The organism is Sphingomonas faeni, from assembly GCF_040407495.1.
Lineage (GTDB): Bacteria > Pseudomonadota > Alphaproteobacteria > Sphingomonadales > Sphingomonadaceae > Sphingomonas > Sphingomonas faeni_D.
Genome location: NZ_JAPZPP010000005.1, coordinates 1 through 55268 on the forward strand (window position 1 = coordinate 1; position 55268 = coordinate 55268).

General features: G+C 66.1%; 60 protein-coding genes (1 of these 60 running past the window's edge). 40 read left to right on the forward strand and 20 right to left on the reverse strand.

The genetic code is table 11. The features are described 5' to 3' along the window. Positions 1-191 precede the first annotated feature (191 nt). Positions 192-446, forward strand: a complete 255-nt coding sequence (locus O6W96_RS14920) for an ATP synthase F1 subunit epsilon (protein ID WP_056055328.1) — start codon at positions 192-194, stop codon at positions 444-446. A 182-nt stretch (positions 447-628) separates the two neighbouring features. On the opposite strand, the gene O6W96_RS14925 is transcribed toward O6W96_RS14920, so the two are convergent. Then, positions 629-2800 carry a primosomal protein N' gene (locus O6W96_RS14925; RefSeq protein WP_353470308.1) on the reverse strand — a complete coding sequence of 724 codons (2172 nt, stop codon included), beginning with the start codon at positions 2798-2800 and terminating at the stop codon, positions 629-631. 42 nt (positions 2801-2842) lie between these two features. Continuing rightward, complete coding sequence (locus tag O6W96_RS14930) at positions 2843-4252, reverse strand: sensor domain-containing diguanylate cyclase (RefSeq protein ID WP_353470309.1); 1410 nt, start codon at positions 4250-4252, stop codon at positions 2843-2845. 113 nt (positions 4253-4365) lie between these two features. Between O6W96_RS14930 and O6W96_RS14935 the strand changes: the two genes are divergently transcribed. Next, positions 4366-5271: a tyrosine recombinase XerC gene (locus O6W96_RS14935; RefSeq protein ID WP_353470310.1), complete on the forward strand. Its 906-nt coding sequence runs from the start codon at positions 4366-4368 to the stop codon at positions 5269-5271. Here O6W96_RS14935 and O6W96_RS14940 read toward each other — a convergent pair. From O6W96_RS14940 to rsmI, 4 genes are all read right to left on the reverse strand, one after another. After that, positions 5268-5867: a DedA family protein gene (locus O6W96_RS14940; RefSeq protein ID WP_353470311.1), complete on the reverse strand. Its 600-nt coding sequence runs from the start codon at positions 5865-5867 to the stop codon at positions 5268-5270. The two genes, O6W96_RS14935 and O6W96_RS14940, sit on opposite strands and share 4 nt — an antisense overlap. A 162-nt stretch (positions 5868-6029) precedes the next feature. After that, entirely contained in the window at positions 6030-6983 is a 954-nt protein-coding gene (gshB, locus tag O6W96_RS14945) for a glutathione synthase (protein WP_353470312.1), read from the reverse strand. 201 nt (positions 6984-7184) lie between these two features. Beyond that, positions 7185-7538, reverse strand: coding sequence for a YraN family protein (locus tag O6W96_RS14950; protein ID WP_187505055.1), 354 nt, complete (start codon positions 7536-7538; stop codon positions 7185-7187). 123 nt (positions 7539-7661) lie between these two features. Beyond that, positions 7662-8510, reverse strand: coding sequence for a 16S rRNA (cytidine(1402)-2'-O)-methyltransferase (gene rsmI, locus O6W96_RS14955; RefSeq protein ID WP_353470313.1), 849 nt, complete (start codon positions 8508-8510; stop codon positions 7662-7664). Positions 8511-8520: 10 nt separating this feature from the next. On the opposite strand from rsmI, the gene O6W96_RS14960 reads away from it, so the two are divergent. Beyond that, the gene (locus O6W96_RS14960; protein ID WP_353470314.1) at positions 8521-9717 is read left to right on the forward strand and encodes a penicillin-binding protein activator; all 1197 of its coding nucleotides are present in this window, start codon (positions 8521-8523) and stop codon (positions 9715-9717) included. Positions 9718-9841: 124 nt separating this feature from the next. On the opposite strand, the gene hemW is transcribed toward O6W96_RS14960, so the two are convergent. Continuing rightward, a complete protein-coding gene (gene hemW, locus O6W96_RS14965) occupies positions 9842-11014 on the reverse strand; it encodes a radical SAM family heme chaperone HemW (protein ID WP_353470315.1) in 1173 nt (390 codons plus the stop codon). 43 nt (positions 11015-11057) lie between these two features. Here hemW and O6W96_RS14970 point away from each other — a divergent pair, with 43 nt between their 5' ends. Together O6W96_RS14970 and O6W96_RS14975 are read left to right on the forward strand one after the other, a co-directional pair. After that, complete coding sequence (locus O6W96_RS14970) at positions 11058-11615, forward strand: CAP domain-containing protein (RefSeq protein ID WP_353470316.1); 558 nt, start codon at positions 11058-11060, stop codon at positions 11613-11615. 154 nt (positions 11616-11769) lie between these two features. Next, a complete protein-coding gene (locus O6W96_RS14975) occupies positions 11770-12480 on the forward strand; it encodes an EAL domain-containing protein (RefSeq protein ID WP_353470576.1) in 711 nt (236 codons plus the stop codon). 120 nt (positions 12481-12600) lie between these two features. Here O6W96_RS14975 and rdgB read toward each other — a convergent pair whose 3' ends face one another. Together rdgB and rph are read right to left on the reverse strand one after the other, a co-directional pair. After that, positions 12601-13236: an RdgB/HAM1 family non-canonical purine NTP pyrophosphatase gene (gene rdgB, locus O6W96_RS14980; RefSeq protein ID WP_353470317.1), complete on the reverse strand. Its 636-nt coding sequence runs from the start codon at positions 13234-13236 to the stop codon at positions 12601-12603. Further along, the gene (gene rph / locus O6W96_RS14985; RefSeq protein WP_353470318.1) at positions 13233-13949 is read right to left on the reverse strand and encodes a ribonuclease PH; all 717 of its coding nucleotides are present in this window, start codon (positions 13947-13949) and stop codon (positions 13233-13235) included. Before rph ends, rdgB begins: the two co-directional genes overlap by 4 nt. Positions 13950-14176: 227 nt before the next feature. Here rph and hrcA point away from each other — a divergent pair, with 227 nt between their 5' ends. The 4 genes from hrcA to O6W96_RS15005 all read left to right on the forward strand — a co-directional run bounded on the left by hrcA (position 14177) and on the right by O6W96_RS15005 (position 17481). Continuing rightward, positions 14177-15220, forward strand: a complete 1044-nt coding sequence (gene hrcA / locus O6W96_RS14990) for a heat-inducible transcriptional repressor HrcA (protein ID WP_353470319.1) — start codon at positions 14177-14179, stop codon at positions 15218-15220. A gap of 25 nt (positions 15221-15245) precedes the next feature. Further along, positions 15246-15785, forward strand: a complete 540-nt coding sequence (gene grpE, locus O6W96_RS14995; RefSeq protein WP_056488509.1) for a nucleotide exchange factor GrpE — start codon at positions 15246-15248, stop codon at positions 15783-15785. 125 nt (positions 15786-15910) lie between these two features. After that, the gene (locus O6W96_RS15000; RefSeq protein WP_353470320.1) at positions 15911-17134 is read left to right on the forward strand and encodes a threonine synthase; all 1224 of its coding nucleotides are present in this window, start codon (positions 15911-15913) and stop codon (positions 17132-17134) included. Positions 17135-17241: 107 nt separating this feature from the next. After that, positions 17242-17481 carry a hypothetical protein gene (locus O6W96_RS15005; RefSeq protein ID WP_093399753.1) on the forward strand — a complete coding sequence of 80 codons (240 nt, stop codon included), beginning with the start codon at positions 17242-17244 and terminating at the stop codon, positions 17479-17481. An 89-nt stretch (positions 17482-17570) separates the two neighbouring features. Here the strand turns inward: O6W96_RS15005 and O6W96_RS15010 are convergent, their stop codons facing one another. After that, complete coding sequence (locus O6W96_RS15010) at positions 17571-18122, reverse strand: vgr related protein (RefSeq protein WP_353470321.1); 552 nt, start codon at positions 18120-18122, stop codon at positions 17571-17573. After that, positions 18119-18556, reverse strand: coding sequence for a copper chaperone PCu(A)C (locus O6W96_RS15015; RefSeq protein WP_353470322.1), 438 nt, complete (start codon positions 18554-18556; stop codon positions 18119-18121). Before O6W96_RS15015 ends, O6W96_RS15010 begins: the two co-directional genes overlap by 4 nt. A 168-nt stretch (positions 18557-18724) precedes the next feature. On the opposite strand from O6W96_RS15015, the gene dnaK reads away from it, so the two are divergent. The 4 genes from dnaK (at position 18725) to O6W96_RS15035 (ending at position 22916) form a co-directional block, all read left to right on the forward strand. Then, positions 18725-20632, forward strand: a complete 1908-nt coding sequence (dnaK, locus tag O6W96_RS15020) for a molecular chaperone DnaK (RefSeq protein WP_056055380.1) — start codon at positions 18725-18727, stop codon at positions 20630-20632. Between the two features lie 121 nt (positions 20633-20753). After that, the gene (gene dnaJ / locus O6W96_RS15025) at positions 20754-21887 is read left to right on the forward strand and encodes a molecular chaperone DnaJ (protein ID WP_136191008.1); all 1134 of its coding nucleotides are present in this window, start codon (positions 20754-20756) and stop codon (positions 21885-21887) included. Positions 21888-21920: 33 nt separating this feature from the next. Next, complete coding sequence (locus O6W96_RS15030; RefSeq protein WP_353470323.1) at positions 21921-22391, forward strand: hypothetical protein; 471 nt, start codon at positions 21921-21923, stop codon at positions 22389-22391. Positions 22392-22463: 72 nt separating this feature from the next. Continuing rightward, a complete protein-coding gene (locus O6W96_RS15035) occupies positions 22464-22916 on the forward strand; it encodes a TM2 domain-containing protein (RefSeq protein ID WP_353470324.1) in 453 nt (150 codons plus the stop codon). A 182-nt stretch (positions 22917-23098) separates the two neighbouring features. On the opposite strand, the gene O6W96_RS15040 is transcribed toward O6W96_RS15035, so the two are convergent. The 3 genes from O6W96_RS15040 to purB all read right to left on the reverse strand — a co-directional run bounded on the left by O6W96_RS15040 (position 23099) and on the right by purB (position 25123). Beyond that, a complete protein-coding gene (locus O6W96_RS15040; RefSeq protein ID WP_353470325.1) occupies positions 23099-23362 on the reverse strand; it encodes a PepSY domain-containing protein in 264 nt (87 codons plus the stop codon). A 143-nt stretch (positions 23363-23505) separates the two neighbouring features. Continuing rightward, positions 23506-23769: a hypothetical protein gene (locus tag O6W96_RS15045; protein ID WP_353470326.1), complete on the reverse strand. Its 264-nt coding sequence runs from the start codon at positions 23767-23769 to the stop codon at positions 23506-23508. A gap of 55 nt (positions 23770-23824) precedes the next feature. Further along, complete coding sequence (gene purB / locus O6W96_RS15050) at positions 23825-25123, reverse strand: adenylosuccinate lyase (RefSeq protein WP_082444356.1); 1299 nt, start codon at positions 25121-25123, stop codon at positions 23825-23827. 231 nt (positions 25124-25354) lie between these two features. Here purB and O6W96_RS15055 point away from each other — a divergent pair, with 231 nt between their 5' ends. Further along, complete coding sequence (locus tag O6W96_RS15055) at positions 25355-25807, forward strand: EF-hand domain-containing protein (RefSeq protein ID WP_353470327.1); 453 nt, start codon at positions 25355-25357, stop codon at positions 25805-25807. A gap of 82 nt (positions 25808-25889) precedes the next feature. On the opposite strand, the gene O6W96_RS15060 is transcribed toward O6W96_RS15055, so the two are convergent. The 3 genes from O6W96_RS15060 to radC form a co-directional block, all read right to left on the reverse strand. Then, positions 25890-26291, reverse strand: coding sequence for a BLUF domain-containing protein (locus O6W96_RS15060; RefSeq protein ID WP_353470328.1), 402 nt, complete (start codon positions 26289-26291; stop codon positions 25890-25892). A 66-nt stretch (positions 26292-26357) separates the two neighbouring features. Further along, complete coding sequence (locus O6W96_RS15065) at positions 26358-26570, reverse strand: hypothetical protein (protein ID WP_192146643.1); 213 nt, start codon at positions 26568-26570, stop codon at positions 26358-26360. A gap of 86 nt (positions 26571-26656) precedes the next feature. After that, the gene (gene radC, locus O6W96_RS15070) at positions 26657-27361 is read right to left on the reverse strand and encodes a RadC family protein (protein WP_353470329.1); all 705 of its coding nucleotides are present in this window, start codon (positions 27359-27361) and stop codon (positions 26657-26659) included. An 86-nt stretch (positions 27362-27447) separates the two neighbouring features. On the opposite strand from radC, the gene O6W96_RS15075 reads away from it, so the two are divergent. From O6W96_RS15075 to O6W96_RS15165, 19 genes are all read left to right on the forward strand, one after another. Beyond that, complete coding sequence (locus O6W96_RS15075) at positions 27448-30615, forward strand: YdbH domain-containing protein (protein ID WP_353470330.1); 3168 nt, start codon at positions 27448-27450, stop codon at positions 30613-30615. Next, positions 30612-30839 (forward strand): YnbE family lipoprotein, encoded by a 228-nt coding sequence (locus tag O6W96_RS15080; RefSeq protein WP_207901148.1) that lies wholly within the window; start codon positions 30612-30614, stop codon positions 30837-30839. Before O6W96_RS15075 ends, O6W96_RS15080 begins: the two co-directional genes overlap by 4 nt. A 1-nt stretch (position 30840) precedes the next feature. Then, a complete protein-coding gene (locus O6W96_RS15085) occupies positions 30841-31221 on the forward strand; it encodes a YdbL family protein (RefSeq protein ID WP_107954431.1) in 381 nt (126 codons plus the stop codon). A 294-nt stretch (positions 31222-31515) separates the two neighbouring features. Continuing rightward, positions 31516-31836: an AtpZ/AtpI family protein gene (locus O6W96_RS15090; protein ID WP_353470331.1), complete on the forward strand. Its 321-nt coding sequence runs from the start codon at positions 31516-31518 to the stop codon at positions 31834-31836. Positions 31837-31906: 70 nt separating this feature from the next. Then, positions 31907-32665, forward strand: a complete 759-nt coding sequence (locus O6W96_RS15095) for a F0F1 ATP synthase subunit A (protein ID WP_056056028.1) — start codon at positions 31907-31909, stop codon at positions 32663-32665. A 39-nt stretch (positions 32666-32704) separates the two neighbouring features. Continuing rightward, entirely contained in the window at positions 32705-32932 is a 228-nt protein-coding gene (locus O6W96_RS15100; RefSeq protein WP_055873230.1) for a F0F1 ATP synthase subunit C, read from the forward strand. A 54-nt stretch (positions 32933-32986) separates the two neighbouring features. Beyond that, entirely contained in the window at positions 32987-33481 is a 495-nt protein-coding gene (locus O6W96_RS15105) for a F0F1 ATP synthase subunit B family protein (RefSeq protein WP_121905278.1), read from the forward strand. Between the two features lie 37 nt (positions 33482-33518). Continuing rightward, a complete protein-coding gene (locus tag O6W96_RS15110; protein ID WP_353470577.1) occupies positions 33519-34091 on the forward strand; it encodes a F0F1 ATP synthase subunit B family protein in 573 nt (190 codons plus the stop codon). 155 nt (positions 34092-34246) lie between these two features. Beyond that, the gene (locus O6W96_RS15115) at positions 34247-34567 is read left to right on the forward strand and encodes a DMT family transporter (RefSeq protein ID WP_056488555.1); all 321 of its coding nucleotides are present in this window, start codon (positions 34247-34249) and stop codon (positions 34565-34567) included. Between the two features lie 335 nt (positions 34568-34902). Continuing rightward, positions 34903-36828, forward strand: a complete 1926-nt coding sequence (uvrC, locus tag O6W96_RS15120) for an excinuclease ABC subunit UvrC (protein ID WP_133029419.1) — start codon at positions 34903-34905, stop codon at positions 36826-36828. Between the two features lie 85 nt (positions 36829-36913). Beyond that, positions 36914-37891 carry a polysaccharide deacetylase gene (locus O6W96_RS15125; protein WP_353470332.1) on the forward strand — a complete coding sequence of 326 codons (978 nt, stop codon included), beginning with the start codon at positions 36914-36916 and terminating at the stop codon, positions 37889-37891. Continuing rightward, positions 37891-38817, forward strand: a complete 927-nt coding sequence (locus O6W96_RS15130) for a GNAT family N-acetyltransferase (RefSeq protein WP_353470333.1) — start codon at positions 37891-37893, stop codon at positions 38815-38817. The genes O6W96_RS15125 and O6W96_RS15130 overlap by 1 nt, the downstream gene beginning before the upstream one ends. Positions 38818-39013: 196 nt before the next feature. Beyond that, complete coding sequence (gene recO / locus O6W96_RS15135; RefSeq protein WP_353470335.1) at positions 39014-39745, forward strand: DNA repair protein RecO; 732 nt, start codon at positions 39014-39016, stop codon at positions 39743-39745. Positions 39746-39785: 40 nt separating this feature from the next. After that, positions 39786-40832: a 3-isopropylmalate dehydrogenase gene (gene leuB / locus O6W96_RS15140; protein WP_353470336.1), complete on the forward strand. Its 1047-nt coding sequence runs from the start codon at positions 39786-39788 to the stop codon at positions 40830-40832. Positions 40833-40839: 7 nt separating this feature from the next. Next, on the forward strand, positions 40840-41940 hold the full coding sequence (locus O6W96_RS15145) for a glycosyltransferase family 2 protein (protein WP_353470337.1): 1101 nt from the start codon (positions 40840-40842) through the stop codon (positions 41938-41940). 218 nt (positions 41941-42158) lie between these two features. Beyond that, entirely contained in the window at positions 42159-43364 is a 1206-nt protein-coding gene (locus O6W96_RS15150; RefSeq protein ID WP_060527159.1) for a trans-sulfuration enzyme family protein, read from the forward strand. Beyond that, positions 43361-43759, forward strand: a complete 399-nt coding sequence (gene apaG, locus O6W96_RS15155; protein WP_056488567.1) for a Co2+/Mg2+ efflux protein ApaG — start codon at positions 43361-43363, stop codon at positions 43757-43759. The genes O6W96_RS15150 and apaG overlap by 4 nt, the downstream gene beginning before the upstream one ends. Then, positions 43756-44538, forward strand: coding sequence for a LysR family transcriptional regulator (locus tag O6W96_RS15160; RefSeq protein WP_056055436.1), 783 nt, complete (start codon positions 43756-43758; stop codon positions 44536-44538). The genes apaG and O6W96_RS15160 overlap by 4 nt, the downstream gene beginning before the upstream one ends. Positions 44539-44579: 41 nt before the next feature. After that, the gene (locus O6W96_RS15165; RefSeq protein ID WP_353470338.1) at positions 44580-45107 is read left to right on the forward strand and encodes a GNAT family N-acetyltransferase; all 528 of its coding nucleotides are present in this window, start codon (positions 44580-44582) and stop codon (positions 45105-45107) included. Positions 45108-45270: 163 nt separating this feature from the next. Here the strand turns inward: O6W96_RS15165 and O6W96_RS15170 are convergent, their stop codons facing one another. After that, positions 45271-46542, reverse strand: a complete 1272-nt coding sequence (locus tag O6W96_RS15170) for a serine hydrolase (RefSeq protein WP_353470340.1) — start codon at positions 46540-46542, stop codon at positions 45271-45273. Next, complete coding sequence (locus O6W96_RS15175; protein WP_120301080.1) at positions 46542-47396, reverse strand: ABC transporter permease; 855 nt, start codon at positions 47394-47396, stop codon at positions 46542-46544. The genes O6W96_RS15170 and O6W96_RS15175 overlap by 1 nt, the downstream gene beginning before the upstream one ends. 65 nt (positions 47397-47461) lie before the next feature. On the opposite strand from O6W96_RS15175, the gene O6W96_RS15180 reads away from it, so the two are divergent. Continuing rightward, on the forward strand, positions 47462-48217 hold the full coding sequence (locus O6W96_RS15180) for a GcrA family cell cycle regulator (protein WP_353470341.1): 756 nt from the start codon (positions 47462-47464) through the stop codon (positions 48215-48217). Positions 48218-48649: 432 nt separating this feature from the next. On the opposite strand, the gene O6W96_RS15185 is transcribed toward O6W96_RS15180, so the two are convergent. Then, entirely contained in the window at positions 48650-49495 is an 846-nt protein-coding gene (locus O6W96_RS15185) for an outer membrane protein (protein WP_353470342.1), read from the reverse strand. Between the two features lie 159 nt (positions 49496-49654). Here O6W96_RS15185 and parE point away from each other — a divergent pair, with 159 nt between their 5' ends. The 6 genes from parE to O6W96_RS15215 all read left to right on the forward strand — a co-directional run. Beyond that, positions 49655-51661, forward strand: coding sequence for a DNA topoisomerase IV subunit B (parE, locus tag O6W96_RS15190; protein ID WP_353470343.1), 2007 nt, complete (start codon positions 49655-49657; stop codon positions 51659-51661). Positions 51662-51698: 37 nt separating this feature from the next. Beyond that, a complete protein-coding gene (locus O6W96_RS15195; protein ID WP_353470344.1) occupies positions 51699-51956 on the forward strand; it encodes a BrnT family toxin in 258 nt (85 codons plus the stop codon). Continuing rightward, positions 51949-52209 carry a BrnA antitoxin family protein gene (locus O6W96_RS15200; RefSeq protein WP_353470345.1) on the forward strand — a complete coding sequence of 87 codons (261 nt, stop codon included), beginning with the start codon at positions 51949-51951 and terminating at the stop codon, positions 52207-52209. Before O6W96_RS15195 ends, O6W96_RS15200 begins: the two co-directional genes overlap by 8 nt. Positions 52210-52315: 106 nt before the next feature. Beyond that, entirely contained in the window at positions 52316-53506 is a 1191-nt protein-coding gene (locus O6W96_RS15205) for an aspartate aminotransferase family protein (protein ID WP_353470346.1), read from the forward strand. Positions 53507-53706: 200 nt separating this feature from the next. Continuing rightward, a complete protein-coding gene (gene argF, locus O6W96_RS15210; RefSeq protein WP_353470347.1) occupies positions 53707-54627 on the forward strand; it encodes an ornithine carbamoyltransferase in 921 nt (306 codons plus the stop codon). Between the two features lie 32 nt (positions 54628-54659). Further along, on the forward strand, positions 54660-55268 hold the 5' portion of the coding sequence (locus O6W96_RS15215) for an Hsp33 family molecular chaperone HslO (protein ID WP_353470348.1). It continues 309 nt past the right edge of the window; the window shows 609 of its 918 coding nt (coding positions 1-609); its start codon is at positions 54660-54662; its stop codon lies off the right edge, out of view.

A 55268-nucleotide genomic window follows, 5' to 3' on the forward strand; every position in this document is an offset into this window, starting at 1 on the left:
CCCCCCGCCCCTCGGCGCCCCCCCCCCCCCCCCCCCCCCCCCCCCCCCCCCCCCCCCCCGCGCCCCGCCCCCCCCCCCCCCCCGGGGGGGGGGGGGGGGGGGGGGCCCCCCCCCCGCCACGAGCGCTCCCGCCCGGTACTGCCCCTCACCCCGACCCTCTCCCCGCAGGGGAGAGGGAGAAGGCGAACAAGATGCTGCATTTCGAACTCGTCACGCCAGAAAAGCTCGTCCGCTCGGAGGAGGTCTACATGGTCGTCGTCCCCGGCACCGAAGGCGATTTCGGCGTTCTCGAAGGCCACGCGCCCTTCATGTCGACGGTCCGCGACGGCGGCGTGCAGGTGTACCGCACGCAGAACGGTACCCCCGAGGTCATCGCGATCAAGGGCGGTTTTGCCGAGGTCAACGCCAAGGGCCTGACGGTGCTTGCCGAACACGCGGGCGAGTAGGCTCTTTAACTAACTGAGATGTGTTTCCGGCGACGGCGGGGATCCAGACTGGGCACCCGCTTTCTGCTTTCTCCGTCATCCTGACGAAAGTCAGGATCCAGAGCCACGCAACGCCACCCTCTGTCACCCTGGATCCTGACTTTCGTCAGGATGACGGGAGGGGTGGGGCGTGAGGGCCAACGCTACAAGAAATTATATGGGTCGACGTCTACCGTCACCCGCACCTTCGACGGCCAGTCCAGCTTTCCCAGCCATTCCCGGATCACATCCTGCACATCCAACGCCCGCCGCGCATGGACCAGCAGTCGATACCGATGCCGCCCGCGCAACATCGCCAACGGCGCCGGTGCCGGGCCATAGACGTGCATCCCCTCGACCTCGGGCGCACTCCGCCCAACCAGCTTGGCCGTATCGTGCGCGCACGTCTGGTCCTCCGACGACACCACGATCGCTGCGTAGCGCCCGAACGGCGGCGCCCCCGCATCCTTCCGCGCGTCCGTCTCCGCCGCGTAGAACGCATCCGCATCGCCGGTGATCAGCGCCTGCATCACCTGAGCGCCGGGGCTGTGCGTCTGGATGAACACGTGGCCGGGTTTCTCGCCACGCCCGGCGCGGCCTGATACCTGCCGGATCTGCTGGAACGTGCGCTCGGCCGCGCGGAGGTCGCCGCCGTCGAGCCCGAGGTCCGCGTCCACTACGCCGACCAAGGTGAGGTTCGGGAAGTGATAGCCCTTCGTCACGAGCTGCGTACCGACGACGATGTCGATGTCGCCCGCTTCCATTCGCCCGACGAACTCCGCCGCCTTGGCGGGCGACCAGATCGTGTCCGACGTGACTACCGCCACCTTTGCCTCGGGGAACAGCGCGGTCACCTCGTCCGCGATTCGCTCGACCCCCGGCCCGCAGGCAACCAACGTATCCTCGCCCTTGCACTCGGGGCAGACGCGCGGCGTCGGTTCGGCGTGGCCGCAATGGTGGCACGCCAACCGCCGCGTGAGACGGTGCTCGACCATCCACGCGGTGCAGTTCGGGCACTGAAACCGGTGCCCGCACGTCCGGCACAAGGTCAGCGGCGCATAACCGCGACGGTTGAGGAACAGCAGCGACTGCTCGCGCCGCTCCAGCGTCTCCTGCATCGCCTTGACCAGCCGCGGGGCGAGCCAGCGACCGCGCTCGGGCGGTTCCTTGATCAGGTCGATCGGCTCGATCGTCGGCATCTCCGCCGCGCCGAACCGCCCCGGCAGCTTCAACTCCGCATAGCGCCCGGTTACGACCTGCTGCCGCGTCTCGATCGCCGGCGTGGCGGAAGCGAGGATGACCGGGCATCCCTCGAACTTGCCGCGCATCACGGCGACATCGCGCGCATGATAATGCACGCCCTCTTCCTGCTTGAAACTGGTCTCGTGCGCCTCGTCGACAACGATTAGCCCGAGATCGCGGTACGGTAGGAACAACGCCGACCGCGCGCCCACCGTCACCAATGCCTCACCACTGGCGATCGCCCGCCACGCCCGCCGCCGCTGGGTCGAGCGCAGCCCCGAATGCCACGCGATCGGCTCGCACCCGAACCGGTCATGGAAGCGCTTCAAGAATGGTTCGGTCAGCGCGATCTCTGGGAGCAACACCAAAGTCTGGCGCCCGTCGCGGATCGCCTGCGCCACCGCCTCGAAATACACCTCGGTCTTGCCCGACCCGGTGACGCCGTCGAGCAACGTCGGGTGGAACGCGTGCTCCGCCACCCCGGCAACTAGAGCATCCGCCGCCGCGCGCTGGTCGTCGGACAGGACCGGCTCGTGATGCGACGGATCGGGCACGGGGTACGGAACGTCGATGCTCACCTCGACCGCCTCGATCGCACCGACCTTCACCAGCCCGCGGATGACGGCATCGCTGACTTCGGCCAGCGTCGCCAGTTCGCGGATCAGGCCCTGGCGATCGCCGATCCGCTCCAACGCCTGCTCGCGCTGCGGGGTGAGTCGGGGTGGCACGACGCCGGTCGCGCGGTACTCGACCGCCGTCCGCGCACCCTCCAGCGCCGAGGTCGACGCGAGCGTCATCCGCAACACCGATGCCGCGGGCGCCAGGTAATAGTCCGCCGTCCACTCCACGAGCCGCCGCAGAGGCGCCCCCAGCGGTGGTACGTCGGCGACGGCGAGCAGGTTGCGCAGCCGGTTGTCGCCGACCTCCGCATCCGACGGCATCCGCTCGGCCTCCCACACCACGCCGAGCAACTGCCGGGGCCCAAGCGGCGCGACGACGATCGAGCCCGGCCCAACGTCCATGCCGGCAGGCACGCGGTAGTCGAGCGGCCCGAGGGCAGCGTTGAGGATCAGGACACGGGCACGGGACGACATCGTCCAGCTATATGGGGGCGGATCGACTCCGCGTGAACCGCTTTAAGCCGCGTCGCGACGGTCCGAACGGCGGCGTTCCCCGATCCGTGTGCGCTTCGCCTTGTAGAGGACCGTATCGGCGCGGTGGACGAAGTCGCGGATCGAGAGGCAGTCGCCCTCCAACGCGGCAATCCCGACGGTTCCGGCGCTGACCATTGCCAGCCCGTTGAGCGCGATGGGGAAGCGAAGCGACTCCTGCAGTCGCGCGCAGAAATGGCTCGGCGTCGCGGTCAACGCGGGATGCTCGACCAGCACCGCGAATTCGTCGCCACCCAGCCTCGCGACGAAGCTGCCCCTGAGCCAGGGTTCGCGCAACACCCGCCCGACGCCGCGCAGCACGTCGTCGCCCGCGGTATGGCCGAGCGTGTCGTTGATCGCCTTGAAGCCGTCGAGATCGAGCAGTGCAAGCAGCAGCGGGGTTTCGTTGGCTCGCGACCGCTCCATCGCGGCATCGAGCGCGCGGTCGAACGCTGCACGGTTAGCAATTCCCGTCAGCGAATCCGTGTCGGCCGAGCGGCGCAGCGTGGTTTCGAGCGCATGGCGTTCCGTCACGTCCTGGAACACCCCGACAAGCGCGACCGGTGTGTCGCCGATGCACTCGCGTTCGCCAAGCACGCGCACCCGGCGAGGCTCCCCCTGCACGGTGATAAAGTCGACCTCAATGTCGAACGGCGCGCCGCTCTCGATCGTGGTGGCGAGCGCCCTGTTCAGGGCATCGCGCGCATGCTCTGGATAGAATTCCATCGCGCGCGGCATGTCAGGCAGATCGCCGACCGGCAGGCCGTAGATATGATAGACGCCATCGGACCATTCGAGGTCATTGTCCTCGAGCGAAACCCGCCACGATCCGATCGCCGCCATCCGCTCGGCCTGGCGAAAGATCCGGTCCTGCCGGACGAGCGCTGCGGCCTGCCGGTCAGCGGTGATGGCGATCGCAATCGCACGGTTCGCCGCGGTGCGGGCGGCGATGGTCGTCTCGGCGAGCGTGGCGAGGTGCGTTAGCGCGGTACGGCCGGCGTCGTTGAGGCTGCGTGGCGCCGAGTCGATTACGCAGATCGTGCCGATCGCATGTCGTTCACCGTCGCCGTCGATCGCATGGATCGGCGCACCGGCGTAAAAACGCGCACCGGCGGTCGATTTGACGAGGGGGTTCTCCGCAAACCGCGCGTCGCTATCGAGGTCCTCGATGACCAGCGGATCCTTGCTGCGGATGGTGTAGGAGCACATCCCGATATCACGACTGATTTCGCCGCGCTCGCCGCCAGCCGCGGCCTTGATCCAAAGCCGATCGCCGTCGACCAGCGTCATTAGAGCCGTCGAGCATCCGAGCATTTCCGCGGCTAGAGCGACCAATGCATCGAATTCGCGCTCGGGCTCGCTGTCGAGCAGCGCCAACGCATGTAGCGCAGCCACGCGCCGCGTTTCATCCGTAAACACATCACAAGGCGGATCAGCGGGGGACATGGCACTCGATACCGCAAGCGGAGTTAATTTTCTTTGCCAGCGGAACGCGTTACTGGCGGATTATGGAGTGTATCAAAGATTTGCCGCCGTCGATACTCTGGGCCGACCATCTGTCGCGCGATCGACGGCGGTCGGTGCACACGGTGCGCGCCTATCGCGCGGCGGCAGAGCGGCTGACAGCGTTTTTGATCGACCATTGGGGCGAGCGAGTCGACCGAGCGGCGCTGGCGCGAGCAACGGCCACCGATCTTCGGGCATATTTGGCACAGCGTCGCGAGGCGGGACTCGGCAATGCGTCGGCCGCGCGCGAATTGTCCGCGGTGCGCGGGTTTCTCGCCTGGGCAAACGAAGGCGCCGAGCAGCCGCGGATGCGGGGGCCGCGCGTGAAGGCGGGCGTGCCGCGACCGATCTCGCCGGCCGAGGCGGTCGCGTTGGCCGAGCAGGTCGCTGACGACGCTGCCGAGCCGTGGATCGGCGCGCGCGACTGGGCGGTGCTGATGTTGCTGTACGGCGCAGGTCTGCGGATCGGCGAGGCGTTGACGTTGCGCGGCGATATCCTGCCACTCGGCGAGACGATCCGGGTGACGGGCAAGCGCGAGAAGACGCGCGTCGTGCCGCTATTGCCGCAGGTGCGTACGGCGATCGATGCATATGTCGCGCAGACGCCGTGGCCGGTGGCACGCGACGAACCGCTGTTCCGGGGGGCGAAGGGCGGGGCATTGTCGCCCGTGATGATCCGCCGGGCGGTGCAGTCGGCGCGGGCGAGACTAGGATTGGGGGACCGGACGACGCCGCATGCGCTGCGCCACAGTTTTGCGACGCATCTGCTGGGGCGGGGGGCGGACCTGCGTGCGCTACAGGAACTGCTCGGCCATGCGAGCCTCAGTTCGACGCAGGTCTATACACAGGTCGATGCCGCGCACTTGATGGACGTGTACCGCAACGCCCATCCGCATGGCGGCGTTTAGCCCTTGGGTTTCCAGGTCAGCACGCGCCAGCCATAGCCGATGATGATCACGACGAACGTCGCCACCGCGACCGGCCCGACATAGCGATCGAGTTCTTCGAAATGCGAGCCGAGCAGGATGCCGGCATAGGCCAGCACGGTGTTCCAGATCGCGCTGCCTGCTGCGGTCCAGATCACGAACTGCCAGATCGGCATTCGGGTCATGCCGGCGGGCAGCGAGATGACCGTGCGGAAGGTCGGCATGAAGCGGAACACGAAGATCACCCAGCCGCCGCGCTTCATGAAGAAGCGGTGGATCTTTTCGACGTCGGACCATTCCATCGTCAGCCAGCGGCCGTTGCGTTCGATGAACGGGCGGAAGCGTTCGTAGCCGATGTTGCGGCCGATATAATACCAGAAATAGTTGCCGACGACCGAGCCCGCGGTGCCCCAGGCGATCAGCGGCACGACGCTCATGTCCCCGCGCGCGACGGCCATGCCGCCGAGCCCCATGATGACTTCGGACGGCACTGGCGGCACGATATTCTCGAGCGCCATCAACAGGAAGATACCGAAATATCCGCCCCAGGCGATGAGATCGAGGATGAATGCGGTCATGGGAATGAGATACTGCCGGGACGCCGGATGGGTTCCGCCGCCTCCTACCACCCCGGCGGAGGCCGGGGCCCAATTGGGGGACGATTATGGGGGGGGCCGCACTGCGTTACCGCGACCTTTCCAATTGGGCCCCGGCCTCCGCCGGGGTGGTATTCTGGCCGCTTACCGCGCTGCGACCTTCGCCTCGATCGCATTCCAGATCATGCCGGCGACATCCGTCCCATCGAAGTTCGAGATCGCGACGATCCCGGTCGGCGACGTGACGTTGATCTCGGTCAGCCACGTGCCCCCGATCACGTCGATCCCGACGAACAGCAGCCCGCGCTTCTTCAGTTCCGGCCCGAGCACGGCGCAGATCTCGCGCTCCTTGTCGGTCAGCACCGACTTCTCCGCCGACCCGCCGACCGCGAGGTTGGAGCGGATCTCGCCTTCACCGGGCAGGCGGTTGATCGCGCCCGCGACTTCGCCGTCGATCAGCACGATCCGCTTGTCGCCCTTCGCAACGTCGGGGAGGAACGCCTGGACCATGTGAGGCTCGCGCCACGTCATGTTGAAGACCTCCATCAGCGCCGACAGGTTCGCGCCGTCCGACTCGACCTTGAAGATCGCCTTGCCGCCATTGCCGTGCAGCGGCTTGATGACGATCGCGCCGTGCTCGGCGAGGAATTTCCGTGCTTCGTCGAGCGAGCGCGTGACGAGCGTCGGCGGCATGAACTGCGGATAGTCGAGCACGAACACCTTCTCGGGCGCGTTCCGGACCTGCGCCGGATCGTTCACGACCAGCGTCTTGTCGGCGATCCGCTCCAGCAGATGCGTCGCGGTGATATAGCCGAGATCGAACGGGGGATCCTGGCGCATCAGCACGACGTCGGCATCGTCGCCGAGGTCGAGGTCCACCGACTCTCCTGCTGAGAAGTGATCGCCGACGACGCGCTGTACGGTGACGGGATGCGCCTTGGCCCAGACCCGGCCGTCGCGATAGTTCAGGTCCTCGGCCGAGTAATGGAAGAGCGTGTGCCCGCGGTCCTGCGCGGACAGCATCAGCGCGAAGGTCGAATCGCCGGCGATGTTGATGCTGTCGAGCGGGTCCATCTGGACGGCGACGGTGAGGCTCATGCGTCTTCCTTCTGTTCGGTCGAGCGCATGTAGGCGCGGGCGGGTGCGAAGTCACCGGGCGGCGTCGCTTCAATCAAACCCGTCATCCTGACGAAAGTCGGGATCCGGGATGATCGAGGACATCGCGTCGTGGCTCTGGATCCTGACTTTCGTCAGGATGACGGAAGTTTTGCGAGGTTTTGCTACGAATGATCGAGGCTTTCACCCGATCCACGCATTCTCGATATGGCGTGGCCGCGTGCCGGGGGCGAGCAGGATCACGTCGACGCGGATGTCGTCGCCGGGTCCGGCATAGCGCGGCATCAGATATTCTGCCGCCGCTGCGACGCGGGCGAGGCGGCGTTCGTCGATCGCGAAGTCGAGTTCGGCGGCGGTCGCGCGGGTTTTGACCTCGACGAACGCGATCAGGTTTCCCTTCCTCGCGACGAGATCGACCTCGCCGGCGGGAGTGCGGACTCTGCGATCGAGAATGCTCCAGCCCTTGAGACGCAGCCACCACCCCGCCAAGCGCTCTCCTCTGCGGCCAGCAATCTCGGCGGAACGACGGTCACGCATCCCTGCTCCCATCCCTGAAAGGGAGGGGTTGGGGGTGGGTAGGCCGCTGGGGCTCGGGACCGCCCGCCGAGCAGCCGACCCGCCCCCGACCCCTCCCTTCCAGGGAGGGGGGAAGAAGGGCGATCATCCCTTTTCCGCCTTCAATTCCAGCGCTCGAGTATACAGCGCCTTCCGGTCGAGCCCGAGCTTCTTGGCCACCTCGCTCGCCGCCTGCCCAGTCGACAATCGCGTTAGCGCTTCGGCCAACGCCGCATCGCCATCCTCAGCGCTCGCAGGCGGAGCCTCGCCCGGCGGGGCGACGACGATCACGATCTCGCCGCGTGGCGGCGCATCCGCATAGCGCGCGGCGAGCGTCGACAGCGTTCCCGTCACCGCCTCCTCGAACTTCTTGCTGATCTCGCGAGTCACGGCAGCCTCGCGGTCGCCGAGCCCTTCGAGCAGCGCCGCCAGACACGCGCCGAGCCGCGGCCCCGACTCGTACATCACCAGCGTCGCGCGGATCGTCGCGACTTCGGCGATCGCCTCCGCCCGCGCGTGCATCTTCGACGGCAGGAACCCGACGAACAGGAACCGGTCGGTCGGCAACCCCGCCAGCGTCAGCGCTGCCACCGCCGCGCACGGCCCAGGAATCGTCACGACCAGATGCCCCGCCGCGCGCGCGTCACGCACCAGCTTGAAGCCGGGATCCGAAATAAGCGGCGTCCCCGCGTCCGACACCAAAGCCACCGCCTGCGTCGCCATCCGCGCGATCAGCGCCGGGCGCACGCCCTCCGCGCTGTGGTCGTGATACGGCACCATCGGCGTCTTCGTGGCTATGTGACGGAGCAGCCCTGCGGTCACGCGGCTGTCCTCGACCGCGATCACGTCAGCGCGGCGGAGGATGTCGGCGGCGCGCGGCGACAGATCGCCAAGATTGCCGATCGGGGTCGCGACGATGTAGAGGCCGGGATCGAGAAGAGTTTCAGGGTTCATGGGGACGGTCATGGCAGACGCGACGACGATACGGCAACGCGCATTCGGCCGGTGGGTGGCACTCGGTGCCGCGTGCCTGCTTGGCGCCTGTCAGACGATAGTCCCGCGCGGTCCGGTCGAGCCGTCGCAGCAGCGCCCGACCACGCGCCCCGTTGATCGGCCCAACATCGGCGTCGAGACCGGGATTCCGCGCGATGCCGAGCGTAATCGCGTCGCGCTGCTCGTGCCGCTGTCGGGCAGCAATGCAGGCGTCGGTACCTCGATCGCGAACGCGACGATGCTGGCCTTGCTCGACACGCAGAATCAGCGCGTGCGGATCACCAACTACGACACCGCGACCGGTGCCGCCGGCGCCGCGCAGCGCGCGATCGCCGAGGGCGCGCAGCTGATCCTCGGGCCTTTGCTCGCCGACGACGTTCGTGCGGTCGCGCCGATCGCGCGCGCCGCGAACATCCCGGTGCTGAGCTTCTCCAACGATCTCGGCGTGGCGGGCAACGGGGCGTACCTCATGGGCTATGTCCCGACCCAGTCGATCACGCGCGTCGTCGATTTCGCCAAGGAGCGCGGCGTCAGCAACTTCGCCGGCCTCGTCCCCAACGGCCTGTATGGCGAGCGCGCATCGACCGCGTTCCTCCGCGCGGTCGAGTCCACGGGCGGTCAGGTCGTCTCGCTCCAGACCTACGCGCGGGGCCCCGGCGGCATCTCGGGCGCCGTCACGCGGCTCGCGGCAAAGGCCCCCTATGATGCGGTGCTCATTGCCGATGGTGGCGCCACCGCAGCCTCGGCCGCGGCGATGGTCAAGCGCGGCAGCGGCGCCTCGACGAGGATTCTCGGCACCGAACTCTGGAACTCCGACACCGCGATCGCCGCCAAGGCAGCGCTCAACGGCGCTTGGTATGCGAGCGTTTCGGACACGCTGTACCGCCAATACGCGGCCAAATACCGCGCGCGATTCGGGGCAGGGCCATACCGCCTGTCGAGCCTCGGTTACGACTCGGTCTTGCTGACGGTCCGGATCGCGCGCGACTGGAAGCCCGGCACGCCGTTCCCGGTCAACCGCCTGCGTGACGGAGACGGTTTTGCCGGCATCGACGGCGCGTTCCGCTTCGGCAAGGACAACGTCGCCGAGCGCGCGCTCGAGGTGAAGGAAATTCGTGGCGGTACGACCACGGTGGTCTCGCCCGCACCGGCCGGGTTCGGGAAGTAAACCTTCCTATTCCTGTCATCCCCGCGGAGGCGGGGACCCATATACTCGGCCGGCTACGATCCCATCGCACCGCCAGCCGGTATGGGTTCCCGCCTTCGCGGGAATGACGGGGCTGGTTCGTGGCTTACGCGGTGACGATCTCGGGCAGGATCGCATCCAGCAAGAGTGCGCCCGCTTCGGTAACCCGCAGACGCCCCGGCGTGCGTACAATCAGCCCTAGCTCCTGCAACCGCGCCACCGCCGCCAGATCTACCGGCACCACGCCCGCGTTGAGCGCCGTGATCCGATCCAGATCCACGCCTTCCGCCAACCGCAAGCCCATCAGCAAAGCCTCGGTCGCCCGCGTCGAGGGCGTCAGCGGGTCCTCGACTTCCATGCCGTGGCCATTGCGCTCGATCGCGGCCAGCCAGTTCTCCGGCTTCTTCCGCCGCACCGTCGCCAGTCCACCGCGTCGCCCATGCGCGCCCGGCCCGATCCCCGCGTAATCCTGGTATCGCCAGTAAGCGAGATTGTGGCGGCTCTCCGACCCCGGCCGCGCATGGTTCGACGTCTCGTACGCCGGAAGCCCTGCCGCGGCGGTATCGGCGCGCGTTGCCTCGAATAGATCGGCCGCCGAGTCGCCGTCCGGAATCACGATTCGCCCCGCCAGCGCTTCGGTCGCGAACCGTGTGCCGGCCTCGATCGTCAGCTGATACAGCGAAAGGTGCTCCGTCCCCAGGCTCAACGCGCGCGCCAGTTCCGCACGCCAATCGTCGAGCCGCTGGCCGGGCAGCGCATAGATCAGGTCGAAGCTCACGCGGGGAAACACGCTTTGCGCGGTCGCGAGCGCGGCCTGTCCCTCGTTCACGTCATGCGCACGCCCCAAAAACTTCAGCGCCTGATCGTCGAGCGACTGCAGCCCGAGCGACACACGGTTCACTCCGGCGCGCGCCAGGTCGGCGAACCGCGCCGCCTCGACCGAGGATGGATTCGCCTCCAGCGTGATCTCGATCCCCTCGGCGAACCCCCACGCCTTCTCCGCCGCGTCCAGCACTGCGGCGACGGTCGAGGGCGGCATCAGCGAGGGCGTGCCGCCTCCAAAGAAGATCGACTGCAACTTCCGGCCAGGCAGCACCCGAGCCTCATGCGCAAGGTCGGTCAGCAGCGCGTCGCGCCACGCCGCCTGGTCCACCTCTTCGCGAACATGGCTGTTGAAATCGCAATAGGGGCATTTCGACACGCAGAACGGCCAGTGGACGTAGAGCGCGAGGTCGCCAGGGGAATCGGAGCGGGGGCTTGGTGTTTCGAAGACGGGCATTATCTCGCGCATATGGTCGCACGGGGCGGCTGAAGGAAGCGCAATGACGGCACGGATGGGTTTGGCGATCGCCGGGGCGCTGCTGCTGGCGGGCTGTGCACAGGGGCCCGAGCGTGTCGTCGAGCCGCGCGAATCGATGGCGCCGGCACCGCGCGGTGCGAGCCTGCTCAAGACCGCGATGATGGACGGCCACAACGTCGCGCGCGCCGCCGTCGGCGTGGCGCCGCTCACCTGGAGCGATACGCTGGCGACCACTGCGCGCGCGTATGCGGAGGACATGGCGCGCACGGGCAAATTCGCGCACGCCCCGCAACCCCAGGGCATGTCGCGCGAAGGCGAGAATTTGTGGACCGGTACGCGCTATGCCTATGCGTACACCGAGATGATGGGGCACTGGGTCGCCGAGAAGCGCGACTTCATCAACCAGCCGACCCCCGGGTTCAGCCGCACCGGAAATTTCGAGGACGTCGCGCACTACACGCAGATCGTCTGGCGCGGCTCGACGCAGGTCGGCTGCGCGATGGCGAGCAACAAGACCGACGACTATCTGGTGTGCCGCTATTCGCCTCCTGGCAACGTATTTGGCGAGCGCACTTATTGATCTGGAGCAGGTTCTTAGACCCAAAGTGGTGGCACTTTCTTAAGCGGTCGTCGCCTAATCTGGTTGAATGATACCAGTACCCAAACCCGATGGCGCTCGGCTCGGTGGTTGCGTCGGCTGCCGAGACGGCGCCGGCCTGTCGTTCGCCTTCTCGATGGCGTTTCAGCCGATCGTCGATGTCGAGACCGAGACCGTCTTCGCCTACGAAGCTCTGGTGCGCGGTCCAGAAGGCCAGTCGGCGGCCAGCGTGCTGGGGCAGGTCGATGCCAAAAATCTCTACGCGTTCGACCAGCAATGCCGGGTGCGCGCGATCGAGGCGTCGGTGAAGGCCGGGCTGCTCGATACGTCCGCGCGGCTTTCGATCAACTTCCTGCCGAACGCGGTGTATTCGCCGGCCGCGTGTATCCAGCTCACGCTGAAGACCGCGGCGGCAGTCGGCATGCCGACGGATCGTCTGATCTTCGAGTTTACCGAGAACGAAGAGATGCAGGATCCGGCGCATGTCGCGAACATCATCGCGACGTATCAGAAGATGGGCTTCGGCACCGCGCTCGACGATTTCGGCGCGGGGCATGCCGGGTTGAACCTGCTCGCGCGGTTCCAGCCGGGCATCATCAAGCTCGACATGGAGCTGATCCGCGATATCGACACGAGCCTGCCGCGGCGGATGATCGTCGAGGGCATGCTGCGCATGTGCACCGCGCTGGGGATCACGGTGATTGCCGAGGGGGTCGAAACGCTTGGCGAGTTTGAGGCTCTGCGGGGTCTCGGGGTGCGGTACATCCAGGGGTATCTGCTGGCGAAACCCGCGTTCGAGGCGCTGCCCGTTGTAACGTGGCCGCAAAAGCAGCTGATCGCCGTTTGAAGCCGCCTACCCGTCATCCTGACGAAAGTCAGGATCCAGAGCCACAAAGGGCAACGCCCGTTACCCTGGGTCCTAACGTTCGTCAGGATGACGGGCGAGGGTGGTCCCCCGCCAGGCCGCTCAGAACACCGCCGCTTCCAGCAGTTTGAACGCCTCGTTCCGATGGCTGATCGCGTTCTTCGTCTCGTGCGGGAGTTCGGCATAGGTCTGGTCGTAGCCGAGCGGCACGAACACCGGGTCATACCCGAACCCGACATTCCCACGCGGCGGCCAGACGAGCGTCCCCTCGGCACGGCCTTCGAACCATTCGACATGACCGTCGGGCCAGGCCAGTGCCAGCACGCTGACGAAATGCGCGCCGCGCGTCGCGTCCGGACCCTTGGCAACGACTGCGTCCTCGACCTTCTGCATCGCCATCATCCAGTCGCGACCGGTCGGCGTTTCGGCCCAATCCGCCGTGTAGACGCCCGGATCGCCGTTCAGTGCATCGACGCACAGCCCGCTATCGTCCGCGAGCGCGGGGTAGCCCGACAGGTCCGCCGCCGAGCGCGCCTTCAGCTCGGCGTTCGCGAAGAAGGTGGTGCCCGTCTCGACCGGCTCTGGCAGATCGAGTTCGGCGGCCGAGACGACCTCTAGCCCGCGTCCTTCCAACAGCGCCGCGATCTCGCGGACTTTGCCCTTGTTGTGGCTGGCGATGACCAGCTTGCCCGGCTGGAGCTTGCGGATCGCCTGCGGTTCCTTGCCTTCGCCGCTCACTTGGCGACGGCTTTCGCCTGCGCCGCGAAGATGTCGGTGCAGCCGATCCGCGCGAGCCGCAGCAGGCGGAGCAGCGCCTCCTCATCATACGTAGCGCCCTCGGCGGTCGCCTGCGCCTCGGCGATGTTGCCGTTTTCGAGCAGCACGAAGTTCGCATCCGCATCCGCGCTGGAATCCTCGATATAGTCGAGGTCGAGTACCGGATTGCCCTGATAGATGCCGCAGCTGATCGCCGCGACCTTCTGCGTCAGCGGGTCGGCGGTCAGCTTGCCGCTCGCGAGCAACCCGTCGATCGCGAGCCGCAGTGCGACCCAGCCGCCCGAGATCGACGCGGTGCGCGTACCGCCGTCGGCCTGGATCACGTCGCAATCGATCACGATCTGGCGCTCGCCAAGCAGCTTCAGGTCGACCACCGCGCGAAGGCTACGGCCGATCAACCGCTGGATTTCCTGCGTGCGCCCCGACTGCTTGCCCTTGGCGGCCTCGCGGTTGTTGCGCGTGTTGGTGGCGCGCGGGAGCATGCCGTATTCGGCGGTGACCCAGCCTTCGCCCTTGCCGCGCATGAACGGCGGGACCTTTTCCTCGACGCTGGCGGTGACGAGTACCTTCGTGTCGCCGAAGCCGATCAGGACGGAGCCTTCGGCATGCTTGGTGAAGCGCGGCTCGATCGTGATCGCACGCATCTGGTCTGGGGCGCGGCCGGATGGGCGCATAGTCTTATCCTAACGGGAGTGAGTGGTTGCCCGCTGCCTAGCCTTTCGTTTGGTCGCTCGCCAGCCCAACCGCCGCCGTCATCCTGACGAAAGTCAGGACCCAGGGTAATCGAACGGTGTCCTATGTGGCTCTGGGTCCTGACTTTCGTCAGGATGACGGGTGGGGGTGAGGCGAGGCGGTTGCATTCCCTCTTTTGGCAAGGATCGATCCGCCCTAGATCAAAGCGATGGCCACGCCCCCCGTCACCGAACTGACCGATCGCGCGCGCGACATTTTTCGTGCGGTGGTCGACAGCTACCTGGCGAGCGGCTCGCCAGTCGGGTCGAAGACGATCGCGCAACTGACCGGTCTCAGCCTCTCGCCCGCGTCGATTCGCGGCGTGATGGGCGAACTTGAAGGCCTTGGCCTGCTTGCCAGCCCGCATACAAGTGCCGGCCGCATGCCGACCGATCGGGGCTTGCGGCTGTTCGTCGACGGCATGATGCAGGCGATGGAGCCGTCGTTCGAGGAGCGCCAGACGATCGAGGCACGCGCCGGGGTCGGTGGCCCGGTCGAGGAGGCGCTCGCCGCGACCACGCTCGCGCTGTCGGGGCTGTCGGCGTGCGCCGGGCTGGTGATGGTGCCCAAGCGCGAGCTGAAGCTGCGCCAGATCGCGTTCGTCGCGCTGTCGCCGGAACAGGCGCTGGCGGTGCTGGTCAGCGAGGACGGCTCGGTCGAGAACCGCGTGATCGCGCTGCCCAAGGGCATGTCGCCGTCCGCGCTAATCGAGGCGGGCAACTACATGTCGGCGACGCTTGGCGGGCTGACGCTGGCGGACGCACGGACCCGGATCGAGCGCGAGTTGGCGGACGGGCAGGCGGCGCTCGACGGCGCGGCGCGGACGCTGGTCGAGCGCGGGATCGCGGTGTGGAGCGAGGATGCGGATCGCCGCCCGGTGCTGATCGTGCGCGGGCAGGGGCGGCTGATCGATGCGGCCGTCGCCGCCGATCTCGACCGGGTCCGCGACCTGCTCGACGATCTCGAGGGAAAGCAGGAAGTCGCATCGCTTCTGGACAGCGCGCGGGCGGGCGATTCGACCCGGATTTTCATCGGTGCGGAGACCAAATTGTTCGCGTTGTCAGGGTCTTCGGTGATCGCCCGACCGTTCCGCGGATTGGACGGCCGGGTGGTCGGCGTGGTCGGCGTGATCGGGCCGACGCGGTTGAACTATGCGCGCGTCGTGCCCATGGTGGATTTCACGGCTGCAACGCTCGCCCGGTTGATGGGTTGAGCCGGCCCAATTTATAGGGAAAACCATGTCCGACATCGACCAGAACACGCCTGCAGACCTGCGCGAAGAGACCGCCGAAGCCGCACCCGAAGTGGCGTCGAACGACCGCGTCGCCGAGCTCGAGAACCAGCTAGCGGAGGCCAAGCAGAACGTCCTCTACGCGCAGGCCGAGATCCAGAACGTCCGCCGCCGCGCCGAGAAGGAAGCGCAGGACGCCCGCGCCTATGCCGCGACCGCGTTCGCGCGCGACGTGCTGTCTGTTGCGGACAACCTCTCGCGGGGGCTGTCGGCGATCCCCGCGGACCTGCGTGCGGACGACAAGATGAAGGGCCTCGTCACCGGGCTGGAAGCGACCGGTCGCGAGCTGGAGAGCGTGTTCCAGCGCCACGGCATCACCAAGATCGCCGCGGAGGGCCAGATGCTTGATCCTAACAAGCACCAGGCGATGCTGGAGGTCCCGAGCGACCAGCCTGCCGGGACGATCGTTCAGGAGATGCAGGCTGGCTACATGATCAAGGACCGTCTGCTGCGGCCTGCGATGGTCGGCGTCGCCAAGGCTGGGTGATACCGTCTTGCTCCCCTCCCTGACAGGGAGGGGCTGGGGGTGGGTCGGCCAGTTGGCTGTCGGTGCGCCCGCCCCAGACCGACCCACCCCCGACCCCTCCCTTCCAGGGAGGGGGGAGAGCAGCGATGAACCAGAATCTTACGACCGATCGCCAGACTTTCGTCACGCATCTCGAATGCTCGATTACCGGCGAGCGATATGAGGCGGATCAGCTTCACGGGCTGTCGCGCGCCGGGCGACCGTTGCTGGTGCGCTACGACCTCAACGCAGTGCGGTCCGCGGTTTCGCGTGACACGATCGAGGCGCGGCCGACCGACCTGTGGCGGTGGCGCGAACTGCTCCCCGTCCGCCATACTACCAACATCGTCAGCCTCGGCGAGATCGAGACGCCGCTGGTGCCGCTGACCAAGTCCGGCGGCCCCAACGTGCTCGTGAAGGACGAAGGCCGCCTTCCGACCGGCAGCTTCAAAGCTCGAGGCCTCGTCATGGCCGTCGCGATGGCGAAGGAACTCGGCGTCACGAAGATCGCGATGCCAACAAACGGCAATGCGGGCGCGGCGCTGGCGGCGTACGCCACGCGCTGCGGGATCGAGACGATCGTGTTCTGTCCGGACGACACCCCCGAGATCAACGTCCGCGAGATCGCGATGCAGGGCGCGCGGGTCTGGCGCGTCAACGGCCTGATCGACGACTGCGGCGCGATCGTGGGGAAGGGCGCCGCCGAAGGGCGCTGGTTCGATTTCTCGACGCTGAAGGAGCCCTATCGGATCGAGGGCAAGAAGACGATGGGGCTCGAAATCGCCGCGCAGTTCGGCTGGAAGCTTCCGCAAGCAATCTTCTACCCGACCGGCGGCGGTACCGGGCTGATCGGAATGTGGAAGGCGTTCGACGAACTCGAAAAGCTCGGCTGGATCGGCTCGGAGCGGCCCAAGATGTTCGCGGTGCAGGCGAGCGGTTGCGCGCCGATTGTCCGCGCTTTCGAAGCGGGCGAGGAACATGCCGAGCGTTGGGAGGATGCGAGCACCGTTGCGGCCGGCATTCGCGTGCCGAAGGCGGTCGGTGACTTCCTGATCCTCCGCGCGGTACGTGAGAGCGGTGGGCAGGCGCTCGCGGTCGGCGATCCGGCGATCCTGAAGGCGGTCGACGCGGCCGCGAGGCAGGACGGGTTGCTGCTATGCCCCGAGGGCGGCGCGACGTTGGCCGCCTATCATCAGGCGCTGAACACGGGGTTGGTCGACGAGGACGACAAGGTCGTTCTTTTCAACTGCGCGACCGGATTGAAATATCCGATGCCCGAGGCGCCGCAAGCGCTTGATAGAACACGACCTATCGATTTCGACGCGCTGTAATCGGCGGATTTCTGCCGATCTGGTGGATCGCGATCTACCAGATCGATGGTTGAAATTGATCCATGTTGGCTGCAACGGGGCGCCCTTCTTTACAAAAAGGGTTCCCAATGCAGAAAATCGTCCAGGTCGTTTGTGTCGTGCTCATCGCCGCGGCGGTGATGTTCGGCGGGCGTTGGTACATGTACGTCGCGCGCGGTTCGAGCCCGTATGACGAGGTCGGCATTGCGCTGAACGGTTATGCGCCGGGGCCGATGCGTGCCTGGGGCTGCCACAAGATGCAGGCGCGGTTCCCGGGGCAGTTGCCGCCTTATGGGTGTGGTGGGCCGGATGGTCGTAGCTGGCTCTGAGGCCACTGCCGTTATTCCGGCGGTTGCTGAGATGTTGGGAAGTGCCCCTGCCTCCCGTCATCCTGACGAACGTCAGGACCCAGAGTAACTCAGGACGCCGACCGTGGCTCTGGGTCCTGACGTTCGTCAGGATGACGTGGTGTGTCAGGATGGCGGGGGGTGTTGGCGGGACGAGCGGGCGTGAATGGCAGCACCGTCTCGTACTGCGCGAGCGGTGGCGCGCCGGCCACCTTCGCGCCCGCACGCAGCAGGAAGGCGTGCCGCACGATCTCGCCCTGTTGCTCGATGCCGTAGCGGTGCAGCGCCACCCCAGGCCGGAACGCATAGTCGTACCGACACCACGGATGCCGCGCCAAGGGCAGGAACACGCCGCGCTGGTGCTGCCAGATGTGGGTCATTTCGTGGATGAAGAGCCCCTGCAACGTCAGATTGGCGTGCGCGAAGTCGTCGCACCAGAGGTTGCCCTTGGGGTGGAAGTGGATGCAGCCGCGAGGCGCCATCACCGTATCGCGCGGCTGGAAGAACGCCCATTTGCTGCGCGCCAAACTCACCGAAGAGTAATCGATCGCGCCCCCGAACACCGATGCCGCGAGCGCCGTCTCCCCCTCGGTAAGCCCGCGCCTTGAGCCTGCTCCGGTCACTTCCCTACCGGGGTTCCCGCCGCGACCACGGTCGCGTTGTTTATGATCCGCGTCCCATCGGCGAACGCGAACGTCAGCGTCACGCGATCGGCGGGCTTGATCCCCGAATTCATGTCGAACAGCATCACGTGCCGCCCGCCCGGCGCGAACGCCACATCCGTGTTCGCCGGAATCTCCACGCGAGTCAGCGGCGTCATCGTCGACATGCCGCCCTTGTCCATCGTCTCGTGCATTTCCGACTTGATCGCGACGTCGGTCGTGGCCGAGATCAGCGTCGCCGGCGCCGGCCCGCCATGCACCGTGAAATACGCCGCCGCAGGCCGCCCGGTGACGGCGCCGAGCCGCACCCAGGCCCCGTCGACGGACAGTTCCTTCGGCGGCGAGCACGACGCCAGTGCCATCGCGGCAACACCCAGTCCGAAAACGATACGCATAGGTTACTTTTCTCCGGGCCCTGCCTCTTGCGCATCCTATGACGGGTACAATCTTGCGGCAAGCGCGAGGCCACCTATATCGCGCCCATCATCAGAAAGGTTCCACTGCCGTAACGGGGTGGAACCGGTTTCGTATTTTCGTTTCAAGTGAGGGGCTAATCAGAACTCATGGCTAAAGTAATCGGTATCGATCTCGGCACGACCAACAGCTGCGTTTCCGTCATGGAAGGCGGCAAGCCCAAGGTCATCGAAAATTCCGAGGGCGCGCGCACCACGCCGTCGATCGTCGCGTTCGCCAAGGACGGCGAGCGACTGGTCGGCCAGCCGGCCAAGCGCCAGGCAGTGACGAACGGCGACAACACCATCTTCGCGGTGAAGCGCCTGATCGGCCGTCGTTTCGACGATCCGATCACCAAGAAGGACACCGAGCTGGTCCCGTACAAGATCTCGCGCGGCCCGAACGGCGACGCCTGGGTCTCGGCGGGCGGCAAGGATTATTCGCCGTCGCAGATCTCGGCGTTCACGCTGCAGAAGATGAAGGAAACCGCCGAGTCGTATCTCGGCGAGACGGTCACGCAGGCGGTCATCACCGTTCCCGCTTACTTTAACGATGCCCAGCGCCAGGCGACCAAGGACGCCGGCCAGATCGCCGGTCTCGAAGTGCTGCGCATCATTAACGAGCCGACTGCGGCGGCGCTAGCCTACGGCCTCGACAAGCAGGACGGCAAGACGATCGCGGTCTACGATCTCGGCGGCGGCACGTTCGACATTTCGGTGCTGGAAATCGGCGACGGCGTGTTCGAGGTGAAGGCCACCAACGGCGACACGTTCCTCGGCGGTGAGGATTTCGACAACAAGATCGTCCAGTATCTCGCCGACGAGTTCAAGAAGGCCGAGGGCATCGACCTCGCCAAGGATAAGCTGGCGCTGCAGCGTCTGAAGGAAGCGGCCGAGAAGGCGAAGATCGAGCTGTCGTCGGCGCAGTCGACCGAGGTCAACCTGCCCTTCATCACCGCTGACCAGAACGGCCCGAAGCATCTTGTGAAGTCGATCACCCGCGCCGACCTGGAGCGGATGGTCGAGGACCTGGTCAAGCGCACGCTCGAGCCTTGCCGCAAGGCGCTCGCCGATGGCGGCCTGAAGCCCGAGGACATCTCGGAAGTCGTGCTGGTCGGCGGCATGACGCGCATGCCGCGCGTCCGTGAAGTCGTGAAGCAGTTCTTCGGCAAGGAGCCGCACACCGGCGTCAACCCGGACGAGGTCGTCGCGATGGGCGCCGCGATCCAGGCCGGCGTGCTGCAGGGCGACGTCAAGGACGTGCTGTTGCTCGACGTGACGCCGCTGTCGCTGGGCATCGAGACGCTGGGTGGCGTGTTCACCCGGATGATCGATCGCAACACGACGATCCCGACCAAGAAGTCGCAGACCTACTCGACCGCTGACGACAACCAGGGCGCGGTGACGATCCGCGTGTTCCAGGGCGAGCGCGAGATGGCGGCCGACAACAAGATGCTCGGCAATTTCGATCTCGTCGGCATTCCGCCCGCACCGCGCGGCGTGCCGCAGATCGAGGTTACGTTCGACATCGATGCGAACGGCCTCGTCAGCGTTTCGGCCAAGGACAAGGGCACCGGCAAGGAGCAGCAGATCCGCATCCAGGCATCGGGTGGCCTGTCGGACAACGACATCGACCAGATGGTCCGCGACGCCGAGACCTTCGCCGAGGAGGACAAGAAGCGTCGTGCGGGTGCCGAGGCGAAGAACAACGCCGAGTCGCTGGTCCACACCACCGAGCGTCAGCTGGCGGACAATGGCGACAAGGTCGACGAGTCGCTGAAGACCGAGATCCAGGCCGCGATCGACGCGACCAAGGCGGCGGTCGAGAGCGGCGATGCGGATGCGATGACCGAGAAGAGCACCGCGCTCGCCCAGGTCGCGATGAAGCTCGGCCAGGCGATCTACGAGAAGCAGGCCCAGGCGGATGCTTCGCCATCGGCTGACGGCGACGCGGCGAAGAAGGACGACGACGTCGTCGACGCCGAGTTCTCGGAAGTCGACGACAACCCGAAGGCGTAACCGAAACTCCCTCTCCCCTTTGGGGAGAGGGCCGGGGTGAGGGGCAGCCACGAGCGTTGCCGCCCGGAACTGCCCCTCACCCAACCCTCTCCCCGGAGGGGAGAGGGCTAAGAGGGCCGCTATGAGTACCCAGACAGATTATTACGAACTGCTCGAATGCGAGCGGACCGCGGATGCGGGGACGATCAAGTCGTCCTATCGCAAGCTCGCGATGAAGTATCACCCGGACAAGAATGCCGGCTGCAAGGATTCCGAGGCGCAGTTCAAGGCGGTCAGCGAGGCGTACGAGTGCCTCAAGGACCCGCAGAAGCGTGCGGCCTATGATCGCTTCGGCCATGCCGCGTTCCAGAACGGCGGCGGCGGTAGTCACGGAGGCGGCGCGCAGGATTTCGGCGGCTTCAGCGACATCTTCGAAAGCGTCTTCGGCGAGTTCATGGGCGGCGCACAGCGCGGCGGCGGCCGGTCTGCAGCCCGGCGCGGTGCGGACCTGCGCTACGATATGGAAGTCAGCCTGGAGGAAGCCTTCCACGGCAAGACGACCGAGATCACGATCGACGTCTCCGCGCTCTGCGACACCTGCGATGGCTCGGGCGCGAAGGCCGGTACGCGCGCGAAGACCTGCCAGCATTGCGGCGGTCACGGTAAAGTCCGCGCGCAGCAGGGCTTCTTCGTGGTCGAGCGCGCTTGCCCGGTCTGCAACGGCGCGGGCGAAGTCATCGCCGACCCGTGCCCAGATTGCCGTGGCGAAGGCCGTGTCGAGAAGACCAAGACGCTCTCGATCAACGTCCCCCCCGGTGTCGATGAAGGCACGCGGATTCGCATGTCGGGCGAGGGCGAGGCGGGCGCACGCGGCGCGCCGTCCGGCGACCTCTACATCTTCCTCCACGTGACCAAGCACAACCTGTTCGAACGTGAAGGCACGACGTTGTTCGCGCGCGCGCCGATCAGCTTCACGGTCGCATCCCTCGGCGGATCGCTGTCGATCCCCGGACTCGACGGTCGCACGCACGAGGTGAAGATCCCGGCGGGCATCCAGTCGGGCAAGCAACTCCGCCAGCGCGGCGCCGGCATGCCGGTATTGCAGGGCCGCGGCCACGGCGATCTGGTCGTCCAGATCGACGTCGAAACCCCCACGCGTCTCAGCAACCGCCAGAAGGAACTGCTCGAGATGTTCCGCGAGACCGAGACGGGTGACGAATGCCCGGCCAGTCAGGGCTTCTTCGCCAAGCTGAAGGGCGTGTTCGCGGGGGAGTAAGCCCGGCTACATACTGAACCAAAGGGGGGCGAAATGCTGGCATGTCTTTTCACCGCGATCGCCTGTTGGCTGCTCATGGCCACCGCCCCCCGGACGTCGATCGGCAAGGCGATGCGCCGAGCGCTGATCGACAAGCCTGCGGCGCGGTCGGCACGGTTCACGCGAGGCGATGCCGCGGTCATGTTCCTGCTGATGCTGACGGCGGCGATGGTCACGCTCGTCGGAGAAGGCGACGGCATTCGACTACTCACTCTGGCCGCCCCCGATGTCGCGATCTGGATCACGACGTTCGAGGTCTCAGCCTATGTCGACATTCTCATGGCGCTGGCCGCTGCGGCATCCAGTCTGCGCGTTCGGGGCTTCATGACGCGCTGGCTCGGCGTTTTCACTCGCCGCCCGGCTGCAAAAGCGCACAAGCGTGCGATCCGCTCGCGGAAAACGCGGTCGACGAATGCAGACAACGATGACGACAGACATTGGCGTCAAACCGCGCTCGCAGCCTGACGTGGGGAATGAGTTCGGGCTTGCCTCACCCGCATCATCCGCCAGAATGAAGCTCGAACACCGAGGAATGATATGCGCGGACAGGTTTTAGGCGTCGATCCCCGCACGGGCGAAGGGCTCGTCGCAGGGCAGGACGGACAGCGCTACCGGTTCGCGCGCGAGGACTGGGCGCATCGCGGCGAACCTGCGATCGGCCTGGAAGTCGATTTCGAGGCCGCGAACGACCGTGCGCTCAGCGTCTTCCCGATGCCGACCGCACCAGGCCCTCGTCGCGCCGTTCCGCCCGAGGCCCTCCCGACCAACGATCGCAACAAATATGTCGCGGCTGTGATGGCGTTCGTGATCGGCACACTCGGCATCCACCGTTTCTACCTCGGCCGGACCGGCTCGGGGATCATCATGCTGGTGCTCACGCTCACGGTCGTCGGCCTGGTCATCAGCGCGCCGTGGGCGTTGATCGACATGATCCGCTATCTGGTGATGTCCGACGAGGAATTCGCCGCGCGCTATCCGCGTAAGCGGTAAGGACCGTCGATCTGACCGGCATCGCTTGAATTCTCCCCCGCCAGGGGGGGGTGGCTGGCTCTTGCCAGACGGAGGGGGGGCATGCGCAAACTCCGGCTCCGTGTCCTCCCCCTCCGTCACCTTCGGCGACACCTCCCCCTGACGGGGGAGGATCAGTAGAGGGGAGGCTCACTTACGACAGGTCAGTCGCGATCGCGTTCAAGCTTCGTGACCTTGCCGTTATGCGGGTCGACATGGAATTCGTACTTCACACCACGCCGCGCGGCTTCGCCTTCCCAATGGCCGTCGTCGGCCTCGATCTTGGTGACCTTGTAACCGCGCTTGGCAAGCATTGTCGTCACCCGCGCACTACTGATCCACCCGCGGCCAGGTTCGTCGGCGAAGGCGGGCGCGCTGGCCATCGCGGTCATGGCGAAGGCGGCAGCGATCAGGATGGGTTTCGACATGATACGATCTCCTTGGTTAGGCGTGTTGAACGCTGGGAGACCGATTTGGTTCGGGATCAACGGCTTACGGGGTAAGATGCTACTCGCGCGAAAACTCGGGCCCTAGCCGCGCCCCCTCGGGAGGGGGCGGGCGGGCCGATGGATCAGAAGGCGGTGATGACCACCCCGACCACCAGCGCTTGAGCCGCGATCGCCAGCATGGTGCTGGTCACGGTTTCGAACATGCGCATGGGTAGGTCTCCGATGCCGGAAACATATCCGGCAAGGGCGATATGGCTATAGTTGCGCGCTGTCGCAATTTTGTAACACGTAATCGCAATTGCGTTGCGTGCATCTAGGGACGGTTTGGGGCGGTCCGCCGTCCAGCGTCGCCCGTTATCCTGACGAAAGTCAGGTTCGAGAGCCAAGCAGGACGGCGTTTTGTAACTCTGGATCCTGACTTTCGTCCGGATGACGAGGGAGTCAGGCGGCGCCGAACACCCGGGTGAAGATCGTGTCGACGTGCTTCAGGTGATAGCCGAGGTCGAACTTGTCTTCGAGTTCGGCATCCGACAGCGTCACTTCCGGATCCGCCTTCAGCAGTTCGAGCAATGACAGCGCGCCGTCCGAATCCCACACCTTCATTGCGTTGCGCTGGACCAGCCGATACGCGTCCTCGCGGCTCACCCCCGCCTGCGTCAACGCCAGCAGCACGCGCTGCGAATGGACGAGGCCGCCCATCTTGTTGAGGTTCTTCAACATCCGCTCGGGGTACACGACCAGCTTGTCCATCACGCCGGTGAGCCGCGCGAGCGCGAAGTCGAGCGTGATCGTCGCATCCGGGCCGATATAGCGCTCGACCGACGAGTGCGAGATGTCGCGCTCATGCCAGAGCGCGACGTTCTCCATCGCCGGCGTGACATACCCGCGCACCATCCGCGCGAGGCCGGTGAGGTTCTCGGTCAGCACCGGATTGCGCTTGTGCGGCATCGCCGACGAACCCTTCTGGCCGGGCGAGAAGAACTCTTCCGCCTCGAGCACCTCGGTGCGCTGCAGATGCCGAACCTCAGTCGCGAGCCGCTCGATCGAGCTGGCGATCACGCCCAAGGTCGCGAAGAACATCGCGTGGCGATCGCGCGGGATCACCTGCGTCGAGACCGGCTCGACCGACAGCCCGAGCTTGCCCGCGACATATTCCTCGACGAACGGATCGATGTTCGCGAACGTCCCCACCGCACCCGAGATCGCGCAGGTCGCGACGTCCTCGCGCGCCGCCACCAGCCGCGCCCGGTTGCGGGCGAACTCGGCATGCGCCTGCGCCAGCTTCAGCCCGAAGGTCACCGGCTCGGCGTGGATGCCGTGGCTGCGGCCGATCGTCGGCGTCATCTTGTGCTCGCGCGCGCGGCGTTCGAGCACCACCAGCAGCGCATCGAGATCGGCGATCAGGATGTCGCTAGCCTTCGCCAGCTGCACCGCGAGGCACGTATCGAGCACGTCGGACGAGGTCATGCCCTGGTGCATGAAGCGCGCTTCAGGCCCCACATGCTCCGCGACGTTGGTCAGGAAGGCGATGACGTCGTGCTTGGTCTCGCGCTCGATCTCGTCGATCCGGTCGACCTCGAAAGCGCCCTTTTCCCAGATCGCGGCGGCGGCTTCCTTGGGTACCACGCCAAGTTCGGCGAGCGCGTCGGTGGCGTGCGCCTCAATCTCGAACCAGATCTTGAAGCGCGCTTCGGGCGTCCAGATCGCGACCATGTCGGGGCGGGAATAGCGGGGGACCATCGGGTTTCCTCGGGAGCGTGAAGGGTAGGGCGCGTCGCGTGCCGTTCGGCCCGCGGCTGCTCGCGAAACGCGGTAGCAGGACGCAGGAGAAGGTTCAAATCATCGCCAGGGGGTTATGTATCGAAGTATGTCGGCGTATACCGATAATAGATTGATCGCGGTATCGAGACTATAATCGGATCGATAGCCCGAGCCTTCAGTACAAGCGTAGAACTGCATTGGAGATATGCAATGTTGAAATTTGCTATGATTGCAGGTGTGGCGATGATCGCTGCGCCGGTATTGGCGCAAACCACGACCGGGTCGGTGCAGGGCTCGCCATCCGGTACGGCTGCTGTTCCATCCAGTACGTCAGGCGATGGTGCTGTATCCGGACAACAGGGCACGCCGACCGACGCGGTGCCGATGCAGTCCGCCGCGCGCGAACAGCCGGCGACGGGCAGCCAGGTGGCACAGGTCGTCGACACCGAATTTCCGACCTATGACAAGAATGGCGACGGCAAGCTCAGCGCGACGGAGTTCGGCGGCTGGATGGTTGCGCTGAAGAGCAAGACCGATCCGACGACCAAGCCGGATGCGCCTGAGACGAAGAAATGGGTCTCCACGGCGTTTGCGCAGGCCGATACCGACAAGAACAAGTCGCTGACGAAGACAGAGCTGACCAGCTTCCTGTCGCAGGGTTGATCTGCCCCGGGCGGGTTATGCCGCCGTCGCACAACACGCCGCACAACACAGGGCCGTCGAACGCGTTCGGCGGCCTTTTCGGTCAGGTGCCAAGCGTTCCCGTCGCCATCAGTAACAGGAACGGGCTGCGGACGGCGTCCGAGGCGCTGGCGAGCAGCCGCCGCATACGCGCGTCATAGGCGTCCACCGGATCCGTCGCGCGGCGGTGCGCCATCGTCCATCCGCCGAACTGACGGTCGCGGATCGAAATATTGTGCTGCAACGACAGGCCGTGGTGGCGATGATCGTTCAAGATCCGCTTGAACGTCGAGTCGATGCTTGCAGTCGGACCCTCGATCACTTGCAGAAACCGCGTGCCGTCGGACCACAGCAAACCGGTAATGCCGTCTATCGCGTTGTTATGACGTGATTGTTCCAATATTCCCACGAGGTCGGCCTTGTCGCCCGTCACCGTACTCGAGCTGACATAGAGAATTTGGCGCATCGGGTCTCCGGTCTGTCTTCGTGACAGATGGATACTCGGAAATGCAGCACAGCGTCTTGCCGTGGATCAACCGGTCTTCCGGGCGGCTCGTTCCTCCGCTGCGCGGGTTTCGGCCAGGATCTGGCCTTGCGCTTCGGCGGCGCCATCGAGCAGTCGATCCGACGTCTCGGCGGCGGCCTCGGGGGTCAGCGACACCGCGACGCCGTCAGGTCCATCGACCATGACCTGTCCGTGTTCGGCGGTCACCGTCGAGGGTTCGTCGTGCAATCTGTTGTCCACCACCGGGTACTCCTTCGTCAGGTCAACGAAGGTCGCCGTCAAAAGACACGGCGATATCCCGGCTCGGCCGCCTATTTATCACTGCGTTAGATCAATCCCTGCGCGCGTAAACTGACATGGCCGCCCGTGCCCATCACGATATGGTCGTGCACGGTGATACCGAGCCGTTTGCCCGCCTCGGCGATCGTCCGCGTGATGTCGATATCGGCGCGGCTGGGGGAGGGGTCGCCGCTCGGGTGATTGTGGACGAGGATGATCGACGCGGAGCCGAGGTCGATCGCGCGGCGGATGACTTCGCGGACGTACACTGCGGCCTGGTCGATCGACCCCTTGCTCATCACCTCGTCGCGAATCAGCATGTTCTTGGTGTTCAGATGCAGAACCCGGAAGCGCTCGATCGCGTGGTGCGCCATGTCCGCGCGGAGATAGTCGAGCAGCGCCTGCCAGTTGGCGAGCACCGGGCGGTCGCTGACGTGTGATTGCAGCAGGCGGATCGCGGCGGCGTGCGCGATCTTGATCGCGGCGGTCGAGATGTCGCCCATGCCCTTCACCCGGCCGAGTGCCTCGGCATCCGCGGTCAGCACGCCGCCTATCCCCCCGAACTCGCGCATCAGCGCCTTGGCGAGCGCCTTCGTGTCGCCGCGCGGAATGGCGATCGCGAGTAGGTATTCGATGAGTTCATGGTCGAGCAACGCGTCGCTGCCGCCTTCGAACAGGCGTTTGCGGAGGCGGCCGCGATGGCCCTTCAGATCGTCCCCCCGGACGTCAGCGTCTTCGTCCGGATCGGCCATTTTGCGATGCTAGCACATCCCTGGGCAATTGCATGACGCCCTCGCTCACGCCTATGCAGAGGCTTGGAACGTGGCGGAGTGCGTTGGTGAGCGAGACGAGCGAGACGGGGGCCGACCCCGGGGCCCATCCTCGCCGTCCTGCGACTGCCCGCCGCGTTGCGCTGGGGATCGCGCTGCTTCTAATCGCCGGTCTGGTCGTGCTGTGGCTGGTGCGGAAGCCGATCGCCGAGGGGTTCATCGATCGGGAACTCGCTAAGGCCGGCGTGCCTGCGCGGTACGACATCGCGGACCTTGCGCTGGGTGGCCAGCGACTGACCAATGTCGTGATCGGCGATCCGGCGCATCCCGATCTCGTCGCCGACTGGGTCGAGACGCGGACCGGCGTCGGGCTGTCTGGGCCGTATCTGGATGGCGTGCGCGCGGGGAAAGTCCGGCTGCGCGGGCGACTGGTGGGCGGCAAGGTGTCGCTCGGCGCGATCGACAAACTGTTGCCGGCGCCGTCGGGGAAGCCGTTCGCGTTGCCCGCGCTCGACGTGTCGGTCGCCGACGGGCGGATGCGGCTGGAGACACCGCAAGGGATCGTCGGGTTGAAGCTCGCCGGCTCCGGCAAGCTCGATGACGGGTTCCGCGGTACGTTGGCAGCGATCAGCGAGAGGCTCGATGTCGGCGGGTGCGTGATCGATCGGCTCGCGGCGACGGTGAAGTTGCGGATCGACGCGGCGAAACCGACGATCACGGGGCCGGTGCGCGTCTCGCGGCTTGCCTGCGGGACGACGCAGGCGGAGCGGATCGCGGCGAATCTGGACGTCGGCCTCTCCGCGGCGCTCGATCGCTGGCAGGGTAAGGCGACGCTCAAGACCGGCGCGGCACGGACGCCGGGCGCGACCTTGGCTGGTGTCGGGGGCACGATCGACTTCACCGGAACCGCGGCGGCGACCGGCGGCAAGGCGGACATCGCCGCCGATACGGTTCGCACCACCGAGGGCGGCGCGCGGCGGGTTGCGCTCGCGGGCACGTACCGGATCGGCAAGCAGATCGCGTTCGACGGGCGCGTCCAGGCTAGCGGGGCCGCCGTGGCGCAGAAGCGACTCGCGGGACTTGTGGGGATCGGTAGAGCGGCCGCGGGAACGCCTGTTGCACCACTGGCGAGCGCGATCACGCAGGCGGTCCAGAAGGCAGGCCGCGGGTTTGCTGCGGACGCCGACCTGCGCGTGCAGATCGAGGGCGGACGCGGCAAGGCGGTTCTGTCCCGTCTCGCGCTCGCCTCCGCCAGCGGTGCGCGGGTGGCGCTTGGCGGCGGGAGCGGGGTTGCGTTCGGCTGGCCGAACGGTGGCGTGCGGCTCGACACGGTGCTCGCGATGCGCGGCGGCGGGTTGCCTGAGGCGCGCGTGTCGCTCGCACAGGCGAAACCGGGCGCGGCGATCCGCGGCGTCGCCACCATCGCGCCCTATGCGGTGGGGGATGCGCGACTGGCACTGACCCCCGTTACCTTCAGCGCGACGCCGGGCGGGGCAACCTCGATCGCGACGCGCGTTACGCTCGGGGGACCGATCGGTACGGGCGGTCCCGGCAACCGGGTCGATGGCCTGTCGATGCCGGTTGTTGCGCTTTGGGACGGTCGCGGGCGGCTGGTCGTCAACACCGGTTGCGCGCCTTTGGCAGTCCAGCGCTTTGCGATCTCCGGCCTCGTGCTCGATCCGTCGCGGTTGACCTTGTGTCCGCTCGACGGCGCGCTGGTCCAGATCAACGGCGCTCGGGTGAGCGGTGGTGCGAAGATCGCCGCGGCCAGGCTGGGCGGGCGACTCGGCACTACCCCGATCACGCTTGCCACCGCGGGAGCGACCGTGCGGCTGGCGGATCGCGGCTTTGCGATCGACGGCGTGCAGACCCGGATCGGCGCGCCCGAACGTGTCACGCGACTCGACTTCGCCACCGTCAAGGGCCGCATGACGGGGCAGGGCGTGGCGGGCGCGTTCACGGGTGGCTCGGGACAGATCGCCAACGTGCCGCTGTTGCTTGGCGAAGCCGCCGGCGACTGGACGCTCGTCAAAGGCGCGCTCAACCTCACCGGCGCGATGGGGGTATCCGATGCCGCGCCGACGCCGCGGTTCAAGCCGCTTGCCGCACGCGCCGTGACTCTCGCGCTGGTCAACGGCACGATCACAGCCGCCGGCACGCTGATAGAGCCGACCACTAACACCAAAGTCGCCGACGTCACGCTGACCCACGCGCTGGGTGCCGGCGCAGGCAAGGCCGACCTGAACGTGCCCGCGATCGCCTTCGCCAAGGACAAGCTGCAACCCGACGCGCTCACCCCGCTGACCTTCGGCGTGATCGCCGATGTCAACGGATCGGTCAGCGGCGAGGGGCATATCGCCTGGAGCCCCGACGGCGTGACCAGCACCGGCGTGTTCCGTACCGCGGGCACCGATCTCGCCGCTGCATTCGGACCGGTCACGGGGATCGCGACCGAGATCCGCTTCACCGACCTGCTCAATCTCCAGAGCGCGCCGGGTCAGGTGGCGACGATCCGCACGCTCAACCCCGGCATCCCGGTCACCGACGGCACGATCCGCTACCAGACGCTGCCGGGGGCGCGCGTGCAGGTCGAGGGCGGGCGGTGGCCGTTCGCGGGGGGATCGCTGACGCTTGACCCGACGCTGCTCGATTTCTCCGCGCAGTCCGAGCGGCGAATGACGTTCCACGTCGCCAACATGGCGGCGGACCAGTTCTTGCAACAGTTCGATTTCAAGAATCTCGACGCGACCGGGATCTTCGACGGCGTGCTGCCGATGATCTTCGACGAGACCGGCGGCCGGATCGAAGGCGGCGACCTGCGCGTCCGGCCGGGCGGCGGCACGCTCGCCTATGTCGGCGACCTCAGCCAGAAGGATCTCGGCGTCTGGGCGAACATCGCGTTCGGCGCGCTGAAGTCGCTCCGCTACCAGTCGCTGCGCGTCGGCCTGAACGGGCCGCTTGCCGGCGAGATGGTCACCGACGTGCGGTTCGCCGGGATCAGCCAGGGCGAGGGGGCGAAGGCGAACTTCATCGTCCGTCGCCTGCAGAAACTGCCGTTCATCTTCAACATCCGGATCAAGGCGCCCTTCCGCGGGCTGCTCGATTCGGCGCAGAGCTTCTATGATCCGAAACGGCTGATCCAGCGCAACTTGCCGGCGCTGCTTCAGCAGCAGTCGGCGCCGCCTCCTCCGAAACCCCCAACCATTCAGCCTCCCGCAAGCAGGATCGTGCCATGACCGAAACAGGATTGAAGAAGCTGGAGCAAAGGCCGATCTTGCGTAGGATGACGAGGACGATCGCGATTATCGGGCTGTTGGCCGCCCTGCCGGGCTGCATCAACGTGTCGGCGCCCGACAAGCCGATCGAGATCAACCTCAACATCAACGTCACGCAGGAAGTGGTCTATCGTCTCGATGGCGAGGCGAAATCGTTGATCCAGCAGAATCCGGGGATATTCTAAGATGAAGACCAAGGTCCTTATGATGGTTGCCGCAGCGGCGGCTCTCGGTGGCCTGTCTGTCGCGGCGACCGCGCAGCGCGATCCGGCCTACGCCGCGGCGCGTGCGGGCGGCGAGGTCGGCGAGCAGCCCGACGGCTATCTGGGGCTGGTCGGTGCGGCGAGCGGCGATCTGCGTGCGCTGGTCAACAACATCAATATCCAGCGCAAGTCGGCGTACACGCAAAAGGCGCAGGCGAGCGGCGCGACGGTCGAGCAACTCGCCTTCACCAGTGGTTGCAACCTGATCATGCAGACCAACCCCGGCGAGAAGTACAAGACCCCCAACGGCGTCTGGAAGACCCGCACCGCCGGCGCCCCGGAACGCGATTCGCGCTGCGTTTGAGCAACTCGGGTAAAGGCGCGACGCTTTCCTAGTTCGTCATCCTGGGCTCGACCCAGGATCCAGAGCCAAGCACGGTTCGCTTGTGGCTCTTTATCCTGACTTTCGTCAGGATGACGGGCTGGGCATCAGTCGCCATCCTGCTACCTAGCGCCAGTAACCCAACCCGACATTAATGACGCCCGTGTCACACCGGTTGACTTGCACCCCCCCCTTTTCTAAACGGACCGCGCCTTGGCGGGATCGCTCGTCGCTGCTTGCTTCCTCCCCGATGCGAAATCAGGTGGAGGAACGTGCGTGGCGGAGATCGAACCCGGACAGGACCCCCAGGGTGTTGAAGATCCGCGACTTTCCGCGCTCGATGAGCGATTGCGAGAGGCGCAGCATCGGGAAACGCTGACAAAGGGGCAGAAGGGGCCGGATGCCGAGCGGGGGTACTCGCAAGGCAATCGCGTCATTTCCGCTCTCATCGGGAGTCTCGTCGGCAGTGCGCTGATCGGGTGGTTGATTGACCATTGGTTCGGCACTGGCCCTTGGGGACTGATCGTGCTGCTGTTCCTCGGGATAGCGGTCGCGTTCAGGCAGATCATTCGAATTTCAGGCGAACGCCCGGAGTAACCGGGCGTTTGTCGTATCAAGACGGCAGGGATTCCACGTGGCGGCAGAACAGGGCGGCAAGATCGATCCGATGCACCAGTTCCTGATCGAGCCGGCGTTCGGCTCGCACTGGATCGTTGGTGGCTATGACCTGTCGTTCACCAATTCCGCATTGTGGATGGTGGTGACGCTGGTCGCGCTTTGGGCGTTCATGATCGGTGGCATGAAGCGCGAGCTCGTGCCCGGTCGCTGGCAGATGGCGGTCGAGGGCTTCACCGGCTTCATCTCGGGGATGCTCGAGCAGAATGTCGGCCCCGGCGGCAAGCGCTTCGTGCCCTATGTCTTCTCGCTGTTCATGTTCATCCTGTTCGCGAACATCATCGGCTTGCTCCCGTTCGGCATCGTCCCGGGCGTGCACCCGTTCACCGTGACCAGCCACATGACCGTCACCGGCGTGCTGGCGCTGATCAGCTTTGCGATCGTGCTGCTCGTCGGCTTCGGCAAGCACGGCTTCCACTTCTTCTCGCTGTTCGTACCGAGTGGCACGCCCGCGCTGATGATCCCGCTGATCTTCGTGGTCGAGCTGATGTCGTTCCTGGTGCGTCCGTTCTCGCTCGGTCTGCGACTGTTCGTGGCGATGACCGCGGGGCATATTCTGCTCAAGGTGCTGGCCGCGTTCGTGATCAACGGTCTGAACCTCGGCGGGATGTATATCGGTCTGGTGAGCGCGCCGAGCATGCTGCTGATGATCGGCATCACGCTGCTCGAGCTGCTGGTCGCCGCAATCCAGGCATACGTGTTCGCGTTGCTGACGTCGGTCTATCTGAACGACGCGGTTAACCTCCACTAAGTTTTCCATTACCTAACTGACTTTCAAAGGGAATTTACCATGGACGCACAAGCAGCAAAGATGATCGGTGCCGGCCTCGCAGCGATCGGCATGGGCCTCGCAGCACTCGGCGTGGGCAACGTGTTCGCACAGTTCCTCGCCGGCGCTCTGCGCAACCCGGGCGCAGCCGACAGCCAGCAGGGCCGTCTGTTCATCGGTTTCGCGGCAGCAGAGCTTCTGGGTCTGCTCGCATTCGTCACGATGATCATCCTCGTGTTCGTCGCCTAACAACTCGCTGAATTGGCCGGGCGACCGCGCCCGGCCGTTTCACGAAGGACCGACATGCCCCAGATTTCCCAGATAGCCGCTACCTACGCCTCGCAGATCTTCTGGCTGCTCCTCACCTTCGGCATCCTGTATTTCGGGATCGGCAAGGGCATGGTGCCAAAGATCGTGTCCAACGTGGACTCGCGCGAAGGCCGAATCGCGGGCGATCTGGCGGCGGCGGTCGCTGCCCGTACCCAGGCCGATACGGTCCAGGCGAACTGGCAGGCCGAAATGGACGCGGCCCGCGTTGCGGCGCAGGCCGAGACCGCGGCCGCTGCAAAGCGCGCGGCGACCGCGTTCGAGCAGCAGGTTCATGCGGCCGACGCAGATCTCGCCGAGCGTCTGGGTCATCACGATCTGGCGGTCGCGAACGCGAAGGCCGAGGCGCTCTCGAACTTGCAGGGCGTCGCCGCCGAAGCAGCACAGCAATTGGCCGCCAAGGTCGCCGGCCTCCAGGTCAGCCTGGACGCGGCGACCGACGCGGTACGCAGGACGACGGCGCATGGCTAATCCAGATTCGGCCGCAAAGGTCATCCACGGCGAGGGCATGGCGCCCGAGGGTGCGATCGACAACCAGGGCCTCCAGGGTCACACGGCCGCGCCCGGCGGCGTCGAGCATGTGCCTGATCCGACTGCGCTCGGCCTGACCTCGACCGGCTGGGTCGCGGTGGCGATGATCGTCGTCATTCTGCTGATGATCTGGAAGAAGGTTCCAGGGATGATCGGCAAGATGCTCGACACGCGCATCGCCGGCATCCGCACGCAGCTCGATGAAGCCAAGGCGCTCCGTGCCGAAGCCGAAGCGATCCGCACCGAGTATGAGGCGAAGGCCAAGACCGCGCACGTCGAAGCCGAAGCCATGAAGGCCCACGCGCACCACGAAGCCGCGGCGATCATCGCCAAGGCCAAGGCTGGTGCCGAAGACCTCATGACTCGCCGCGCGAAGATGGCCGAGGACAAGATCGCTGCCGCCGAGCGCGCCGCGATTGCCGAAGTCCGTGCCCGGGCGGCGGATGCCGCGGCCAAGGCTGCCGGCATGCTCATCGCGGAGCACCACGACGCAGCCGCCGACCGCATGATGGTCGACCGCTCGATCTCCGGCCTTAGCCGCCTAAACTGATCCTGCTCCTCTCCCCTCGGGGAGAGGAAGGGACCCGCTGCAAAGCAGAGGGAAGGTGAGGGCACGCCCCTCCCACGACCCATCATTATTGACGGCCGTCTCTTCCCGGGTTTCCGGCGGCCGAGTCTCCAATCTGAGCCCGTTGGAGAATATTCATGTCTTGGCTCATCCTCGCGGTCGCGGTCGTCACCGAAATCTGCTGGGCGCTCAGCCTGAAATGGGCGGCCACTGTCGCCACGTGGCAGGCCTCCAGCGTCCCGATCATCCTCAGCTTCGTCAACATGGGTCTGCTCGCGCTCGCGATGCGCGGTCTCCCCGCCGGCACCGCCTACGCGATCTGGACAGGCGCCGGCGCGATAGGCGTCATCATCGGCGGCGTGATCCTGTTCGGCGACAAGGTCAGCGGCATCCAGGCCTGCTTCATGGCGCTGACGGTAGTCGGCATCGTCGGCACCAAGGTCTTCGCCCAAACCTGATCGTCTGCCTTCGCCCGCAGGGCGCGTAAGATTGATTCACGCGAAGGCGCGAAGGCGCGAAGAGAAGGTGGGTTCACGCGGAGACGCGGAGCCGCGGAGGTGTTGCGGCTCGGGATGATGTACCGAGCAGCCACGAGTGGATATAAGCCTTCGGCAGGTTGAGAACGAACGCTGAGTGCTCGAATCTTCTCTCCGCGGCTCCGCGTCTCCGCGTCTCCGCGTGAACCAACTCCTCCCTTCTCTTCGCGCCTTTGCGCCTTCGCGTGAAAATCACTTCTCCAGCGCCAAGGGCGGCCGCTGGCATTACCCGCTCGCACTCCCTAGATTCCTCAGCGATGTCCTCCCCCAATTCCCCCGACCGGTTCAACGAAGACAAGTCCACATTCGCCGTTCGCGGTGGTGGTGAAGCGCCCGACCTCGCGGCCGGCGTAGCGGCGATCCGCAACGTGCTAGACACGCTGCCGATCCGCCCCGGCGTCTACCGCATGCAGGACGCGCGCGGCGACGTGCTCTACGTCGGCAAGGCGCGCGCGCTGCGGAACCGCGTCGCCAACTACGTCCAGGTCGAACGGCTGACGAAACGGCTCCAGCGGATGGTGTCGCAGACCCGGTCGATGACGATCGTCACCACGAACAACGAAGCCGAGGCGCTGCTGCTCGAATCGCAACTGATCAAGCGGTACCGCCCGGCCTACAACGTGCTGCTGCGCGACGATAAGAGCTTCCCGTTCATCCTCCTACGCGACGACCACGCCTTCCCACGCGTCCAGAAGCACCGCGGCGCGCGCCGCGCGAAGGGCAATTACTACGGGCCGTTCGCTAGCGCCGGGTCGGTCAACAACACGCTCAATGCGCTCCAGAAGCTGTTCCTCCTGCGCAGTTGCACCGACAGCTTCTTCAAAACCCGCGACCGGCCCTGCCTGTTGTACCAGATCAAGCGCTGCTCCGCGCCGTGCGTGGGCCGGATCGACGAGGCCGCGTATCGGGAGCTGACCGAGGACGCGAAGGCGTTCCTTGGCGGCAAGTCGACCGGCGTGCAGGCCAAGCTCGGCGCGCAGATGCAGGCCGCGGCGGAGAACATGGACTTCGAACTCGCGGCGCTGCTTCGCGATCGTCTCCGCGCGCTCACCTTCATTCAGGGCACGCAGGCGATCAACGCGGAAGGCGTGGGCGACGCCGACATCTTCGCGATGGCGTGCAAGGACGGGCTGATCGGCATCCAGGCGTTCTTCATCCGCGGCGGTCAGAACTGGGGGCATCGCAGCTTCTTCCCGCAACACACCAACGACGTCCCCGAGGACGAGGTGCTGACCAGCTTCCTCGGCCAGTTCTACGAGGAGGTTCCGCCGCCCAAGCAGATCCTGCTCGACCGCGAACTGACGGAAGGCGCACTGCTCGCCGAAGCACTAGGCGAACGCGCCGGCTACAAGATCGCGCTGCAGGTCCCGCAACGCGGTGACCGCCGCCGCCTGATGGACCAGGCCAAGCGCAACGCGATCGAGGCGATCGAGCGGCGCCAGGCCGAATCGACCACGCAGGCCAAGCTGCTGCGCGAAGTCGCCGACCTGTTCGACCTCGCCGAGCCGCCCGAGCGCATCGAGATCTACGACAACAGCCACATCCAGGGCACTGCCGCGACCGGCGCGATGGTCGTCGCGGGGCCCGAAGGCTTCCGCAAAGGTCAGTATCGAAAGTTCAATATCAAGAACAAGGATACCGCGCCCGGCGACGATTTCGCGATGATGCGCGAGGTCTTCACCCGGCGCTTCTCGCGCGCGCAGGCCGAGGACCCCGATCGCGATTCGGGCGATTGGCCGGACCTGGTGCTGATCGACGGTGGCAGGGGCCAGCTCAACACGGTCAAGGCCGCGCTCGAGGAGATCGGCGTCGAGGACGTGTGCCTGGTTGGGATCGCCAAGGGGCCGGAACACGGCCGCGATGGTCGCGAGGTGTTCCACATGCTCGACGGCCGCGAGTTCCAGCTCCCCGTCAACGCGCCGGTCCTGTTCTACCTCCAGCGCCTCCGCGACGAGGTTCACCGGTTCGCGATCGGCGTCCACCGCGACAAGCGGAGCAAAGCGATCGGCGCGAGCCCGCTCGATGAGGTCCCCGGCATCGGCCCCGCGCGCAAGAAGGCGTTGCTGATGCATTTCGGCACCGGCCGCGCTGTCCGCAATGCGAGCCTGCAGGACCTGCAACAGGCGCCCGGCGTGTCGGCTGGGGTGGCGCAACAGGTCTACGACTTCTACCATTCGCGATGATGATGATCATGGCGCAGTCGGTGACCCTCGGCGGGCGAACATTAGGGAAACCCTATCTTCACTATCCTCGAATAAAGGAGGCGCGGTGACCACGCCCGTCTTCCTGACTATTGATACCGAGTTCGCGTGGCGGCACCATGTCGCAGGTTTCGACTGCGACGCGATTTATGCGCGGTCGCTGGAACCGGCCGGTGTCGGGCTCGGCTATCAATTGGCCGAACTCGCGCGGCATGACCTTAAAGCGTGTTTCTTCGTCGATCCGATGCCGGGCATCACCTTCGGCCTCGCCCCGATCCGTCGCATGGTCGAGACGATTCTCGCCGCCGGGCAGGAGGTCCAACTCCATCTCCACCCCAATTGGACGACCGCAAAGGCCGGCGACCATGGCGCCGCGCACGACCGGTTCTCGCTGTTCGACTATAGCCTAGCCGAACAGACCGATCTGCTCATGCGCGCCACCGAATTGCTGGTCGAGGCGGGAGCACCGCATCCGATCGCCTTCCGCGCCGGCAGCTATGCGGCCAATGACGACACGTTGACCGCGCTGGCGGCACTCGGGTTCAGCTACGACAGCAGCCATAACGGCTCGGAGGCCCCAGGAACGAGCCGCATCTCGCTGCCCGCGCAGCAGATCTCCCCGGTTCGCCGTGCGCAGGACAAAGGCGTGATCGAAGTGCCCGTCACCGTGATCGAAGACCGCCGCGACAAGATTCGCACCTTCCAGCTTTGCGCGCTATCGGCCGGCGAGACCTACGACGCGCTGGAGCATGCCGCGGTGTCCGGGCATGCGGTGGTGACGATCGTCAGCCACGGCTTCGAACTGGCGAACCGGAGAGGTACGCGGCCGAACGCGGTCCATGTGCGACGATTCACGGCGCTGTGCGGAATGCTGTCGGAAATGCGCGAGGTGTTGCCGACGCATCATTTCGCGGATCGGCCGCCACTCGCGCTCGACCGCTTGGATACGCCGCTCGCACCCGATCAACTGCGGACCCGCTGGCGGCAGGCCGAACAGCTCTGGTCTAACTGGGTCGAGGAACGACCGCGGTCGCGCGGGCTGTAATGGCGGAGGGTGCGGTTCGTCGCCTGCCGCTGAAGTTCCAGATCGGCGCCAGGACTCTGGCGACCATTCCTCGGCGATTGGTGCGCGTGTCGTTTTCGCTCGATGCCGTGCTCGCGGCGACGGCACCGATCCTGCCGCCGCTGCCCGACACTGCCGATGGGTATCTGGTGACGTCGTTGCGCGAACCGATGCCCGAACCGATGCCCGCCGGTCTCGATCGCCACGGCCTGCTGGCGTTCGTTCGGCAGCGCTATGTGCGGTATCATGTCGATCTTGTGGCCGGGGAGGCGGCGTGGCTCGCGGGATTGTCGAGCAGCGCAAGGTCGGGGATCAAGCGCAAGGCGAAGAAGCTGGCGGTGGCGAACGGCGGCGTGCTCGATATCCGGCGCTATCATAATGCGGCGGCGTTCGCGGAATTTCACCCGCTCGCCCGCGCGGTATCGGCAACGACCTATCAGGAGAAACTGCTCGGATCGGGACTGCCCGACGATACGGCTTCGGTGCGCCATCTCGAATCGCTCGCGGCGAATGACGGATTGCGCGCCTGGCTCTTGTTTATCGCGGGAATTCCGGTCGCGTATTTGTGCTGCACGGCTGACGGCACGTCGCTGTGCTACACCTATGTCGGGCATGACCCGGCGCATAACGAGCTGTCGCCGGGGGCGGTTCTGCAGGTCGAGGCGATGCGCGACCTGTTTATGGAGAAGCGGTTTGCGCGGTTCGACTTCACCGAGGGGGAAGGGCAGCACAAGCGGCAGTTCTCGACCGGGGGGACGGCGTGCGTCGATGTGCTGCTGTTGCGGCCAACGCTGGCGAACCGCGTGACGGTGATGGCGTTGCAGACGTTCGACCGTGCGATTGCGACGGCCAAACGCGGCGCAACGCATCCGACCTTGGCCACGCTGGCAAAGAAGATTCGCCGCTAGGATTGGACGAGTTTCTCCTCCCTACGCTTTGGATCGCAGGCTTCTACATATCCCACCATCGTCATCCTGACGAAAGTCAGGACCCAGAGCTACGCAGGGTGGCAATGGTTACTCTGGATCCTGACTTTCGTCAGGATGGCGGGGCAAGCGGAACAAGAGGCCTCCCACGCACCGCAGGAGAGGCTAAGAACACCTCATGCACCTCCGCGCAGCCGCCATCGTCGTCGCCGTCCGCCAGCATGGCGAGCATGGCGCGATCGTGCGGGCGCTGACTCGCAACGACGGCGTCCAGCCCGGTTATGTCCGCGGCGGACGGTCGCGCGCGATGCGGCCGGTGTTGCTCCAGGCGAACGTCATCCAGGGCGAGTGGCGCGCGCGGACCGGCGAGCAACTCGCGTCGCTGACCGCCGAGCTGATCCACAGCCGCGCGCAGATGCACGGCGAGCCGCTCGCGGCGGGGGCGCTCGAATGGGCCACCGCGCTGACCGCCGCGGCGCTGCCGGAAGCGCAACCCTATCCGCAGATCCACGATGCGCTGGAGGGTGTGCTCGGTGCGATCGAGGCAGCGCCTTCCGCGCGCGGCTGGGCGGCGGCGCTGGTGCGGTACGAATTGCTGGTGCTCGCCGAACTCGGCTTCGGCCTCGACCTCGATCGCTGTGTGGCGAGTGGGGCGGAAGAGGATCTCGGCTTCGTCAGCCCCAAGAGCGGCGCGGCGGTCTCGCGCGGAGCGGCATTCGGCTATGAGAGCAAGCTGCTCAGATTGCCGCCCTTCCTTCTCACCGGCGGCGAAGCGGCGTGGTCCGACATCTTCGACGGGCTGCGGCTGACCGGACATTTCCTGGCGCGCGACATCCTCGTCGATCGTCGCGCCGACCCGTTGGCGGCACGCGACCGGCTGGTCGATCGGCTCAAAAGGGCGGTTGCGTGAGCGCGCACCGCCCGGCAAGGGCCGCGCAGGAGGAACGCACATGCCCTTGATCGCGATACTGGCCGGCGACGGCATCGGACCCGAAGTCACCGCGGAAGCGCGGCGCGTGCTCGATACGCTCGGCCTCGACCTCACCTACGAAGAGGGCCTTGTCGGGGGTGCCGCGTACAAGACCGTCGGGCATCCGCTCCCGCCCGAGACGCTCGACCTCGCCCGCCGCGCCGACGCGATCCTGTTCGGCGCGGTCGGCGATCCCGACTGCGATGCGCTCGAACGCCAGTTCCGCCCCGAGCAAGCCATTCTCGGGCTGCGCAAGGACCTCGGCCTGTTCGCGAACCTGCGTCCTGCCAAGCTCTTCGCCGGCCTTGAGGACGCGTCCGCGCTCCGTCCCGAGATCGCACGCTCGATCGACATGGTGATCGTCCGCGAACTGACCGGCGACGTGTATTTCGGCGCCAAGGGCATCCGCGCCACCGCCGATGGCCTGCGCGAAGGCCATGACGAGATGCGCTACGATGAGCGCGAGATCGCGCGCATCGCCCGCGTCGGCTTCGAGACCGCACGCACCCGTAAGGGCAAGCTGCTCTCGGTCGACAAGGCGAACGTGCTGGAGACCTCTCAGTTGTGGCGCGACGTCGTGATCGAAGTGTCGGCCGACTATCCGGACGTCGCGCTCAGCCACATGTACGTCGACAACGCGGCGATGCAGCTGGTGCGCAACCCGGGCCAGTTCGACGTGATCGTCACCGGCAATCTGTTCGGCGACATCCTGTCCGACGAGGCATCGATGTGCGCGGGCTCGATCGGCATGCTGCCATCCGCCGCGCTGAACGGCTCGAACAAGGGCATGTACGAGCCGATTCATGGCAGCGCGCCCGACATTGCCGGGCAAGGCAAGGCCAATCCGTGCGCGGCGATCCTGTCCGCGGCGATGATGCTGCGTCATTCGCTCGACCTGCCCGACGCCGCCGACCGGATCGAGGCTGCGGTCGCGGCTGCGATCCTCAAAGGCGCCCGCACCCCCGATCTCGGCGGTACGCTGTCGACCTCGGCGATGGGCGACGCCGTGCTCGCCGAACTCGGCTGACGCCTGGATGATCGACGGCCTGCTCGAACTCGCGGTCGTCATTCCGACGTTCAACGAGAAGGCCAATGTCCCGACGCTGATCGCCAAGCTCGACCAGGCGCTGGCCGGGCGTAACTGGGAGGCGATCTTCGTCGATGACGACAGTCCCGACGGCACCGCTGACGCCGCGCGCGCAATCGCCCGGCTCGACAAGCGGGTCCGCGTGATCCAGCGGATCGGTCGACGCGGGCTGTCGTCGGCGTGCATCGAGGGGATGTGCGCCACCGCCGCGCCGGTCGTCGCGGTGATCGACGGCGATCTCCAGCATGACGAGACGTTGCTGCCGGCGATGCTCGATCTGTTGAAGGGCGCCGATATCGACGTGGTCGTTGGCTCGCGCTTCGTCGATGGCGGCGGCACCGGTGAATGGGACCGCGACCGAGTGGCCAAGTCCGCGTTCGCCACCAAGCTGTCGCGGCGCGTGTTGAAGGCCGACCTCTCCGATCCGATGAGCGGCTTCTTCATGATCCGCAGCGACATCGTCCGCCATCTTGCGCCGGGCTTGTCCGCGATCGGCTTCAAGATCCTGCTCGACCTGCTGACCGCCAGCCCCCAACCGCTTCGCTTCGTCGAATTGCCCTACACGTTCCGAGTCCGGACCGAAGGTGAGAGCAAGCTCGACCACGTCGTCGCGCTGGAATATCTGATCGCGTTATACGACCGGATGTTCGGGCGCGTCGTGCCCGTGCGGTTCGCGATGTTCTCGGCGATCGGTGTGTTCGGCGTCGGTATCCACATGGCGGTGCTCACCGCGCTGTTCGTCGGGTTCGGCGCGAATTTCCTCGCCGGCGAGATCGTCGCGACCTTAGCCGCCCTGACCTTCAACTTCTTCCTCAACAACGCGCTGACCTATCGCGACCGGCGTCTGAAGGGATGGCGTCAACTGCTCGACGGCTGGGTGTCGTTCGCGGTGATCTGCGCGGTCGGTGCGGTCGCCAACGTCGGGATCGCCGCGTTCCTGTACGAGATGCGCGACGGGGCGTGGGCGGCGTCGGCGCTGATCGGCGTGCTGGTCGGCGCAGTCTGGAACTACGCGCTGTCCTCGAAATTCACCTGGGGGCGGTACTGAGCGGATCTATGATCCTCCCCCGCAAGGGGGAGGTGGCTGGCGCTTGCCAGACGGAAGGGGAGGAAAGGGTAACCGCGGTTGCGTGGTCCTCCCCCTCCGTCGCCTTCAGCGCCACCTCCCCCTGGCGGGGGAGGATCGAGACACTTCGCCCCTCTTCACACCTGCAAGGCGTGTCCCCGGGCTTGTCATCGCGGCTCCCCACCGGCAAAGCGGCGCGCATGAAGCGCAAGACCGGCCAGGATCGTTCGATCACTCAGAATTGGCGTCCCGCGACGCGCGCCATCCGCGGCGGCACCGCCCGCAGCGAATATGGCGAGACGTCGGAGGCGTTGTTCCTCACCTCGGGCTATTGCTACGACAAGGCAGGCGACGCCGCGGCGCGCTTTGCCGGCGAGCAGGAGGGAATGACCTATTCCCGCCTCCAGAACCCGACCGTGCAGATGCTCGAAGAGCGGATCGCGCTGCTGGAGGGCGCCGAGGCATGCCGGACGATGGCGACCGGCATGGCGGCGATGACCGCGTCGCTGCTGTGCCAGCTCCAGACCGGCGATCACCTCGTCGGCGGCCGCGCGGCGTTCGGGTCGTGCCGCTGGCTGACGGATACGCTGCTGCCGAAGTTCGGGATCGCCACGACGATCGTCGATGCGCGCGATCCGCAGGCGTTCCTCGACGCGGTTCGGCCTGAAACGAAGGTGTTCTTCTTCGAGACGCCCGCCAACCCGACGATGGACATCGCCGACCTGAAGGCGATCTGCGACATCGCGCGCGAACGCGGTATCACGACGGTGGTCGACAACGCGTTCGCGACGCCGGCCTTGCAGCGGCCAATGGAGTTCGGCGCGGACGTCACCGCGTACAGCGCGACCAAGATGATGGACGGGCAGGGCCGCGTGCTCGCCGGCGCAGTTTGCGGGACCGAGGATTTCATCACCAACACGCTGTTGCCGTTCACGCGCAACACCGGCCCGACGCTGTCGCCGTTCAACGCGTGGGTGGTGCTCAAGGGCCTCGAGACGCTCGACCTGCGCATCCACCGCCAGTCGGAGAACGCGATGAAGGTCGGCGAATTCCTCGAAGGCCGCGTGCCCCGCGTGCTGCACCCCTTCCTGCCGAGCCATCCGCAGCACGAACTGGCCAAGCGCCAGATGGACGCATGCGGCCCGATCTTCGCATTCGAGGTCGAGGGCCGCGAACAGGCGCACGCGCTGCTCGACGCGCTGGAGCTGGTCGATATCTCGAACAACATCGGCGACTCGCGCTCGCTGATGACGCATCCCGCCTCGACCACGCACGCGAGCGTCTCGCCCGACAAGCAGATCGAGATGGGCGTGACCGAGGGGCTGTTGCGGATCAACGTCGGGCTCGAGGATGCGCAGGACGTGATCGACGACCTCGACCAGGCGCTGCGTCAGGCTGGACTGTGAAAGCGCTGTTCCCCAACGCGGCGACGACCGATGGGGTGACGGTGCGCGTGTCAGTCAGCTATTTGCCCGAACAGTCCGAGCCGGAGCGGGGCCGCTGGTTCTGGGCGTATCACATCCGCCTCGAGAACGAGGGCACTGAGACCGTCCAGTTGCTCACCCGCCACTGGGTGATCACCGACGGTCGCGGCGCGCGCCATTCGGTCGAGGGCGAGGGCGTGGTCGGCGAACAGCCGGTGATCGAACCGGGCGCGAGCTTCGACTATGTTTCGGGCTGCCCGCTCGCGACCCCGTCTGGGGCGATGCAGGGGAGCTACCAGATGGTCCGCGAAGACGGCGCAGTGTTTGCGGTCGAGATCCCCCGCTTCTCGCTGTTCGCCCCCGCGGTGCTCAATTGAAGCGCACGCATCTCCCGCTCAATGGCCTGCGCGTGCTCGACGCGGCGGCGCGGCATCTGTCGTTCACGCGTGCCGCCGACGAACTTGCGGTGACGCCGGCGGCGGTCGGTCAGCAGATCCGCGCGCTGGAGGATACGCTCGGCGTCGTCCTGTTCCGCCGTACCACGCGCGGGCTCGAACTGACCCCCGAAGCCGAAGCCGGTCTTGGCGCGCTGCGGGGGGGCTTCCTGCAATTCGAGGAAGCGGTTCGCGCGATGCAGGCGGGCCAGTCCTCCAAATCGCTGACGATCGCAGCGCCGCGCGACCTGACGGAAAAGTGGTTAATGCCGCGACTCGCACAGATTGCCGAGGCCGATCCCGAACTGCGTTTCGTGCTGATCACCGCGGACGAGAATGTCGACTTCACCGAAGCCAATCTCGATCTCGCGATCCGCTGGGGCGATGGTCCGGGCGAGCATGAAGGCGAGGCGCTCGAATCCGAAGGCATGGTGACGATCGCCAAGCCCGGTACCGATAGCGAAGCCGCGATCGCATGGTCGGGTGAGGACGGCGTTGCACTGGTTCGCGTCACCGACGCCGGGCTCGCGATCGATGCGGCGGCGGCGGGGCTCGGTCGCGCGACCGTGCCCGAACTGCTTGCCCGCCGCGATCTCGCGCAGGCCCGCGTTCGGCTGATCGGCGAGTCGCAGCCGTCGAAGGGCGGGTATTGGCTCGTCGCCCCGCTCCCGCAGTGGCGCCAGAAGAAAGTCCGCGCGCTCGTGGATGCCCTGACCGCGTGAGGCAACCCGGACGCAGACCACGACGCGCTGGCACATCGCCGGTGCTGAAGACGCGACGGCTGCGGTTGCGGCCGCTCGTCGAGGGCGACGCGACCGCGTTGCATCCGATGCTCACCGACGCGGAGCTGATGGCCTATTCGGCGGACGGCCCGCTCGGTAGCGTGGACGACGTCCGCACCTACCTCGCCGAGGAAGCCGCGCCGGGCAACCAGCGCACTTGGGCGATCACCCGCACGGGCGACGACCGCGCGATCGGCTGGGTCTCGGGCAGCGAGGCCGACGGGGCAGGGGTGACGGAGATCGGCTTCATCCTCGCGCGCGAAGCATGGGGACGGGGGATCGCGCGCGAGGCTGTGTCGGCAGTGATCGACCGGTTGTTTGCGGAAGGGCGGAGCCGCGTGTTCGCGGATGCCGATACCGAGAACGCGGCGTCGATCACGTTGCTGGAACGTCTCGGTTTCCGTCGTGAGCGGCTGTTGCGCGACGAATGGGAAACGCATCTGGGGTTGCGCGACAGCCTGATCTACGGGCTCTGCGCGGATAGTTGGCAGGCGGCCGGGCGGGCCTGAGCCACCGCCGCTATCCCGTCTGATAACACCACCCCGGCGAAGGCCGGGGCCCAATTGGGAAGGTGGAAATAACGAAGCGCTATCCGCCGTTAGCAACGTCCCCCAATTGGACCCCGGCCTTCGCCGGGGTGGTGGCCCATGAGACGGGGCGAGGCAGCGAACCCTACCGCGCCGCCAGCAAAGCCAGCGCCCGCCCCATCAGCCCGGCAAACCGAACCTCGTTCACGCCGTCATCGGCCCGGTGCCAGTTCCCGGTCGCGGCATACCAGCGTCCGTCCTTCGCCTGCACCAGATAGTTCAACGTCAGCACCCCGGGCTCGCCACCACCCTTGAACCCGACATACCCAAACCGCTTCGCGATCGCCGGATCGACGCCGGCATTGACCGCCAGCACCGCCCGCGACGTGGCATCCGCCTTCCGCAACCGGTCCAATACCCCCGCCATCGCCCAGGGACTCGCAAACCATTCCACGCTGTCGATCGCCACCGGCTTTCCGGCGAACACGGTCGGATCGAGCGTGGCGGTGGAAATCTTGATGGCATTGTCGACCAGCAGCGACCGCCGCTCGTCCACCGACCCAGCCGCCCAGGCCTTCGTCAGCGCCGCGTCGCCCTTCAGCGCGAACATCTCGCGCGTCGTCATCACCGGCACGCTGCCACCCGCCGTCTCCGCCATCGCATCGACCTTCGCGCGGCCGAGCGTCGTCAGCAGCGTATCCGTCGCGGTATTGTCGCTGATCGAGATCATCATCGTCGCGAGCGTCTGCACAGTCACCGGCGACCCGGCGGGCCAGGTCTGCAACACCCCCGACGGCAGGGACGGCGCCCCGACCTTCACGACGTCCTCCCAACGCCGCTCGCCTGCAGCAACCTGACGCACCAACTCCGTCAGCACCCACAGCTTGAACGCCGACCCCAGCGGTGCAGCGACATCGGCACGGTATTCGAGGATCGGCTCGGGCTTACCCTCGCCGAGCGCGTAAAGCCCGAGCCCGCTAGCGCCCGGCAGTGCACGAAACTCCGCCTCGACCTTGGCGAGGCTATCGTCGCGCGCACCCGTGCCGGTGATCAGCAAACCAGTCGCAGCATGCGGCGCCTCGGGGGCGATCACCAGCCGAACGCTCGCCGTTCCCCGCGCATACCCAACGACCAGATCCGCTGACCACGCCGAAGTCGCGGTCAGCGACGCGATCTTCTGCGGCGCGCCCAGCGTCGCCTTCAGCTTCTCGACGATCGACGCAAACTGCGACTTCGGCACCTTCTCGCGGAAGCTCGCGGCGAAATACGCGTCATACGCGCCACGCCCGTCGAGGATCGCGACGAGCGCATCCGCCTTCGTCCGCAACGCCGGGTCCGCCACCGCGCCCTGCGCTACCGCTCCGACCGGCAGCAAGGCCACCGCCAACGCCACCAGCCAGAGCGCGAGTCTGTGCATCAGTTCTTCAGCTTCCAACCGCTCTTCAGCAACCGGTAGCAGAGAGTCGCCAGTACCAGATCGATCACCAGGATCACGATCCCGCCGATCATCACCGGCGAGTCGGCAATCCCCAGAAACCCGTAGCGAAAGCCCGAGATGATGTAGAAGAACGGGTTCGCATGGCTGAACGCGCGGAACGCCGGTGCGAGCTTGTCGACCGAGTAGAAGGTCCCCGACAGCAGAGACAACGGCGCGATCACGAAGTTGGTGACCGCGGCGGCATGATCGAACTTGTCCGCCCAGATCGACGTCAGCACGCCCAGCAATGCGAGGAACGTTGCGCCGAGCAACCCGAACCAGATGATCGCCAGCGGTGCATGCGGAGTCACGTGCACCCCCGGATACAGTGCCATCGCCGCCCATACGACGATCCCGACGATCACCGCCCGCGTCACCGCACCGCCGACCAGCGCGCCCAGCAACTCACCCGTAGAGAGAGGTGGCTGGAGGTAATCGACGATCGTGCCCTGCATCTTGCCGACGAGCAGCGAGAAGCTCGCATTGGCGAACGCCGGCCCCATCATGCCCTGCGCGATGATCAGCCCCGGCGCGATGAAATCGGCGAACGCGACGATCTGGCCATCGACCGGGACCGGGCTTTTCGCACCGGTCGCGATGGTGAATACGATCAGGAACAGCAGCGTCGTTATCGCCGGCGCCCACACCGTCTGAAGCTGCACCTTGAAGAACCGGCGCACCTCCTTGATATAGAGGGTTCGCAATCCCTCCCAGTTCACGCTCTTTATGACGGGAACGCCGGGGGCGGAATGCACCGCCGAATGGATTTCACCGATTGGGGGCTGGCTGCTCATAGGCGTTGCGGGTAATCGCTGCCGCTGCCGCCCGCAACCCGGCTGAGCAAGACTGAGGAACGAACATGTCCTGGACCGACGAGCGCATCGCGACGCTCAAGACGATGTGGGAGGCCGGCCAGACCGCCAGCCAGATCGCCGAAGCACTGGGTGGCGTCAGCCGCAACGCCGTCATCGGCAAGGCCCACCGCCTCGAGCTGCAGGCGCGCCCGTCGCCGGTGAAGCCCAACGATCCCGAGGCGAAGGCGGCAGCTGCGGCCGAAGCATCGGCATCGGCCGCAGCAGCAACGCCTGAGCCGGTCGCGTCACCGGAGCCGGTCGAGGTCGAGGTTCCCAAGCCCGCCCCGGTCGCAGAGCCCGTCGTGGCAGCGGCCAAGCCCGTGGCACCGGTCGAACCAGAGCCAGTCGCCGAAGAGCCTGAGGACGACGAAGATGAGGACGAGGACGAGGCTCCGGCCGTCGTCGCCCCCGTCCGCGCGCCTCAGCCGATCCTGCGCTCCGTCGGCCCCGGCGGCTTCCTCCGCCAGGCGCCTGGCGAGCAGCAGCCTCCGAGCACGCCCGCCCCGCCGCGTCGCCTCGTCCCCGCCAAGCCGTCGGCCGAGATGGCGAACAAGACGAGCCTGCTGGAACTGAACGACCGCATCTGCAAATGGCCGCTCGGCCATCCGGGCGAGCCCGACTTCCATTTTTGCGGCAAGGCTGTGAACCCCGGCTTCCCGTATTGCGTCGATCATTGCGGCCACGCGTACCAGGCACAGTTGCCCCGTCGCGATCGTCGTCCGACGCCACCGCTGCCATTCGGCGGTCCTCGGCCTCGATAACATTCTAATTTGATGGCAAGCGGCTTTTCCAAGAGGTGCCACCCCGGCGAAGGCCGGGGCCCAATTGGGAAGGTGATAGTAACTTAAGTGCTTCGCTCCATTAGCGGCGTCCGCCAGTTGGGCCCCGGCCTTCGCCGGGGAGGTGTATCTGGTGGGGGGCAGTACCCTTCCTTGTTCTCCCGCGAAGGCGGGAGCCCAGTCTGGGTCCCCGCATTCGCGGGAAAACACGCTTGCGGCTGGCAACCGGCTATCGAATCGCGGAAGTCTAAATACGGCGAACAATAAAAGGGCCGCTTCCCCGTGTGAGGAAGCGGCCCTTTCTACCTTAGCTAGCCATGGGCAAAGCCCATGTCGTCGGACGCGGCGAGCCGCGCCGGGCGGGCTTGGGCGAGTCCTGCGCCGGCTTGGCGCAGGACTCGCCCAAGCCTCGCCTCAGAACCTAAAAGCGGCTGTTGCGCGCATGCTGTGCCAGCGGAAATCCTGGGAGTTGCGACGGAAGTCGGTCCCCGATGCGTTGCCGCGCGTGAACGGACCACCGGTCGGGCCACCCGAGGCGCGGACGCGGTAGTCATTGTCCTGATACTGATGGTACTGGTATTCGAGACCGACCGAGACGTTGCGGCCCAGCTTCTGCTCGATGCCGCCACCGCCGACGATGCCCCATTCCTTGCTGTTACCGTTGCTGGTGAAGGTGTTGGCCAAGTTGCCGGTCGTGAAGCTGTTGTCGATGTTGGCATAGCCGACGCCGAACGTGCCGTAGAACAGCGTCGTGTTCGCCGCATAACCGAGGCGTCCGCGCGCCGATGCTTCCCACTTCAGGTCGCGCGTCATGGTATAGAAGGCGGGCGTCGTGCTGAACGCCGAGACGCTGTCGCTGATCTCGTTCTTGCCGAATTCGCCGACCACGCCGACGACGATATTGCCGCGCTGGTAATCCGCGCCGACTCGCGCCGAATAGCCGATGCCATCCTTGTCGCTACGGCAACCACGGCCACCAATGGCGGGCGCGGTGTTGCTGGTCGCGCGGCCATTGCAGAAGCCCGGCGAGAACGCGTTGGCAACGGCCGCAGTCGAGATGGTGTCGCCAAAGACGCCATCCAGATTGCGATCGAATGCGATCGACTCGCCGTTGTCGTTAGGCTGCACGTCATAGCCGAACGAGCCGCCGACATAGATGCCGCTGAACGGCGCATCGGCCGTGACTTCCTGCGCGGCGGCAGGTGCCGCGAACGCCAGAGTAGCGGCGCCAGCGAGCGCCACCATCATCGTCTTAGTCATATTCACTCCCGGAAACTTCATGACAGGTTTTTCATAAACGGCGGATCGCGCGAAATTTATCCCCGCACTGCAACAATCTACATCAATGTGGCTTTCCGGTAACACGGAGAACAAACAGAGCCTGTGGCTTTGTCGCAAGCCAGCGGCTACGTTCGCGCCATGGCTGAAGATCTGTTCGCGTCTCCGGGCGCGTCTGGCGGGAAAACCGCTGCAAACACCTATGATGCATCTTCGATCGAGGTGCTCGAAGGCCTCGAACCCGTACGTCGCCGCCCCGGCATGTACGTCGGCGGCACCGACGAGCGCGCGCTGCATCACCTCGCCGCCGAAGTGCTAGATAACGCGATGGACGAGGCGGTCGCCGGCCACGCGACGCGCATCGAGGTCACGCTGGAGGCGAACAACCGGCTGACGATCGTCGACAATGGCCGCGGCATCCCGGTCGACCCGCACCCGAAATTCCCCGACAAGTCCGCGCTGGAGGTGATCCTCTCGACGCTCCATTCGGGCGGTAAGTTCGCAGGCAAGGCCTATGCGACGTCGGGCGGCTTGCACGGCGTCGGCATCAGCGTCGTCAACGCGCTGTCGTCCGACACCGTCGTCGAAGTCGCGCGCGATCGGCAACTGTACCGCCAGCGCTTCGCCAAGGGGCTGACGCTCGGGCCGATCGAGCATCTTGGGGCCACGCCCAACCGTCGCGGCACCAGCGTCGCCTTCACGCCGGATACAGAGATCTTCGGCACCGAACTGAACTTCAAGCCGCAACGCCTTTACAAGCTCGTTCGCTCGAAGGCGTATCTGTTCGCCGGCGTTGAGATCCGTTGGCATTGCGCACCCGACTTGATCGCTGATGAAACACCCGCCCAAGCTGTGTTCCAGTTCCCCGGTGGCCTCGCCGACCATCTCCGCGACCAGATCGCCGGCCGCGAATGCGCGACCTCTGACTTCTTCTCCGGCTCGCAGGATTTCCCGAGCGCGAACGGCGAGACGCAGGGCCGCGTCGAATGGGCAGTCGCATGGCCGCTGTGGAGCGACGGCTCGTACAGCTGGTATTGCAACACCATCCCGACCCCCGATGGCGGCACGCATGAGCAAGGCCTCCGGCAGGCGCTGGTCCGCGGCCTGCGCGCGTTCGGCGATCTCGTCGGCAACAAGAAGACGAAGGATATCAGCGCGGACGACGTGATGGTCGGCAGCGAACTGATGCTGTCGGTGTTCATCCGCGAACCGCAATTCCAGAGCCAGACCAAGGATCGCCTCACAAGCCCCGAAGCCGCCGGCCTCGTCGAGAAGGCGGTGCGCGATCATTTCGACCATTTCCTCAGTCACAACATGGAGCGCGGCAAGGCGCTGCTGAACTATGTGCTGGAGCGGATGGACGAACGCCTGCGCCGCAAGCAGGAGCGCGACGTCAAGCGCAAGACCGCGACCTCCGCGCGGAAGCTGCGGCTGCCCGGCAAGCTGACCGACTGCTCCGCGAACTCCCCCGAGGGCACCGAGCTGTTCATCGTCGAGGGCGATTCGGCCGGCGGCTCGGCCAAGCAGGCGCGCGACCGGAAAACGCAGGCGATCCTTCCGATCCGCGGCAAGATCCTCAACGTCGCGTCTGCCACCAGCGCCAAGATCTTCGCCAACCAGGAAATCGCCGACCTGACGCTCGCGCTGGGCTGCGGCACGCGGAAGGACTGCACGCCGGACACGCTCCGCTACGAACGCATCGTCATCATGACCGACGCAGACGTCGACGGCGCGCACATCGCGACGCTGCTGATGACGTTCTTCTTCCAGGAGATGCCCGAACTCGTCCGCCGCGGGCATCTCTACCTCGCGCAGCCGCCGCTCTACCGCCTCACCGTCGGCACCAAGAGCATCTACGCGAGAGACGACGCGCACCGCGCCGAACTCGAACGCACCGTGTTCAAGGGCAAGAAGGTCGACGTCGGCCGCTTCAAGGGCCTCGGCGAGATGAACCCGAGCCAGCTCCGCGAAACCACGATGGACCCCGCCACCCGCGGCATGCTCCGCATCACGCTCCCGCAGGAATATGAGGAGCGCGCGCAGGTGAAGGACCTGGTCGACCGCCTGATGGGCAACAACCCCGCGCACCGCTTTGCGTTCATCCAGGAGAATGCGGGCCGCATGGACGAAGAAGCTATCGACGCTTAGCGCAAATCGTATTGACAATTTGGAGGGAATGGCTTAGATGAAAATCGCGTTCGACCCTGCAAAAGACGCGAGTAACATTGCCAAGCACGGTCTCTCTCTAGGTGGCTTTCACGGTTTCGATACGGATGTTGTCGCGATTGTTGATGACCGGTTCGATTATGGTGAAACCCGGTTCCAGGCGCGGGGGCGGATCAACGGGATCGGATACTGCGTTATCTATGTCGAGACGGACGAAGGCGTACGGGTAATCAGTGTTCGACGCGCACATGACAAGGAGATGCGCCGTTATGAGTAAGCTTCCTCCACCTCCCGGCTTCGACGAAAATCCCGAATGGACCGATAAGATGATCGCGCGTTCGCGACCCCTATCCGAAATTCATCCGCCGCACGTCGTGGCCGCGCTCGTCCGCCGACGAGGTCCTCAGCAGGCACCGACAAAAACGCCGGTAACTGTGCGTCTGGATCCCGACGTGCTCGACAAGTTCAAGGCCACAGGCCCAGGCTGGCAATCGCGGATGAACGAAGCGCTGCGACAGGCTAAAGTCTGATCCAAGGCCGCGTTGGCCAAGGTTGACGCGTCTCCCCCGACGCTCGTATTAGGCGCATCCAGGCGGCCATTGGGTCGCCTTTCTCGTTTCGGAAAAGGAAGCGCTTGTGACCATCACCCCGCTCATGCCCGTCTACCCGCGGTGTGGCGTGCGTCCGGTCCGAGGCGAGGGCGTGTACCTCTTCGGCGAGGACGGCCAGCAATATCTCGACTTCGCCAGCGGCATCGCCGTCAATGCGCTAGGTCACGCGCATCCGCACCTGACCAAGGCGATCGCCGAGCAGGCCGCGACTCTCATGCACGTATCGAACCTGTACGGATCGCCGCAGGGCGAGCATCTCGCGCAGCGCCTCGTCGACAACACATTCGCCGACACCGTGTTCTTCACCAATTCGGGCGCGGAAGCGGTCGAGTGCGCGATCAAGACCGCGCGGCGCTATCACTTCGCCAACGGCAATCCGCAGCGTCACACGCTGATCACATTCGACACCGCGTTTCACGGACGCACGCTCGGCGCGATCTCGGCGACCAACCAGGCCAAGATGCGTGACGGGTTCGAGCCGCTATTGCCGGGGTTCGCCTATGCCAAGTTTAACGACCTCGAAGGCGCGCTGGCGCTGATCGACGACAACACCGCGGGCTTCCTGGTCGAACCGATCCAGGGCGAGGGCGGTATCCGTCAGGCGAGCCACGAGTTCCTCACCGGCCTGCGCAAAGCTTGCGACGAGTACGGCCTGCTGCTGGTGCTCGACGAGGTCCAGTGTGGCTACGGGCGTACGGGGAAATTCTTCGCGCACGAACTGTACGGGATCACGCCGGATATCATGGCGGTTGCCAAGGGTATCGGCGGCGGCTTCCCGCTGGGCGCCTGCCTCGCGACCGAGGAAGCGGCCAAGGGCATGGTCGCCGGCACGCACGGTTCGACCTATGGCGGCAACCCGCTGGCGATGGCGGCGGGTGAGGCGATCCTCGACGTGATGCTGGAGGACGGGTTCCTTGAGAACGTCACCGCGATGGGCGACCGGTTGCGACAGGGGCTTGAGCAGATGATCCCCAATCACGATCATTTGTTCGACAGCGTTCGCGGTACCGGGCTGATGCTCGGGCTGAAGCTCAAGAGCGACAGCCGCGCCTTCGTCGCGTTCGCGCGTGACGAGCATAACCTGCTGCTGGTGTCGGCGGGCGAGAACGTCGTCCGCATCCTGCCGCCGCTGGTGATCGACGAGAGCCATATCGCCGAGTGCATCGACAAGCTGTCGACCGCCGCGCGCGTCTACGTACCCGCCGCCGACGATTGAAACTGATCCTCCCCGATACGGGGAGGGGGACCATGCGAAGCATGGTGGAGGGGGATCGCCCCGAGGTGTCGCGTTCGTGGAGAGTTTCAGGTCGAACATGCCCCGCATGTTCGAGGATCACCCGGGGGGTGATCCGGCCTGAAACTCCCTCCACCATTCGCCATGCGAACGGTCCCCCTCCCCGTGCCGGGGAGGATATTATGACCCGCCATTTCCTGAATCTCACCGACGCTGGAGCCGACGGCATCGCCGCGATGCTCGCCGACGCACTCGACCGCAAGGCGGCCCGCGCCGGCTTCACCAAGGGCCGCGTCGACACCGACGCGCCGCTCGCCGGCCACACGCTCGCGATGGTCTTCGAGAAGAGCTCGACCCGCACGCGCTTCTCGTTCGACATGGCGATCCGCCAGCTCGGCGGTACCTCGATCGTATCCGACGGCGGCTCGATGCAGCTCGGTCGTGGTGAGTCGATCGCGGATACCGCGCGGATCCTGTCGGGCTATGTCGATGCGATCATGATCCGCACCGACGATCACGCCAAGATCGAGGAGATGGCGCACTACGCCTCGGTCCCGGTCATCAACGGGCTGACCGACGCGTCGCATCCCTGCCAGATCATGGCCGACCTGCTGACGATCATCGAGAGCGGCAAAGCGTTGCCCGGCCTCAAGGTCGCGTGGCTCGGCGACGGCAACAACGTGCTCGCCTCGATCGTCGAAGCCGCCGGGCTGATGCAGTTCGACGTCGTCGCGGCATGTCCGCAGGGGTTCCAGCCAGAAGAGGAGGCGATCGTCCGCGCGTCAGGCCGGGCGCGCGTCGTCTCCGATCCGTGCGAGGCGGTCGAGGGTGCGGACATCGTCGTCACAGATACCTGGATCTCGATGGGGCAGGCGCATGCCGAGACCAAGCTGGCGGCGCTGACACCGTATCAGGTCGACGCCGCGCTGATGGCGATGGCCAAGCCGGACGCCAAGTTCATGCACTGCCTGCCGGCGCACCGCGAGGAAGAGGTGACGTCCGACGTGATCGACGGGCCGCAATCGCTGATCTGGCAGGAAGCGGAGAACCGATTGCACGCGCAGAAATCAGTGCTGCGCTGGTGCTTCGGGCAGATCGGTTGACCTGAACGGGCAGGGTCACCATCTGGCGGACGATGAACGATACGCCAAAATTCGACCCCAACATGACCGATCTCGACCGTGCGCTGGCCTTTGCGATCCCCGCGCGCAGTGCGCGCGGCCGGATCGTCCGGCTCGGCACCGCGCTCGACGAAGTGCTTGCCGCGCACGCCTATCCGCCGGCGATCGAGAAGCTGCTCGCCGAGGCGCTCACGCTTGCCGCGCTGATCGGTTCGACGCTCAAGGATTCGAGCGGTCAGCTGACGATGCAGACCCGCACCGAAAGCGGCGTCGTCCAGTTGCTCGTCTGCGACTACCGTGGCGGCGAAGTGCGCGGCTATATCGAATACGACGCGGACAAGCTCGCCGAAGCGCCCGCCGAGCCATCGCTCTTCGCGCTGTTCGGCGCCGGCTACCTCGCGATCACGTTCGACATGGCGAGCAGCAACGAGCGGTATCAGGGCATCGTCCCGCTCGATGGCGACACGCTGTCACAGGCCGCGCAGAGCTATTTCACGCAGTCCGAGCAGATTCCGACGATGGTCCGCACCGGGATGGCGAAGGGTCCGGACGGGCGCTGCGTCGCGGGCGGGCTGTTCCTCCAGCATCTCCCCGAGGGCGAAGATGGGCGCGAGAGACTCCAT

Bases quoted from the DNA above. Each gene is read 5' to 3' on its own strand.
- O6W96_RS14920 (WP_056055328.1), top strand. From the start codon at position 192: ATGCTGCATTTCGAACTCGTCACGCCAGAAAAGCTCGTCCGCTCGGAG.
- O6W96_RS14925 (WP_353470308.1), bottom strand. From the start codon at position 2,800: ATGTCGTCCCGTGCCCGTGTCCTGATCCTCAACGCTGCCCTCGGGCCG.
- O6W96_RS14935 (WP_353470310.1), top strand. From the start codon at position 4,366: ATGGAGTGTATCAAAGATTTGCCGCCGTCGATACTCTGGGCCGACCAT.
- O6W96_RS14940 (WP_353470311.1), bottom strand. From the start codon at position 5,867: ATGACCGCATTCATCCTCGATCTCATCGCCTGGGGCGGATATTTCGGT.
- gshB (WP_353470312.1), bottom strand. From the start codon at position 6,983: ATGAGCCTCACCGTCGCCGTCCAGATGGACCCGCTCGACAGCATCAAC.
- O6W96_RS14950 (WP_187505055.1), bottom strand. From the start codon at position 7,538: ATGCGTGACCGTCGTTCCGCCGAGATTGCTGGCCGCAGAGGAGAGCGC.
- rsmI (WP_353470313.1), bottom strand. From the start codon at position 8,510: ATGAACCCTGAAACTCTTCTCGATCCCGGCCTCTACATCGTCGCGACC.
- O6W96_RS14960 (WP_353470314.1), top strand. From the start codon at position 8,521: ATGGCAGACGCGACGACGATACGGCAACGCGCATTCGGCCGGTGGGTG.
- hemW (WP_353470315.1), bottom strand. From the start codon at position 11,014: ATGCCCGTCTTCGAAACACCAAGCCCCCGCTCCGATTCCCCTGGCGAC.
- O6W96_RS14970 (WP_353470316.1), top strand. From the start codon at position 11,058: ATGACGGCACGGATGGGTTTGGCGATCGCCGGGGCGCTGCTGCTGGCG.
- O6W96_RS14975 (WP_353470576.1), top strand. From the start codon at position 11,770: ATGGCGTTTCAGCCGATCGTCGATGTCGAGACCGAGACCGTCTTCGCC.
- rph (WP_353470318.1), bottom strand. From the start codon at position 13,949: ATGCGCCCATCCGGCCGCGCCCCAGACCAGATGCGTGCGATCACGATC.
- hrcA (WP_353470319.1), top strand. From the start codon at position 14,177: ATGGCCACGCCCCCCGTCACCGAACTGACCGATCGCGCGCGCGACATT.
- grpE (WP_056488509.1), top strand. From the start codon at position 15,246: ATGTCCGACATCGACCAGAACACGCCTGCAGACCTGCGCGAAGAGACC.
- O6W96_RS15000 (WP_353470320.1), top strand. From the start codon at position 15,911: ATGAACCAGAATCTTACGACCGATCGCCAGACTTTCGTCACGCATCTC.
- O6W96_RS15005 (WP_093399753.1), top strand. From the start codon at position 17,242: ATGCAGAAAATCGTCCAGGTCGTTTGTGTCGTGCTCATCGCCGCGGCG.
- O6W96_RS15015 (WP_353470322.1), bottom strand. From the start codon at position 18,556: ATGCGTATCGTTTTCGGACTGGGTGTTGCCGCGATGGCACTGGCGTCG.
- dnaK (WP_056055380.1), top strand. From the start codon at position 18,725: ATGGCTAAAGTAATCGGTATCGATCTCGGCACGACCAACAGCTGCGTT.
- dnaJ (WP_136191008.1), top strand. From the start codon at position 20,754: ATGAGTACCCAGACAGATTATTACGAACTGCTCGAATGCGAGCGGACC.
- O6W96_RS15030 (WP_353470323.1), top strand. From the start codon at position 21,921: ATGCTGGCATGTCTTTTCACCGCGATCGCCTGTTGGCTGCTCATGGCC.
- O6W96_RS15035 (WP_353470324.1), top strand. From the start codon at position 22,464: ATGCGCGGACAGGTTTTAGGCGTCGATCCCCGCACGGGCGAAGGGCTC.
- O6W96_RS15040 (WP_353470325.1), bottom strand. From the start codon at position 23,362: ATGTCGAAACCCATCCTGATCGCTGCCGCCTTCGCCATGACCGCGATG.
- purB (WP_082444356.1), bottom strand. From the start codon at position 25,123: ATGGTCCCCCGCTATTCCCGCCCCGACATGGTCGCGATCTGGACGCCC.
- O6W96_RS15055 (WP_353470327.1), top strand. From the start codon at position 25,355: ATGTTGAAATTTGCTATGATTGCAGGTGTGGCGATGATCGCTGCGCCG.
- O6W96_RS15060 (WP_353470328.1), bottom strand. From the start codon at position 26,291: ATGCGCCAAATTCTCTATGTCAGCTCGAGTACGGTGACGGGCGACAAG.
- radC (WP_353470329.1), bottom strand. From the start codon at position 27,361: ATGGCCGATCCGGACGAAGACGCTGACGTCCGGGGGGACGATCTGAAG.
- O6W96_RS15080 (WP_207901148.1), top strand. From the start codon at position 30,612: ATGACCGAAACAGGATTGAAGAAGCTGGAGCAAAGGCCGATCTTGCGT.
- O6W96_RS15085 (WP_107954431.1), top strand. From the start codon at position 30,841: ATGAAGACCAAGGTCCTTATGATGGTTGCCGCAGCGGCGGCTCTCGGT.
- O6W96_RS15095 (WP_056056028.1), top strand. From the start codon at position 31,907: ATGCACCAGTTCCTGATCGAGCCGGCGTTCGGCTCGCACTGGATCGTT.
- O6W96_RS15100 (WP_055873230.1), top strand. From the start codon at position 32,705: ATGGACGCACAAGCAGCAAAGATGATCGGTGCCGGCCTCGCAGCGATC.
- O6W96_RS15105 (WP_121905278.1), top strand. From the start codon at position 32,987: ATGCCCCAGATTTCCCAGATAGCCGCTACCTACGCCTCGCAGATCTTC.
- O6W96_RS15110 (WP_353470577.1), top strand. From the start codon at position 33,519: ATGGCGCCCGAGGGTGCGATCGACAACCAGGGCCTCCAGGGTCACACG.
- O6W96_RS15115 (WP_056488555.1), top strand. From the start codon at position 34,247: ATGTCTTGGCTCATCCTCGCGGTCGCGGTCGTCACCGAAATCTGCTGG.
- uvrC (WP_133029419.1), top strand. From the start codon at position 34,903: ATGTCCTCCCCCAATTCCCCCGACCGGTTCAACGAAGACAAGTCCACA.
- O6W96_RS15130 (WP_353470333.1), top strand. From the start codon at position 37,891: ATGGCGGAGGGTGCGGTTCGTCGCCTGCCGCTGAAGTTCCAGATCGGC.
- recO (WP_353470335.1), top strand. From the start codon at position 39,014: ATGCACCTCCGCGCAGCCGCCATCGTCGTCGCCGTCCGCCAGCATGGC.
- leuB (WP_353470336.1), top strand. From the start codon at position 39,786: ATGCCCTTGATCGCGATACTGGCCGGCGACGGCATCGGACCCGAAGTC.
- O6W96_RS15145 (WP_353470337.1), top strand. From the start codon at position 40,840: ATGATCGACGGCCTGCTCGAACTCGCGGTCGTCATTCCGACGTTCAAC.
- O6W96_RS15150 (WP_060527159.1), top strand. From the start codon at position 42,159: ATGAAGCGCAAGACCGGCCAGGATCGTTCGATCACTCAGAATTGGCGT.
- O6W96_RS15170 (WP_353470340.1), bottom strand. From the start codon at position 46,542: ATGCACAGACTCGCGCTCTGGCTGGTGGCGTTGGCGGTGGCCTTGCTG.
- O6W96_RS15175 (WP_120301080.1), bottom strand. From the start codon at position 47,396: ATGAGCAGCCAGCCCCCAATCGGTGAAATCCATTCGGCGGTGCATTCC.
- O6W96_RS15180 (WP_353470341.1), top strand. From the start codon at position 47,462: ATGTCCTGGACCGACGAGCGCATCGCGACGCTCAAGACGATGTGGGAG.
- O6W96_RS15185 (WP_353470342.1), bottom strand. From the start codon at position 49,495: ATGACTAAGACGATGATGGTGGCGCTCGCTGGCGCCGCTACTCTGGCG.
- parE (WP_353470343.1), top strand. From the start codon at position 49,655: ATGGCTGAAGATCTGTTCGCGTCTCCGGGCGCGTCTGGCGGGAAAACC.
- O6W96_RS15195 (WP_353470344.1), top strand. From the start codon at position 51,699: ATGAAAATCGCGTTCGACCCTGCAAAAGACGCGAGTAACATTGCCAAG.
- O6W96_RS15200 (WP_353470345.1), top strand. From the start codon at position 51,949: ATGAGTAAGCTTCCTCCACCTCCCGGCTTCGACGAAAATCCCGAATGG.
- argF (WP_353470347.1), top strand. From the start codon at position 53,707: ATGACCCGCCATTTCCTGAATCTCACCGACGCTGGAGCCGACGGCATC.